43 protein-coding genes and 1 pseudogene are annotated in these 47,173 nt (G+C 67.6%); 21 read left to right on the top strand and 23 right to left on the bottom strand.

Translation table 11 applies throughout. The features are described from left to right. Positions 1-56: 56 nt before the first annotated feature. Positions 57-203, bottom strand: a pseudogene (locus tag ACMV5O_RS18655) (transposase family protein); the annotation flags it as partial. Between the two features lie 197 nt (positions 204-400). Between ACMV5O_RS18655 and ACMV5O_RS18660 the strand changes: the two are divergent. Next, positions 401-1,183, top strand: a complete 783-nt coding sequence (locus tag ACMV5O_RS18660) for a uracil-DNA glycosylase (RefSeq protein ID WP_416164861.1) — start codon at positions 401-403, stop codon at positions 1,181-1,183. 277 nt (positions 1,184-1,460) lie between these two features. On the opposite strand, the gene ACMV5O_RS18665 is transcribed toward ACMV5O_RS18660, so the two are convergent. Further along, positions 1,461-2,024, bottom strand: coding sequence for a MarR family winged helix-turn-helix transcriptional regulator (locus tag ACMV5O_RS18665; protein ID WP_416164862.1), 564 nt, complete (start codon positions 2,022-2,024; stop codon positions 1,461-1,463). A gap of 247 nt (positions 2,025-2,271) precedes the next feature. Here ACMV5O_RS18665 and ACMV5O_RS18670 point away from each other — a divergent pair, with 247 nt between their 5' ends. Beyond that, on the top strand, positions 2,272-2,748 hold the full coding sequence (locus ACMV5O_RS18670) for a cytochrome P460 family protein (RefSeq protein WP_416164863.1): 477 nt from the start codon (positions 2,272-2,274) through the stop codon (positions 2,746-2,748). A gap of 150 nt (positions 2,749-2,898) precedes the next feature. Here the strand turns inward: ACMV5O_RS18670 and ACMV5O_RS18675 are convergent, their stop codons facing one another. Further along, a complete protein-coding gene (locus ACMV5O_RS18675) occupies positions 2,899-4,479 on the bottom strand; it encodes an MFS transporter (RefSeq protein WP_416164864.1) in 1,581 nt (526 codons plus the stop codon). A gap of 338 nt (positions 4,480-4,817) precedes the next feature. On the opposite strand from ACMV5O_RS18675, the gene ACMV5O_RS18680 reads away from it, so the two are divergent. The 8 genes from ACMV5O_RS18680 to ACMV5O_RS18715 all read left to right on the top strand — a co-directional run bounded on the left by ACMV5O_RS18680 (position 4,818) and on the right by ACMV5O_RS18715 (position 13,720). Next, positions 4,818-5,795 carry an OB-fold domain-containing protein gene (locus ACMV5O_RS18680; protein ID WP_416164865.1) on the top strand — a complete coding sequence of 326 codons (978 nt, stop codon included), beginning with the start codon at positions 4,818-4,820 and terminating at the stop codon, positions 5,793-5,795. Between the two features lie 10 nt (positions 5,796-5,805). After that, a complete protein-coding gene (locus ACMV5O_RS18685) occupies positions 5,806-6,939 on the top strand; it encodes an acyl-CoA dehydrogenase family protein (protein ID WP_416164866.1) in 1,134 nt (377 codons plus the stop codon). Further along, positions 6,911-7,330, top strand: coding sequence for a MaoC family dehydratase (locus tag ACMV5O_RS18690; RefSeq protein ID WP_416164867.1), 420 nt, complete (start codon positions 6,911-6,913; stop codon positions 7,328-7,330). Before ACMV5O_RS18685 ends, ACMV5O_RS18690 begins: the two co-directional genes overlap by 29 nt. Positions 7,331-7,349: 19 nt before the next feature. Further along, positions 7,350-8,528, top strand: coding sequence for a lipid-transfer protein (locus ACMV5O_RS18695; RefSeq protein WP_416164868.1), 1,179 nt, complete (start codon positions 7,350-7,352; stop codon positions 8,526-8,528). A gap of 17 nt (positions 8,529-8,545) precedes the next feature. Further along, the gene (locus ACMV5O_RS18700; RefSeq protein ID WP_416164869.1) at positions 8,546-9,712 is read left to right on the top strand and encodes an acyl-CoA dehydrogenase family protein; all 1,167 of its coding nucleotides are present in this window, start codon (positions 8,546-8,548) and stop codon (positions 9,710-9,712) included. A gap of 20 nt (positions 9,713-9,732) precedes the next feature. Then, entirely contained in the window at positions 9,733-10,956 is a 1,224-nt protein-coding gene (locus ACMV5O_RS18705; RefSeq protein ID WP_416164870.1) for an acyl-CoA dehydrogenase family protein, read from the top strand. A 13-nt stretch (positions 10,957-10,969) separates the two neighbouring features. Further along, positions 10,970-12,124: an acyl-CoA dehydrogenase family protein gene (locus ACMV5O_RS18710; RefSeq protein ID WP_416164871.1), complete on the top strand. Its 1,155-nt coding sequence runs from the start codon at positions 10,970-10,972 to the stop codon at positions 12,122-12,124. A 168-nt stretch (positions 12,125-12,292) separates the two neighbouring features. Continuing rightward, entirely contained in the window at positions 12,293-13,720 is a 1,428-nt protein-coding gene (locus tag ACMV5O_RS18715; protein ID WP_416164872.1) for a DHA2 family efflux MFS transporter permease subunit, read from the top strand. Here the strand turns inward: ACMV5O_RS18715 and ACMV5O_RS18720 are convergent. Genes ACMV5O_RS18720 through ACMV5O_RS18730 form a run of 3 tightly spaced genes read right to left on the bottom strand, consistent with a single transcriptional unit; the run spans position 13,710 to position 16,420 of the window. After that, on the bottom strand, positions 13,710-14,597 hold the full coding sequence (locus ACMV5O_RS18720) for an NAD-dependent epimerase/dehydratase family protein (protein WP_416164873.1): 888 nt from the start codon (positions 14,595-14,597) through the stop codon (positions 13,710-13,712). The genes ACMV5O_RS18715 and ACMV5O_RS18720 overlap by 11 nt on opposite strands. Before the next feature lie 14 nt (positions 14,598-14,611). Next, positions 14,612-15,424 (bottom strand): SDR family NAD(P)-dependent oxidoreductase, encoded by an 813-nt coding sequence (locus ACMV5O_RS18725; protein ID WP_232433208.1) that lies wholly within the window; start codon positions 15,422-15,424, stop codon positions 14,612-14,614. A 30-nt stretch (positions 15,425-15,454) separates the two neighbouring features. Continuing rightward, positions 15,455-16,420, bottom strand: a complete 966-nt coding sequence (locus ACMV5O_RS18730; RefSeq protein WP_416164874.1) for a hypothetical protein — start codon at positions 16,418-16,420, stop codon at positions 15,455-15,457. Here ACMV5O_RS18730 and ACMV5O_RS18735 point away from each other — a divergent pair. From ACMV5O_RS18735 to ACMV5O_RS18745, 3 genes are all read left to right on the top strand, one after another. Beyond that, entirely contained in the window at positions 16,419-16,823 is a 405-nt protein-coding gene (locus ACMV5O_RS18735; RefSeq protein WP_416164875.1) for a response regulator transcription factor, read from the top strand. The two genes, ACMV5O_RS18730 and ACMV5O_RS18735, sit on opposite strands and share 2 nt — an antisense overlap. Positions 16,824-17,041: 218 nt before the next feature. Continuing rightward, positions 17,042-17,371 carry a type II toxin-antitoxin system PrlF family antitoxin gene (locus ACMV5O_RS18740; protein ID WP_002925271.1) on the top strand — a complete coding sequence of 110 codons (330 nt, stop codon included), beginning with the start codon at positions 17,042-17,044 and terminating at the stop codon, positions 17,369-17,371. Then, positions 17,368-17,865 (top strand): type II toxin-antitoxin system YhaV family toxin, encoded by a 498-nt coding sequence (locus ACMV5O_RS18745; protein WP_416164876.1) that lies wholly within the window; start codon positions 17,368-17,370, stop codon positions 17,863-17,865. The genes ACMV5O_RS18740 and ACMV5O_RS18745 overlap by 4 nt, the downstream gene beginning before the upstream one ends. Positions 17,866-18,033: 168 nt before the next feature. On the opposite strand, the gene ACMV5O_RS18750 is transcribed toward ACMV5O_RS18745, so the two are convergent. The 13 genes from ACMV5O_RS18750 to npdG form a co-directional block, all read right to left on the bottom strand. Beyond that, a complete protein-coding gene (locus tag ACMV5O_RS18750) occupies positions 18,034-19,062 on the bottom strand; it encodes a TIGR03617 family F420-dependent LLM class oxidoreductase (RefSeq protein WP_416164877.1) in 1,029 nt (342 codons plus the stop codon). Between the two features lie 13 nt (positions 19,063-19,075). Continuing rightward, positions 19,076-20,527 (bottom strand): hypothetical protein, encoded by a 1,452-nt coding sequence (locus ACMV5O_RS18755; RefSeq protein WP_416164878.1) that lies wholly within the window; start codon positions 20,525-20,527, stop codon positions 19,076-19,078. After that, positions 20,520-21,704 carry a sulfotransferase family protein gene (locus tag ACMV5O_RS18760; RefSeq protein WP_416164879.1) on the bottom strand — a complete coding sequence of 395 codons (1,185 nt, stop codon included), beginning with the start codon at positions 21,702-21,704 and terminating at the stop codon, positions 20,520-20,522. Before ACMV5O_RS18760 ends, ACMV5O_RS18755 begins: the two co-directional genes overlap by 8 nt. 10 nt (positions 21,705-21,714) lie before the next feature. Then, positions 21,715-22,377, bottom strand: coding sequence for a TetR family transcriptional regulator (locus ACMV5O_RS18765; RefSeq protein WP_416164880.1), 663 nt, complete (start codon positions 22,375-22,377; stop codon positions 21,715-21,717). A 174-nt stretch (positions 22,378-22,551) separates the two neighbouring features. Then, positions 22,552-23,334 (bottom strand): 3'(2'),5'-bisphosphate nucleotidase CysQ, encoded by a 783-nt coding sequence (gene cysQ / locus ACMV5O_RS18770; protein WP_416164881.1) that lies wholly within the window; start codon positions 23,332-23,334, stop codon positions 22,552-22,554. A 51-nt stretch (positions 23,335-23,385) separates the two neighbouring features. Beyond that, entirely contained in the window at positions 23,386-25,293 is a 1,908-nt protein-coding gene (cysN, locus tag ACMV5O_RS18775) for a sulfate adenylyltransferase subunit CysN (RefSeq protein ID WP_416164882.1), read from the bottom strand. After that, positions 25,293-26,192 (bottom strand): sulfate adenylyltransferase subunit CysD, encoded by a 900-nt coding sequence (cysD, locus tag ACMV5O_RS18780; protein ID WP_416164883.1) that lies wholly within the window; start codon positions 26,190-26,192, stop codon positions 25,293-25,295. The genes cysN and cysD overlap by 1 nt, the downstream gene beginning before the upstream one ends. 92 nt (positions 26,193-26,284) lie before the next feature. After that, entirely contained in the window at positions 26,285-28,705 is a 2,421-nt protein-coding gene (gene cofH / locus ACMV5O_RS18785; protein ID WP_416164884.1) for a 5-amino-6-(D-ribitylamino)uracil--L-tyrosine 4-hydroxyphenyl transferase CofH, read from the bottom strand. After that, the gene (gene cofC / locus ACMV5O_RS18790; protein ID WP_416164885.1) at positions 28,687-29,319 is read right to left on the bottom strand and encodes a 2-phospho-L-lactate guanylyltransferase; all 633 of its coding nucleotides are present in this window, start codon (positions 29,317-29,319) and stop codon (positions 28,687-28,689) included. The genes cofH and cofC overlap by 19 nt, the downstream gene beginning before the upstream one ends. A gap of 285 nt (positions 29,320-29,604) precedes the next feature. Next, positions 29,605-31,338: an SLC13 family permease gene (locus tag ACMV5O_RS18795; protein ID WP_416164886.1), complete on the bottom strand. Its 1,734-nt coding sequence runs from the start codon at positions 31,336-31,338 to the stop codon at positions 29,605-29,607. Positions 31,339-31,619: 281 nt separating this feature from the next. Next, positions 31,620-32,570 carry a 2-phospho-L-lactate transferase gene (cofD, locus tag ACMV5O_RS18800; RefSeq protein WP_416164887.1) on the bottom strand — a complete coding sequence of 317 codons (951 nt, stop codon included), beginning with the start codon at positions 32,568-32,570 and terminating at the stop codon, positions 31,620-31,622. Then, positions 32,567-33,334, bottom strand: coding sequence for a coenzyme F420-0:L-glutamate ligase (gene cofE / locus ACMV5O_RS18805; protein WP_416164888.1), 768 nt, complete (start codon positions 33,332-33,334; stop codon positions 32,567-32,569). The genes cofD and cofE overlap by 4 nt, the downstream gene beginning before the upstream one ends. 10 nt (positions 33,335-33,344) lie before the next feature. Then, positions 33,345-34,025 carry an NADPH-dependent F420 reductase gene (npdG, locus tag ACMV5O_RS18810; RefSeq protein WP_416164889.1) on the bottom strand — a complete coding sequence of 227 codons (681 nt, stop codon included), beginning with the start codon at positions 34,023-34,025 and terminating at the stop codon, positions 33,345-33,347. A 286-nt stretch (positions 34,026-34,311) separates the two neighbouring features. Between npdG and ACMV5O_RS18815 the strand changes: the two genes are divergently transcribed. Genes ACMV5O_RS18815 through ACMV5O_RS18830 form a run of 4 tightly spaced genes read left to right on the top strand, consistent with a single transcriptional unit; the run spans position 34,312 to position 37,988 of the window. Then, a complete protein-coding gene (locus tag ACMV5O_RS18815; protein WP_416164890.1) occupies positions 34,312-34,923 on the top strand; it encodes a TetR/AcrR family transcriptional regulator in 612 nt (203 codons plus the stop codon). Beyond that, the gene (locus tag ACMV5O_RS18820) at positions 34,911-36,062 is read left to right on the top strand and encodes an efflux RND transporter periplasmic adaptor subunit (protein ID WP_416164891.1); all 1,152 of its coding nucleotides are present in this window, start codon (positions 34,911-34,913) and stop codon (positions 36,060-36,062) included. The genes ACMV5O_RS18815 and ACMV5O_RS18820 overlap by 13 nt, the downstream gene beginning before the upstream one ends. Then, on the top strand, positions 36,059-37,264 hold the full coding sequence (locus ACMV5O_RS18825) for an ABC transporter permease (RefSeq protein WP_416164892.1): 1,206 nt from the start codon (positions 36,059-36,061) through the stop codon (positions 37,262-37,264). The genes ACMV5O_RS18820 and ACMV5O_RS18825 overlap by 4 nt, the downstream gene beginning before the upstream one ends. A gap of 1 nt (position 37,265) precedes the next feature. Continuing rightward, positions 37,266-37,988 carry an ABC transporter ATP-binding protein gene (locus tag ACMV5O_RS18830; RefSeq protein ID WP_416164893.1) on the top strand — a complete coding sequence of 241 codons (723 nt, stop codon included), beginning with the start codon at positions 37,266-37,268 and terminating at the stop codon, positions 37,986-37,988. Positions 37,989-38,063: 75 nt separating this feature from the next. On the opposite strand, the gene ACMV5O_RS18835 is transcribed toward ACMV5O_RS18830, so the two are convergent. The 4 genes from ACMV5O_RS18835 to ACMV5O_RS18850 all read right to left on the bottom strand — a co-directional run bounded on the left by ACMV5O_RS18835 (position 38,064) and on the right by ACMV5O_RS18850 (position 42,993). After that, complete coding sequence (locus ACMV5O_RS18835; protein ID WP_416164894.1) at positions 38,064-38,519, bottom strand: nuclear transport factor 2 family protein; 456 nt, start codon at positions 38,517-38,519, stop codon at positions 38,064-38,066. Positions 38,520-38,641: 122 nt separating this feature from the next. Continuing rightward, positions 38,642-40,774 carry an FAD-dependent oxidoreductase gene (locus ACMV5O_RS18840; RefSeq protein ID WP_416164895.1) on the bottom strand — a complete coding sequence of 711 codons (2,133 nt, stop codon included), beginning with the start codon at positions 40,772-40,774 and terminating at the stop codon, positions 38,642-38,644. An 8-nt stretch (positions 40,775-40,782) separates the two neighbouring features. Beyond that, positions 40,783-41,613 (bottom strand): alpha/beta fold hydrolase, encoded by an 831-nt coding sequence (locus tag ACMV5O_RS18845; protein WP_416164896.1) that lies wholly within the window; start codon positions 41,611-41,613, stop codon positions 40,783-40,785. 36 nt (positions 41,614-41,649) lie between these two features. Then, complete coding sequence (locus ACMV5O_RS18850; RefSeq protein ID WP_416164897.1) at positions 41,650-42,993, bottom strand: spinster family MFS transporter; 1,344 nt, start codon at positions 42,991-42,993, stop codon at positions 41,650-41,652. 260 nt (positions 42,994-43,253) lie between these two features. On the opposite strand from ACMV5O_RS18850, the gene ACMV5O_RS18855 reads away from it, so the two are divergent. The 4 genes from ACMV5O_RS18855 (at position 43,254) to ACMV5O_RS18870 (ending at position 46,975) form a co-directional block, all read left to right on the top strand. Beyond that, a complete protein-coding gene (locus ACMV5O_RS18855; RefSeq protein WP_416164898.1) occupies positions 43,254-43,988 on the top strand; it encodes an SDR family NAD(P)-dependent oxidoreductase in 735 nt (244 codons plus the stop codon). 11 nt (positions 43,989-43,999) lie between these two features. Further along, a complete protein-coding gene (locus tag ACMV5O_RS18860) occupies positions 44,000-44,641 on the top strand; it encodes a nuclear transport factor 2 family protein (protein ID WP_416164899.1) in 642 nt (213 codons plus the stop codon). Between the two features lie 55 nt (positions 44,642-44,696). Next, positions 44,697-46,556: a long-chain-acyl-CoA synthetase gene (locus tag ACMV5O_RS18865; RefSeq protein WP_416164900.1), complete on the top strand. Its 1,860-nt coding sequence runs from the start codon at positions 44,697-44,699 to the stop codon at positions 46,554-46,556. A gap of 215 nt (positions 46,557-46,771) precedes the next feature. After that, on the top strand, positions 46,772-46,975 hold the full coding sequence (locus tag ACMV5O_RS18870; protein ID WP_416164901.1) for a hypothetical protein: 204 nt from the start codon (positions 46,772-46,774) through the stop codon (positions 46,973-46,975). Positions 46,976-47,173 lie beyond the last annotated feature (198 nt).

A 47,173-nucleotide genomic window follows, 5' to 3' on the forward strand; every position in this document is an offset into this window, starting at 1 on the left:
GTTTCCGGCGCTCGGCCGGAGGCCATGCGCCGTGCGCCTTGCGACGGGGCGTGTTACTCGCTGGTGTCAAAGTCGGGGCTGAGCACCGCACACACCGCCACCGTGAGCAGTTCGCTCAGGCGGTGCCGCGTCTGTTGCGCGTTGCGCCAGTCATCGAGCCCCTCGAAAACCTCCACCATGTCGGCCAGCTTCCCTATGTCCATCGGTCGCCCAAAAAGACAGGAAGCTACACAAAAACACCGATTGTGAACAGGGGTATGTCAAGTGACTGATTGTGAACAAGATTTTCAGGTGGTCAACGACAAATGCGTAGCTGCGGCAGCCCTGCTACCCGTACCAAGATGCTTCTCAATGAATATAAGGGTGTTTAGAAAAACTACGACGCAAAGGCCACTAGGGAATGTCGACACCTGCCTCATTCCTCATTGACCGCTGCGCTATCAGCAGCAAATATCGGTTGCTGGTGCGCCTCACCGAGTATCCTCGGAAGTCAGTTGCAGTGGAGCGCCAGCGAACACCAGCCCCACTGGGTGGAGGAAGGCTTCAGGAGATGAGTATGTGCAGACGAATGGCAGATAGGACATATCGAGCAGCGCAATGGGAAAATCGGTACGCCTCACACATTAAACCTATTAATGATCTTGTGGACTCTCTGATCGACGCGGGCTCGAACCGCTGGGTTCCATATGTTGATCCCATCTATGGCGGGGTCGATGCAGAGCTGCTCTGCATCCTCCAAGATCCTGGGCCTATGACGCTGCCTGGGACGGGGAGTGGCTTCATCTCTCACGAGAATGATGATCCTACGGCGGAGCGGCTCTGCAAGTTTATGAAGGAGGCTGACATTTCTCCATCGCAATCAATGCTTTGGAATGCCTATCCGTGGTACATCAACAAGAAACCCTCAACGAGTGATCTAAAAGACGGTATTGATCCATTAATGGAGCTAGTCAAGCTTCTTCCGCGCCTGAAGGTGGTCATGCTGAACGGGCTAGTAGCTCGGAGTTCGTGGCGGATGTTTGAGCGTAAGGATACGTCGCTTACGCGAAAATTTAGATTCGAGGTGATTGAAACGTACCACACGAGCAATCGCGCGATGGCTCTAGATGAGCGAAAGAGGAATGTGAAGAAAGCATTTGAGAACGCCGCAAAGGTTCTTCGCTTAAACAGTTCTGCGATGTAATGCTTATGACGAGGTGTTGGTCTCGTTAAGTACGTTGTTGAAGGTCTGCTTTTCCTATCAGCGACTGGCAGGTCAGGGTCGTCAGCACTCGGCGACGAACGGCTGCTTCCGGGAAGTGAAACTTCGACGACCGCTTTCCGCCGATGAACTCGAAGAGACGTCAGCGCACCCCGACCCAAAAAGGATAGATGAGGTATTCATCGCCATTGGCGGCTGAGTAGTTGGAAACCTGCCGTTCAAGATCTGGCGTGGCTGACAGTCCCGGCCAGGCATGTAATCAAACGCAGTCCGCCGTGGCTGCTGTCCACTCACGACAGATGCGAATGGTTTGCTCGGTGGCGAGCGGCTCGCGAGTCAGTCCGCAGCGTGCGCCACTTTCCTCGGTCAGGAAGTGAGCGCACTGGTGACAGAGGCCGAAGGCACGCTGTCCATTCACGCGCTGCATGGCTGAAAGCAGTTTGCGCAGCGTGCTTTCGAGTGCAGCAGCCTCACTCGTTCGTTCGCAGAGCAACTGCTCCACACGCTCGACCCAACTCTCGCTCAAGACAGACTCGCCTGCGGCGGTCAGCTTGAGGTGCACGCGCTTGCCGTGACGGGCGTCCGGTTCCTTGGTCAGCAATCCCTTGCGTTCAAGCACCGCGAGCGTCTGCGACACCGTCCCGCGGGTGATGCCGAAATACTCCGCAATGGCGATGGGCAGGTCGCTATACCGATTGGCCAGTTTGAGGTAGTGCAAGACCTGAATGTGGATGGGCAGCAGCCCGTGCCGCGCCGCGTCGTCGCGGACGGACTGCTGAACGAGCGCCCCCAGGCGCTCGAGTAGGAGAGCGGTTTGGTTCATGCTTGAAATGTATCGCCTCGATGCATTTATTGACAAGTAGGATGTGGCGAATCTAAGCTTTGTATGCATCGAGTCGATGCAACTACTTGTTAATCCTGAGGGGTCGATCATGAGCGAAGCCTTGTTTTTCCATGCTGGTTGCCCAGTGTGTGTATCCGCCGAGCAGCACTTCATCCAGGCACTCGATCCGACGCGGTACGCGGTAGAAAGTGTCCATCTGGCCGATCTGAAATAGGAGGAGTCGAAGATGAAACGCATCCTGACTCTCCTGTCCTCGATGGCGCTCGTCTTGCCGGCCGTCGCGGCCGAGCCGCGGGTGCCATACCCGGACGAGTATCGCGGCTGGCATCACGTCAAGAGCATGGTCATCGGCGAAGGTCATCCGCTGTACGAGGCCTTCGGCGGGATCCATCACCTCTACGCCAACCCGAAAGCAGTGGCGGGCTACCAGTCCGGGAAGTTCCCGGATGGCGCAATCATCGTGTTCGATCTTCTGGAAGCGAGATCAGCCGACAATGCCGTCACTGAGGGGACGCGAAAGATCGTCGGTGTGATGCACAAGGACGCGAGGGCATACGCGGCGACCGGCGGTTGGGGGTTCGAGGGTTTTGGCGGTGGCGACAGAGCAAATCGGGTCGTGGGGGGCAACGCGGCCAGCGCCTGCTTTGCTTGCCACGAGCCGCAGAAGGACCACGACTACGTGTTCAGTCGCCTGCGAGATTGAGCTGCGGTGTGGATGAGCGCGCCGATGGCATCCGAGTGCCTGGCAGAGGTCTGGTTGGACACTCGGGCGCCATTGGCGCTGCCACAGCGTCGGGCGGTCAAGGCCACACGAATTCGGGCGTGTTGATGGTCAGCCTTCAGCCCTCGGCCCTCAGCCCGCAGGCGCCTGCGCTTCGCCCGCGACCGCCAGCGCCCGCGTGCGCTTGAGCCGCAGGCTCAGCAGCAGCGCCAGCGCGATCAGCCCCAGCAGCATGTAGCCCACATTGCTCAGGGCGGCGTTGAGCGCTTCGCTGCTTGCCTGCTGCATCACCGTTTCGGCCGAGAGTCCGGCCGCGTCGAGGCGGCTGGCGAGTTCGGCCGGGACTTCGCGTGCGCGGCTGCCGGCGGCGCGCGCGAGCGCATCCAGGCTCGCGGCATCGAGACCGAGCGCTTCGGTCTGGCGGCTGATCGCGGCCTGGGTGGCATACGCCAGGCTGGCGCCGAACACCGCCAGCGACAGCGACGAGCCGGTGGGGCTGCCGAGGTCGCGGAACATGCTGAACAGGCCGCTGCCCGCGCCCATGTTCTTGGCCGGCACCGCACCCAGCGCCAGCTTCATGATCGCCGGCGTGTTGCAACCGATCGACAGGCCCATGATGCAGGCCACCACGATCACCATCCACAGCGGCGTGGCGACGTCGATGTTGAGGAAGAGCAGGGTGCCGCCGAGGCTGGCGAGCATGGCGACGATGACCAGCACGCGCGGTTCGATGCGGTCGACCAGCTTGCCGGCGATCGGCGAGCTGACGAGCCCGCTGCCATAGAGGAAGAGGGTGACGAAGCCGAACTGCGCCGCGGTGCCACCTGGCCGGTTGTTGATGAAGAAGGCCAGCGAATAGACGATGCCGCTGGAGAAGATCATGTGCAGCCAGTAGATCGCCGAAGGCGTGGCGAAGGCGCCGCGCGCCAGGATGCCGAGGTCGATCACCGGATTCGGGGTGCGCTTGCTGTGCCGCCACAGCATCGCCAGCGCGCTGATGCCGACGATCACGATCGCCCAGGTGATCGGCGATTCCTTGCCGAAGTTGGTCGCCCAGGTGGGCAGCGAGAGCAGGGCGGCGATCACCGCGAACAGCAGCATCGCGCCGGTGTAGTCGAAGGCGCCCTGCTGCCTGGCCGGGGCGATCTCGGGCACCAGCAGGCGCACGGGAATGAGCCCGATCAGGGTCAGCGCGCCGCTGATCCAGTACACGCTGGGCCAGCCCAGGCGGTCGATGAGCAGGCCGCCGAGCAGCCCGCCCGAGGCCGCGCCGAAGGTCATCGTGAAGGCGAGGATGCCCAGCGCCATGCCGCGCCTGTTGTCCGGGAACAGGTGGGCCGCGTAGGCGAACACGCCGGGCAGGATGCAGGCCGCGCCCAGCCCCTGGACGAAGCGCGCACCGAGGAAGAAGGCGAAGTTGGGCGCCCAGGCGGCGGCGAACTCGGAGACGGCGAACACCAGCATGCCGATGGTGATCACCTTCTTGCGCCCGTGCTGGTCGCCCAGCCGGCCCATGATGGGGGCGAACACCGTCAGCGCCAGCGAGTAGAGGATCAGCACCAGCGCCGCCATGTTGACCGGGATGCCGAAGTGCCGTGTCACGCTCGGCAGCGCAGGGGCCTGGAAGGCGGCGGCCTCGATGGTGATGAAGGTGCCGAACAGCAGCGCGGCATACACCGCCCAGGCTGAGCGCGTGTCGGTACGTGAATCCATTGGCTGTCTCCGTATGCAGCGCATGCGGATGCGCGCCGCCTTGTTCTGTCGGGCGGATGGTCGTTCCCGGGGGGTGGGGGCACATCGTCCGATGGGACTAAAGCGAGCTCGGAAACGAACGCCGGCGATTGGCACCCGGTTCGCTGCCGAATGTCGGGTTTCGCTTGCTTTGTCCATCGTCCGTTCAGACGAAGTGCCGCGGAGGGCCCTGCTCTTAGACTCGCTGCAAGCGCTGCGTAAAGGATCGGCCTCATCCGCGATGAGGGCGCCGCTCGCAGCAGGGTCCAGAAGGCGCGGCGACATCGACTCGGCGCCTCACACAACCGCAGGAGACGAACTTGGCTGAACAGGAATGGATGTCCAAAGTGCGTGCCAAGGTGGGTCGCGAGTACGGTCGCGTCTACGCCTGGGACGAGGTGAACGCGCCGATGATCCGGCAGTGGTGCGAGGTGATGGGCGTGGACAATCCGCTCTACCTCGACGCGGACTATGCCGCGACCACCGAATTCGGCGGCATCGTGGCGCCGCCGGCGATGCTGCAGGCCTGGTGTCTCGAAGGCCTGCACATGAACAACTATGCGCCGGGCTCGACCGACGAGAACCCCTACGAGGTGCTGAAGACCCTCGAGGCGCACGGCTACCCCTCGGTGGTGGCGGTGAATTCCGACCTCAGCTTCGAGCGCTACGTGACGCTGGGTGAAAAGCTCTACTACACGACCCGCCTGGATGCGGTCGGCGAGGAGAAGACCACCGCGCTCGGCACCGGCTACTTCGTCACCCTCATCATGAGCTTCTTCTCGCAGAAGCCCGGTGGCGACGAGCGGGTCGGCCAGCTGCTGTTCCGCGTCTTCAAGTTCCGCCCCGCCAACGTGCCCAAGCCGGTGGAGAAGGGCGCGGCGCCTGCGGTACCCAAGTTCAAGCGTCCCAAGCCGGGCGTCAGCGACGACACCCGCTTCTTCTGGGAAGGCGTCGACGCCGGCAAGCTGCTGATCCAGCGCTGCACCTGCTGCAGCACGCTGCGCCATCCGCCGGCGCCGGTGTGCATCAAGTGCCATTCCTTCGACTGGGACACGGTCGAGGCGTCCGGCAAGGGCAGCCTGTATTCGTTCGTGGTGATGCACTACCCCGAGGTGCCGCCCTTCGAGCACCCCAACCCGATCGGCCTCATCGAGCTCGACGAGGGCGTGCGCCTGATCGCCGGCCTGGTCGGCGTCAAGCGCGACGAGATCCAGATCGGCCAGCGCGTGCAGGTCGAGTTCCAGTCCTTCGACGACGGCGAACTGACCCTGCCGATGTTCCGCCCGGTTGCGGCCTGAGGAGAAGAGCATGGATTTTCAACTGACTGACGATCAGCGCGCCATCGCCGACATGGCGGGCAGCCTGTTCGGCGACCTGTGCACCGACGACCGCCTGCGCGCCTTCGACACCGCGGGCGAGCCCTTCATGGCCGACCTGTGGAAGCAGTGCGTGGAAACCGGCCTGCATGCGCTGGCGATTCCCGAGGAAGCGGGCGGCACCGGGCTCGGCATGAACGAGCTCATGCTGGTGCTCGAGGCCCAGGGCCGCGGCCTCGGCCATGTGCCGCTGTGGCGCCACCAGCTCGCCGCGGCCACGCTGGCGCGCTTCGGTGGTGCCAGCGGTGCCGAGATCGCTGCGGCCGCTGCCGAGAGCAAGCTGATGATCACGCTGGCGCTCGGTGCGGCGGCGCGTGCCCACGGCGTCGCGCTCAAGGCGCGCCGCGAGGGTGACGGCTGGGTGCTGGACGGCAAGGTCGCCGCCGTGGCGCTGGGTGCGGAAGTGTGCCGCGCGCTGCTGCTGGCCGATACCGACGACGGCCCCCGGCTGGTGTCGGTGAATCTGCGCGACGCGGGCATCGAGAAAGTGCCCGGCGTGTTCACACACCGCGAGGCGGTCGCCGACCTCGGCTTCCGCGCTCATCGCCTGGCCGCCGACGCGGTGCTGCCCGAGGCTGCGCTGCCCTGGCTGGAGCAGCGCGCGATCGCCGCGATCGCGGCATTGCAGCTGGGCGTCAGCGTCGAGCAGGTGCGCCGCACGGTCGAGTACATCAACGAGCGCCGCCAGTTCGACCGCGCGATCGCCACCTTCCAGGCGGTACAGATGAGCATGGCCGACGCCCACATCGCGATCGAGGCGCTGCGCTCCGCGCTGTGGCAGCTGGTGTATCGCCTGGACGCCGGCCTGCCGTCGCCGTCCGAGGCGCTGGCGGTCAAGTACCTCGCGGCCGAGTGCGGCCATCTCGTCGGCCACAAGGCGCAGCACGTGCATGGCGGCATCGGTGTCGATCTGACCTACCCGATCCACCGCTACCTGTACTGGAGCCGCGCGCTCGGCATCACCCTGGGCGGCAGCGCCGCCACGCTCGAACGACTCGGCGACTGGCTCGCCAACAACGACAAGCTGGGATGGAAATATGACCTCGAAGAACAGCAAGCGCTTTGACGACGTGCGCCCCGGCGAGGCGCTGCCGGAGCTGGCGATCCCGATCACCACGACGCTGATCGCCTCGACCGCGATCGCGACCCGCGACTACTTCCCCGGCCACCACGACATGGAAGCCGCGCAGCAGCTCGGCTCGCCGCACGTGTTCATGAACATCCTCACCACCAGTGGCCTCACCCAGCGCTTCATCGAGAGCTGGGCCGGTCCGGCGGCGCGCTTCAAGGATCTCAAGATCAAGCTCGGCGCGCCCAACTACCCGGGCGACACCATGACCTTCAGCGGCGAGGTCGTCCGCACCGACGCGGCCCGCCGCGAGGTGGACGTCGCGCTCAAGGGCAAGAACTCGATGGGCAGCCACGTGACCGGTTCGGCCACGCTGGTGCTGCCCTGACACGCGGAGAACCGAACTCATGACGGAACTGTCCCTTTCCGGCCGCGCCGCCATCGTTGGCCTGGGCGCGACCGAATTCTCCAAGAACTCCGGCCGCACCGAGCTGCGCCTGGCGATGGAATCCACGCTGGCTGCGCTCGCCGACGCCGGCATCGACCCTTCCGAGGTCGAGGGCTTCTCGTCCTACACCATGGACAAGGTGCCCGACTACGAGATCGCGCGCCTGCTCGGCTGCAAGAACGTCAAGTTCTTCTCCCAGATCCCGCACGGCGGCGGCGCCGCCTGCGCGCCGGTGGTGCATGCCGCGATGGCGGTGGCGACCGGCCTGGCCAAGGTGGTGGTGGTGTTCCGCGCGATGAACGAGCGCTCCTGGTACCGCTTCGGCACCGGCACCTACGGCTTCGGCTCGACGCCGATCTTCGAGAACGTGAACTACGGCTGGTACATGCCCTACGGCTTCCACACCCCGGCCGCCTGGGTGGGCATGTTCGCCCAGCGTTACATGCACGAATACGGCGCGACCAGCGAGGACTTCGGTCGCGTGTCGGTGGCCGTGCGTGACTTCGCTGCCACCAACCCGGCCGCCTTCTTCTACGGCAAGCCGATCACGCTCGAGGAGCACCAGGCCTCGAAGTGGATCGCCGAACCGCTGCGCCTGCTCGACTGCTGCCAGGAGTCCGACGGGGCGGTGGCGATGGTCATCACCTCGGCCGAGCGCGCCCGCGACCTCAAGCAGAAGCCGGTGATCATCAAGGCCGGCTCGCAGGGCATCACCGAGGGCCAGCAGAGCATGACCTCGTACTACCGTGACGACATCACCGGCCTGCCGGAGATGGGCGTGGTGGCCAAGGAGCTCTACGCCCAGTCCGGCCTCGGTCCCGATGCCTTCCAGACCGCGGTGATCTACGACCACTTCACCCCCTTCGTGCTGCCGCAGCTGGAAGAGTTCGGCTTCTGCAAGCGCGGCGAGGCGAAGGACTTCATCCGCGCCGGCGAGCACGCCCGCGGCGGCAAGCTGCCGATCAACACCCACGGCGGCCAACTGGGCGAAGCCTACATCCACGGCATGAACGGCGTGGCCGAGGCGGTGCGCCAGGTGCGCGGCACCGCGGCCAACCAGGTGGCCGATGTCGAGAACGTGCTGGTCACCGCCGGTACCGGCGTGCCCACCAGCGGCCTCATCCTCGGCGTCGCCTGAGCGAAGGAGAACGAACGATGTTCGTCGATCTGACCCCGGAACAACACGCGCTGCGCCTGAAGGTGCGCGACTACTTCCAGACCCTGATGACCCCCGAGCTGCGCAGCGAGCTGCGCGGCAAGGAAGGCGGCGAGCTGTACCGCAACACCATCCGCAAGATGGGTGCGGACGGCTGGCTGGCGGTGGGCTGGCCCAAGGAACACGGCGGCCAGGGCTATGCCGCCACCGAGCAGCTGATCTTCTTCGAGGAAGCCAACATCGCTGGCGCGCCGCTGCCCTTCGTCACCATCAGCACGGTCGGTCCGGCGCTGATGGAGGCGGGCACCGAGCTGCAGAAGAAGAAGTTCCTGCCCGGCATCGCCGCCGGCGAGATCATGTTCGCCATCGGCTATTCCGAGCCGGAAGCCGGCTCCGACCTCGCCACGCTCAAGACCAGTGCGCGGCTGGAAGGCGACCACTTCGTGGTCAACGGCAACAAGCTGTGGACCTCGGGCGCCGAGGCCGCCGACTACGTCTGGCTCGCCGCGCGCACCGACCCCAACCTGCCGCGTCACAAGGGCGTGTCCATCCTGATCCTGGACACCACGGCCGAAGGCTTCTCGCACACCGTCATCCCGACCTGCAGCAACCCGACCGCCGCCACCTACTACGACAACGTCAAGGTGCCGAAGGAGATGCTGGTCGGCGAGCTCAACGGCGGCTGGAAGCTGATCACCGCCCAGCTCAACCACGAACGTCTGGGACTGGGCTCGTGGTCGGACAAGGTCGTCGCCCTGTTCCGCCGCGTGCTGCTGTGGGCCAAGGCCCAGGACGAGAACGGCCGCCGCGCGGTCGATGCGGCCTGGGTGCGCAGCCTGCTCGCCGAGTGCTACGCAAAGATCGAGGCCATGCGGCTGATCAACTTCCGCATCGCCGCCGACCTCGAGCGCGGCCAGATGGACGTGGCGCTGGCGTCAGCGACCAAGGTGTACGGCTCGGAGTCGGTGGTCGACATCCTGCGCAAGCTCTCCGAGATCGTCGGTGCCAGCGGCCTGGTGCATGAGGGCTCGGCCGCCGCGGCCCTGCTCGGCGAGCTGGAGTACGAGGTGCGCGCCTCGGTCACGCTGACCTTCGGCGGCGGCACCAACGAGATCCAGCGCGAACTGGTGGCACAGTTCGGCCTCGGCATGCCGCGTTCGCGCTGAACCCCGCACAGGAAGAAGACATGAGCACCCTCGAAGATTTCCGCCGCGAGACCCGGGCCTGGCTCGAAGCCAACTGCCCGCAATCGATGCGCACCGCGATGCCCGACGGCGAGCTGGTGTGGGGCGGGCGCACGGTCGAGTTCAAGAACGCGGACCAGCGCCTGTGGTTCGAGCGCATGCGCGACAAGGGCTGGTTCTGCCCCGACTGGCCGGCCGCGTATGGCGGCGGCGGGCTGAGCCCGGAGCAGAACGCGGTGCTCGAGTCCGAGATGCGCCGCCTGCGCTGCCGTCCGCCGCAGATCAACCTCGGCATCTGGATGCTGGGCCCGGTGGTGCTGGAGTTCGGCACCGAAGAGCAGAAGCGCGAACTGCTGCCGCCGATGGCGCGCGGCGAGATCCGCTGGTGCCAGGGCTTCTCCGAGCCCAACGCCGGCTCCGACCTCGCCAGCCTCAAGACCAGCGCGGTCGATGCCGGGGATCACTTCGTGGTCAATGGCACCAAGATCTGGACCTCCTACGGCGACAAGTCGGACTGGATGTACATGCTGGTGCGCACCAACCCCGACGTGCCCAAGCAGCAGGGCATCAGCCTGCTGGTGGTCGACATGGCCTCGCCGGGCATCGAGGCACGGCCGATCGACCTCATCAGCGGCAAGTCGTCCTTCTGCCAGGTCTTCTTCGACAACGTCAAGGTGCCCAAGCGCCAGCTGATCGGCCCGCTCAACGGCGGCTGGACCCTGGCCAAGGCGCTGCTGCAGCACGAGCGGCGGGCGATGTCGAAGTTCGGCGAGTTCAGCCTGCCGACCCACTTCGATCTGCTGTCGATCGCCGGCAAGTACCTGCCGGCACAGGACGCGGCCTCGCCGGCCGACGTCGCGCTGCGCCAGCGCGCCTACGCGATGGCGATGGACGAGATGGCCTACAGCCTCACCGCCCAGCGCATGGGCGAGGAGGCGCGCGCGCGCAAGAACGTGTCCGGGCTGATGTCGATCATGAAGCTGGTGCACTCCGAGCAGGAGAAGGACAAGTTCGAGGTGCTGGTGGACGTGCTCGGCCACCGCGCGCTGGGCTGGGAAGGCGAGGGCTTCGAGCCGCAGGAGCTGGCGATCACCAAGGCCTGGCTGGGCAGCTTCGCGCAGACCATCGCGGGCGGCTCGTCCGAGGTGCAGTTGAACGTGATCGCCAAGCGCGTGCTGGAGTTGCCCGAGGGCAACAGCGGCGGCGCCGGCAAGCAGGGCAAGTGAGGAGCAGGGTGTCATGAGTCTGGTTTATTCCGAAGAACAGCAACTGCTGGCCGACACCGCCGCCGAGTTCCTGATGGCGAAGAGCCCGGTCACCGCCCAGCGCAAGCTGCGCGATGAGGGCTCCGCCGCCGGCTTCGACGCCGCGCTGTGGCGCGAGATGGTCGACATGGGCTGGAGCGCGATTCCCTTTCCCGAAGCGCTCGGTGGCCTTGAATTCGGCTGCAAGGGCCTGGGTGCGGTGTTCGAGCAGATCGGCCGCAACCTGTCGGCCTCGCCGCTGCTGTCGAGCATCGTGCTCGGCGGCTCGGTGATCGAGCTCGCCGGCTCCGCAGCGCAGCAGGCGGAGTGGATGGCGGCGCTGATCGGCGGCGACAAGCGCATTGCGCTGGCGGTGGATGAGACGCCGCGCCACGACCCGAGCGCGGTCGCGCTGCGCGCCGCGCGTGACGGTGATGGTTATGTGCTGACCGGGACCAAGGCCTTCGTCGCCGACGGCGTGGGGGCGGACGCCTTCATCGTTGCCGCGCGCACCGGCGCTCAGGCGGGCGAGCAGGGCGGCATCAGCCTGTTCGTCGTCGCCGCGGATGCGCCGGGCGTGCAGGTGTCGCCGATGAAGACGCTGGATTCGCGCAACCACGCCACGCTGGTGCTCAGCGACGTGCGCGTCGGCGCCGCGGCGCTGCTCGGCGCGGAAGGCGAGGGCTTCGCCGCGCTCGACGCGGCGCTCGATCGTGGCCGGGTGTGCCTGGCGGCCGAGCTGCTCGGCGCGACGCAGAGCCTGTTCGACACCACCGTCGAGTACCTGAAGACGCGCGTGCAGTTCGACGTGCCGATCGGTTCCTTCCAGGCCCTGCAGCACCGCGCCGCGTGGTGCTATGCGCACCTGCAGCTCGCACGCAGCGCGGTGATGGCCGGGCTGGCGGCGATGGACGACCCGGCGCTCGACGCCGCGGCGCGCGCGCGCATGGCCAGCCTCGCCAAGTGGAAGGCCGGCGACGCCGCCCACCGCATCAGCCGCGAGGCGGTGCAGTTGCACGGCGGCATGGGCGTCACCGACGAGCTCGACGTCGGGCTCTACCTCAAGCGCGTCCGCGTCGCCCAGGCCAGCCTCGGCGATGGCGACTTCCACGTGCAGCGCTACGGCGACCTGAGCCTGGAGGAGGCCTGAACGATGGCGGTCAGCGGCGCGGGTGTGCTTGGGGGAAGACGTGCCATCGTCTCCGGCGCAGGCCAGGGCATCGGCCGCGGCGCGCGCTGGCAGCCGTTGGCGCGTTAAGCTGCATGGCACGCCGCCCACCCGCGATGCCGATGACGTTCTGCCGCTCTGAAGGCGCCAATGCGCGGCCTGCCTGAAGCGCCCTCGCTCGAAACCCTTGTCGCTCGCCATGGCGTGGCGTTCAAGTGGTGGGCGCTCGCCGTGGTCGGGCTGGCCACCATCGCCGCGGTGCTCGCCACCAGCAGCTTCAACGTGGCGGTGCCGGCGCTGGGGCGGGATTTCGGCATGGGGCAGGACCAGGTGCAGTGGGCGGTCACCGGCTTCCTCGCCGCACTCACGGTGGCCATGCTGCCCACGCCCTGGTTGCTGGACCGCGTGGGCTTTCGCCGCCTCTTCCTCTCGGCCAACCTGCTGCTCGCGCTCTCCAGCGTGGCCGGTGCGCTCGCCGACGGGTTCCCCTTCCTGGTGGCGATGCGCATCCTGCAGGGCATTGCGGCGGGGCTGCTGCAGCCGCTGCCGATGCTGGTGGTGATGCGCCTGTTTCCGCCTGGCGGCCAGGGCAGGGCGCACGGCATGCTCGGCTTCGGCATCGTGCTCGCGCCGGCCATTGCGCCGTCGATCGCCGGCGTGCTGCTCGACCGCTTCGGCTGGCCATCGATCTTCCTGATGAGCCTGCCGTTCTGCGTGGTCGCCGGCGTGCTGGGCCTGTATCTGCTGCCGCGCCACGAGCCGTCGCCGGGCCACCGCTTCGACTGGCTCGGGGTGGCGATCCTGTGCGCGGCCTCGCTGCTGGCGATCGACTTCATCGCCAGCCTGCGCGGGCATGGCCTGCTCGCGCCGCGCACGCTGGCGCTGCTCGGCCTGTCGGTGCTGTGCGCGCTCGCCTTCGTGCGCCATGCGCGGCGGGCGTCGGCGCCGATCGTGTCGCTCGAGCTGTTCGCCGAGCGCAGCTTCGCGATGGCTGCGCTGGTCACCGTCGTGTACGGCTTCGGCCTCTACGCCTCCACCTACCTGATCCCGGTCTTCCTGCAGAGCGCGCTCGGCTACGACGCCACCTACGCCGGCCTGGCCCTGCTGCCTTCGGGCATCCTGCTCGCGGTGGCGATTCCGCTTGCCGGCGCGCTCACCGATCGCTATTCGCCGCGCTGGATCACGGTGTGGGGGCTGGCGCTGTTCGGGCTGTCCTTCGTGCTGTTCGCCTGGCGGGGCGGTGAGATCAGCTATGCCGAAGTGATCGCCTTCAGCCTGCTCGGGCGCCTCGGCCTCGGGCTGACGGTGCCGGCGCTGATGGTGGCCACCATGGCCCGTGTCGCGCCCGCGCTGATGGGGCAGGCGTCCATGGTGAGCAACTACACCCGCCAGCTGGGCGGGGTGCTGGGCGTGGCGGTGGTGGCGGTGTTCGTGGAGTGGCGCGCGGCGGTGGAGGGCGCGGGAACGGGCGGGCTGTTCCAGGCCTATGCGCAGGCCTTCCTGCTGCTGGCGCTGAGCTTCGCGGTTGCGGTCGCATTTGCCATGCGCATGCGACCGCGAACTGACCCTATGCGTTGATCTGCTCGACCAAGGCGCGCACGGCAGCCTTCACGTCATTGCGGCGATAGGCCAGGGACATGTCGGGCTCGTAGCGTGCGTAGTTGCCGCGCCCGGTATAGATGGCGACGTCCGGCAGGAGCGGGTGTTCCTGGTCGAGCTCGGGGACCGGCTGCGGATTGCCGACGGCCTCGAAGAACAGGCTGAAGTACTCGGCAAAGCTCAGATTCTCGTCGCCGACCAGATAGGCCTTGCCGGGTGTGCCCTTGAGCAGCGCCTGGTGCAGTGCTTCGGACAGCGCGCCCACCGACATGAAGTTGGTGCCGCCCTTCGGCCCGAATACCGGCACATCGGGCAGTTGCCCCTTGGCATAGGCGACGTAGGCTTCGAACATCGGGTTCGGCAGGCCCGGCACGTGGCCGACCATGAAGGGCGCGTTGACCGACACGACTTCGAATCTGGCCGAGTTCAGGGCGCGTACACCGACATCCGACAGATGGCGGGAGCGGACGTAAGGAATCGTCTCGATCAGCTCGGGTGCCATTTGCGGATAGAAGCTGCCCAGCAGGACTGCACGGCGCATGCCCGGATCGCGTGCGGCAGCGAAGAAGCGCGGGATGGCGACGGTGTTGCGCTCGTGCCATTGTTCGTCCAGGGACTGCCCGAGATCGACATGGCGAATGTCCTGGCCTGCGCAGAACAGCAGAGCATCGAATCCTTTCAGCACCGATGGGTCGGTGGCTTTCGTGTAGTCGATGCTGATGAATGGAAGTGCAGCGAGCAGCGGGGCCTTGGGGGCTGTCCGCGATGCGATCGTGACGTCGAACCCATGCGCTTTCAGGTGCAAGGCTGCGTGTCCGCCCAACAGGCCGGTACCACCGACGACGAGAGTCTTCATGCTTGTGTGTCTCCTCAGAAATTGAAACCGTTGGTCTGGATGACCGGTGCGATGGTCCAGCCGCCTTGCGGCGTGCGGTACCAGCCGCTGGCCGCGAGGGCGCCGCCGTCCACATGCAGCGTTGTGCCGCTGACCCAGCTCGCCATGTCGCTGGCCAGATAGACGACAGCGTCGGCGATCTCCGCGGCCGTGCCATAGCGGCCCAGGGGTACCCAGTCCGACAGGCGTTCGCGGTACTCGGGCTTGATGAACTGCGAAAGGGGCAACTGGGCGGTCTCGGTCGCTTCGGGGGCGACCTGGTTGATGCGGATGCCGTGGCTACCCAGCTCGACGGCGAGGCTCTTGGTAAAGCCGGCCAGCGCGGTCTTGAAGGCCGAGTAGAACGCCAGGTTGGGGACGCCGCGGAAGGCTTCGATGGTCGATAGATTGACGATGCTTGCGGTCGGGCTTCGATGAGCCTTCAGTAGCGGCAAGGCGCAGCGCGTCACCTCGAATACCTGGCGCAGGTTCGTCCCGTAGAGACGGTCGATCTCCGCATCCGAATACGCTTCGAAGGGCTTTGCCATCTGCAGCGAGTCGCCGACGTTGTTGACCAGGACGTCGAGCGCACCGTCCGTCGCGGTCAGCTCGGCGAACACGCGCACGACGTCGTCCGGTCTGGTCACGTCGCCATGGAAGACCCGGTGTCCGTCGCCCTGGTCGGCGAGCCAGGCTTCCACGTCGGCCGCGCGTGCCGCGTCCGATTCGATCACCCGTAGCTTCGCCTTCAGGCCGGCGAATTTCTCGACGGTCGCCCGCCCGATACCCGCACCGCCACCGGTGACCAAGATTGTCCTTCCATCGAAATCGAGCATGTCTCACGACCCCCTGTTGAAGTTTCGAGCGGCAAGCTGCCGGCTCCGGACGATTGTTGGGTCCTGGCTCGGATGTGACATCGTGAAAGGGGACGAGGGCCTTATCGTCCGGATGGACGATGAGCTGCACCGGGGGCTTGGGAATAGTCCTTCCATGAATGTCGGGCTCGATTGCAGGCTAGAGATTGAGGTGATGGCGTGAGCGCGCACGATGCGTCCGCGGTCTTTCGTGCGGCGGACATGGACATCGCGCATCACGATCGCATCGTGAGCATCATTTATGCATCCGCAATGGATCACCAGAAATGGGTGGATGCACTGCAGGAAATGAGAGGCCTGTTCGCCGCGAATTTCCTGACCCTGATCCTGCGCGAGGCATCGCTTGAAGACCCGGGGCTGATCGTCTGGGTCGGCGACGGAGCCGAAGGCGGGAGCGCGCGCTTCGAGCCCGCCCGTGACGACCTTACGCCGTTCGCGAACCTGGCGGCGGACCGGATCCACGTCGTCGATGACCTGATGGCGAGCTCGGACTGGCGGCGCTCGGCCTACTTTCAGCAGTCGTGCAGGCCGCACGATGTCTTTCACGTCATGTCGGTGGATATCTCGATCGCAGGGGCGGGGCGTCTGCCGCTGCGGATCACGCGCCCGGAGTCCGCGCCCGCGTTCAGCGAGCGCGACCGCGCACGTTGCCAGGCCCTGCTGCCGCACCTGCGCCGTGCGCTGCAACTGCACAATCAGCTGCGCCGGAAGGAGTCCCTGGGCGGGATGTACTCCAGCGCGATGGGCCGCCTGTCCGTCGGCACGGTCGTCCTCGATGAGCGCGGCCGGGTGTTCGACCAGAATCCGATTGCGCGTGACATCCTTGCCAATGGCGACGGCCTCAAAGTGGCCGGAGGCCGGCTCGAGGCCTTCTATCCGAGTGACAACCGCGCGCTGCAGAACCTGATACGCGGCGCCTTCGCACGACATGCCTCGTGCCAGCCGGCCGTGGCCGAGGCCTTGTCGATATCGCGGCCATCGGGTCAGCCGCACCTGGGCATCGTCGTCGAGGTGTTGCCGCCGGGTGAGTGGGCGGGCGGGCGGGCGTGGCAGGCCGGTTGTGGTGTTGTACGTACGCGACCCGGCGGGCCGCACGCTGGCAGACGCGGAGGCAGTGCGCCAGCTCTTCAACCTCACCCCGACGGAGACCGCCGTCGCGCTCAAGCTGGCCGATGGGGCCTCGCTCGAGGAGGCTGCGGAGGCGCTGGGGATTCGCCGCAATACCGCGCGTGCCCACCTGCGCGCGATCTTCTCGAAGACCGGGGTGCGGCGGCAGACCGAGCTGGTTCGCATCCTGCTTAACAGCGTCGCGCCGCTGCGGGTCGAGGCCTGAGAGGGCGCCTCGCCCGCCTGCCGCGAACCTCCGCCGCCCGCCGGTTGCCTGAGTGCTCCGCCGCGCGGCCCACGGGCGCTTCGAGGGGCGCGACCGAAAACGTCGCAAACGCCGAGCCTTCCACCGCTGCAGTGGTCTTGAGTAATGCGATTGCATTGCATGGGCAGGGCGACCGCATTACTATCTGGAGCGTCACCCCCATCTGCTCGGAGTGCGCCATGCCCGCCAGCCTCGAAGTCGAATCCACCTTGACCGACCGTTACCAGACCACCGTGCCGGAAACCGTGCGCCGCGCGCTTCGGCTGGGCAAGCGCGACAGGATCCACTACAGCATCCGCCCCGGCGGCGAGGTGGTGCTGACCCGCGCCGAGACCTCTGCAGGCGATGATCCGGTACTCGGACATTTCCTCGACTTCCTCGCCCGCGACATCGCCAGTCACCCAGAGCGCCTGCAGGCGGTCGACCCGGGTTTCGTTCATCGGCTGCAGGCGCTGGTCGGCGGCGTCGAGGTGGATCTTGACGCTGCCTTGTCGGCAGACGATGAATGACGCGCAGCAAGCCTGAGCCCTTGGTGATTCACGGCTGGACGGTCTTCGCGCATCCGCTGTTCCTCGCGCAGCTTGACGCGCTCGCCCAGCAGGTCGAGGTCCTCAAGGGCAAGGATCCGGCCGGATACGTGAAGAAGAATGCCAGCAAGCGGCTGGCGGCGATCACCAGGCTGGCGTTCGACATCATCCCGCAGGATCCGACGCGGTCGGAGTACCGCCAGGGCAGCACTCTGGGTGGCGAGCACAGGCACTGGTTCCGGGCAAAGTTCTTCCAGCAGTACCGCCTGTTCTTTCGCTACCACGCACCCACCAGGCTGATCGTCTTCGCCTGGGTGAACGATGAGGACACCAAACGCGCGTACGAGCGTGGTGACGACGCCTACCGGGTATTCCGCAGGATGTTGGAAGGTGGTCATCCGCCGGACGACTGGGACCAGCTGCTGGCAGAGGCCCGCGCCGAGATGCAGCGCCTGCATCGGTTCGTTGAGCTCTGAGGCCGCATCGAGCGCATCTTCGGTATCAATCTTCACGGTAAGGGCGTAATTGGACGGTCAGGCTCGTTTGCCGGGTTGCAGGCCAACCGCTTCTAGACCTTCTTCCCGAACGCCTCCAACCGCGACACCACCCTCCGTTTCGCGCGCTGGGTCGGGGGAGCGCGGGCGTCAGCGATAGGCGCGGATCTGCCTGATCGCCTCCGCTGCCGCCGCGTCGTTCGCCGGGTCGGTCGGCACCGTGAGCGTGATGCGGTCGACCAGGCCGCCGAAGCGCGCGGCGAGCTGCTCCGGCAACTGGTCGTAGCGACCGGACACCAGGAAAGTGTCGAGCACCTCGTCGGTGAACACGCCGGGCATGTCCTTCCAACGCCCCTCGCGGGTGAGCGCCAGCAGCGCCTCGCCGATGTGCTGCCAGCCGAACAGTTCAAGGCTCGCCCAGTAGGCCGGGGTTGAGAAGAGGAAGGCCAGCATGTCGCGGAAGCGTTCGCGCTCGGCGGCGACGGTGGCGTCGTCCGGCCCGGTGGCGACGAACTGGCTGGCGCTGATGAAGGGCTTGGCGCGGCCGGGGTCGCGCTGCGCGGTGCCGACCGCGATCTGCGGCAGGATCACTTCCTTCAGGTAACGCACCGAGGTGTTGGTCGGATGGGTGTGGATGCCGTCCGCGGTCTTGCCGACCAGCTCCAGCATCTTCGGGCCGACTGCGCCGAGCATCAGCGGCACGTCCGGGGCATCGATCGGCCCCGGGTTGAAGAAGGGCTGCAGGCGGGTGAACTTGTAGTGCTCGCCGATGTACTCGAGCCGTTCGCCGGTGCGGAAGGCGTGGAAGATGGCGCGCAGCGCGCCCACGTACTCGCGCATGCCGGCGGCCGGCGGCAGCCAGCGCGCCGAATAGCGATCCTCGATGTTCTGCTTGATCTGCGTGCCCATGCCGAGCTCGAAGCGGCCGCCCGACATCTTCTGCAGGTCCCAGCTCGCGAGCGCGACGTTCATCGGGCTGCGCGGGAAGACGATCAGCACCGAGGTGCCGACCTTGAGTTTCGAGGTTGCCGACAGCGCCTGGCAGGCGAGCAGCAGGCCGTCGTGGATCGCGTCGGACACGAACAGGCCGTCGTAGCCCATGGCCTCGACGCGGCGGGCGAAGGCGCCCATGTCGGCCAGGTTCAGGTTTTCAGGGGTTGAAGCGAAGATCTCGAACATGCAGGGCTCCTTCTCAGTGCTGACGGTAACGACGCTGGACGTGTTCCTGGCGAACGGCGATCTCGCGGCGGCGTTCTTCCGGGGTGACGAGGCAGGTGTCGGCCGGCAGGTGCTGGCGCAGCTCGGCGAGCGGCACCTTCTTCGCCGTCGCCCACGGTAGGTTATCCATCGGCTTGACCGGGTAGGCCCAGCGGATCGCCATGTAGCCCTCGGGCTGGCCGGTGGTGTCGAGCCAGTTGGCGATGCCCGGGTCGGTGTGCGAGACCACCAGGCGGAAGACGTTGTCGGCATCGCGGTGCGCCTGCAGGCCGCCGAGGCTGCTCTGGTAGTTGGCGAAGTCCAGCGATTCGCCCCACATGTTGCCCAGGCTGAAGCCGATGTACACCGGCTCCACCGGCTGGTGCATCTCGACCACCAGGGTTTCGTCGGCTGCCAGCTCGAAGATGCCGCCGCAATACACGTTGGTGGCCATGCCGCCGGCGGTGGCGAGCGAGGCGGCATTGGGCTTGTTGAAGTCGTTACGCGGCATGAAGCACTGGCCGTCGCCGTTCATGTCGCCGTAGCACTCGCACACGACGGCGTAGAACTCGTTCCAGAAGTGCACCTGGTTGCGGGTGAAGCGGCCGATGTCTGCGATCTGCCTGGCGGCGACCTCGGGCGTGTAGGCCGGCATCGGCTTGCCGAGCAGGTCGTTGCGGTAGATGAAGAGCTCGAGCAGGTCCTCATGCTCCCAGTCGGAGAACAGCTCGCGCAGCATCACCAGCTGGCTCACGTACTCGCGCGTGACGCTGCTGCCGTCCTTCTGCTTGCGCGTGCGGCTGGCGCGGGTGAGCATGAAGTTGCCCTCGTAGCCGGGCGGCTTCTCGGGCGCGAGCAGGATCTCGAAGCGGCCGTCGGCCTCCACCTTGAGCTCGGTGCAGTCCAGCTCCGCGCAGTTGATGCGCGAGCCGGGGGTCATCTCCTTGAGGCTGCCGCTTTCGCCCGAGTAGCCGCTGGGCGTCTCGAAGATCACGTAGTGCGGGGCCTTGCGCACCCCGGCCGGCGCCTTGCCGCCGCGCCAGGCGCTGGTGTCGGCGGCGCGACCGCGGATGGTGTAGCTGTAGTTGCCGTCGATCGGCGCCATCAGGTAGAGAGCGTCGCAGTTGTCGATGGTCGAGCGGTTGAGCGGCTGGATGGCGCGCACGAAGTAAGGGAACTCCGGCGTCGGACCGAGACAGCGCGAGATCGAGCCGTACAGGAAGCCGAGCACGTAGCGGTAGCCTTCGGCGAGGTTGCGCGGCGTGGCGGGCGGGGGCCACAGCTTGGGGTCGTCGATGGCGTCGCGGGCGTCCTGCAGCTGCGCGATCATGCCGTCCCAGGCCTGGCGCAGCTGGACTGCGGCGTCGCGTGTCTCTGGGTCGCGGGGCTCGACGTGGGCCTTGACGGCCTCGAAGACGGCATCGTGCCGGGGGTTGGGCTCATGCATGGGCCAGCTCCTTTTCCTTGTCCTTGTGTTGGGCGGCGGGGACGTCTTCGTCCCAGTGGAATTGCTCGAACAGGGGCGCCAGCCGCGCGCGGATCTCGCCGTCGTCGAGGCCGAATTCGGCCAGGCTGTAGCGGTGTTCGGTTTCGTGCTTGCGGGTACGGGCGGCCTCGGCCTCGAGGAAGCTCGCAAAGGCGGGGGTGATGTCGAGCCCGAGGTCGCGGTAGACGTCCTCGATCGTGCCCTTCGGGTCGGTGGTCAGGCGCCGGTAGTCGATGACCGCGCGCGGGGTCTCGGGGTGGCGTTCCAGCACCGCGAGCGGATGCAGGTAGGACTCGTAGGAGAGCCCGGTCATCACCTGGTTGGATTCGCGGATGCGGTCCTCGGACAGGTTGCCCTGCAGCTTCCAGCCCACGTTGAGGAGCTTGAGCAGGCTGGGGATGGTCTCTTGTGGGTTGCGGTAGAGGATCACGAAGCGCGCATCGGGAAAGGCCTCGATCAGGGACTCGACGCGGCCGCAGTAGGTGGGGTTCTTGCTCAGGTGGATGCGGTCGCTGCCGTTCAGGTAGAGCTGGCGGCGCACGCATTCCTTGTAGAACTTCATCATCCGGCGCCGGCTCGCGGCCGGGCGCTGGTCGATGTGGAAGAAATCGAGCTCGCTCATGTACGGGAGCTTGGTCAGCCAGAAGCCCGAGGCGCAGGAGTTGAAGTACAGCAGGTCGTCTTCTTCCGGGATCGTCAGGCCCATCTTGTGGATGTGCTGCATGGGGCCGAACTTGCGCTTCTCCCAGGCCTGCAGCCTGCGCTCGAGCGCGCGCCCGAGCAGGTGGGCGTCGATCCATGCGGCCAGGCGCACGAGCTTCTTCTGCAGCAGCGAGGGCAGGAGCAGCTCGTAGTACTTGAAGGTGGAGAAACGCTCGTCCGCACCCATCAGCCGGTGGGCGAGCGTGGTGCCGCTGCGCGCGTGGCCGATGATGAAGACGGGCGTCTTGACGCGCGTGCGCCACAGGCCGGGGAACAGGATGCCGTCGAGGAAGAAGCACACGGCGGTGAACGCGGCGCGCAGTGGCACATGCAGCAGCAGGAGCTTATACAGCCCGCGCCGCCGGCGCGCGTTGGGCTCCTGGCCGACGAGGCGCAGCAGCTTGAACCAGACGGTGAAGTCGAAGTAGTACAGCAAGGGGGTCTCCTTAGTCGTTCGGGATGCCTTCGCCGGGTATCTTCTTGAGATAGCGGACGAGCATGGCGTGCAGCTCGTCGACGAAGTCCTGGGTCAGGATCAGGTCCGGGTTGCGGTCGAGCGTGGCGTGGATCGTGCCTTCGAGCGCGTTGGCCACCATCTGCGCGGCGAGCGCGAAGTTGTTCACCCGCAACGCGCCCTTGTGGCGTCCGAGGGCGGACGGCAGCCACTCGGCAGTGCTTGGCTTGTTGGGGTAGCGCTTGCGTGAATAGGCCTCGAAGTCGTACTTCCAGTGGATCTCGAGGTAGAAGTCCTGCAGTTGCAGGTACAGGCGGCGGTGGCGCGCAACCTGTTCCTCCACGAAGAAGGCCAGCGTCGCATCGAGCGAGTTCTCCGCCAGGGCGATTGCCTGGCGGTCCAGCCGCTTGATCTCGTCGAGCTCCGAGGTCAGCAGCGCATTGCAGATGTCGGCCGCGATGGCGTGCTTGTCGGTGTAGTACTGGTAAAGGCTGCCGATGCTGACCCCCGCAACCTCGGCGATGCGGTTGGTGGTCAGGCGTGCATGCCCCTCCTCCTTGAGAATGCGCAGGGCCGCTTCGCGAATCGCGCGCAGGGTCGCGGTCGCTCGGGATTGGGTCGGGCTGCGGCGCAGTGGAGAGTGGTGGGAGGCCATGGGCTTTCCTTTGCGTGACGGGGTCATTGGAGCAAGCCATCCACCGCCTGGCTACTCGCTTTCGATGTACGTAGGCGAACGGCGGGTGGATTCAAAGCGTCCTGTAAACAGTGGCTTGCAGGCTGCTTCAGAGTCCCTTTTGCATAAACTGAGCCTTGCTCGGTTTTTGTTGCGCTAGGCCGAGGCGGTCGTGCCCCAGGCGGCGAAGTGGGGGTTGGCGAAATCGGCCTTGCCATAACGCAGGGTGGTGCCATCGAGCGTGCGGACGATGCCGCCGGCGGCACGTAGCACGGCGTCGCCGGCGGCGATATCCCATTCCATGGTGCGGCCGAGGCGCGGATAGACATCGGCTTCGCCGGCGGCGACCAGGCACAGCTTGAGCGACGACCCGGCGTTGGTCTGGCTGGCGACCTTGCGCCCCGCGAGGAAGGCGGCCAGCGCTTCGGCGTCGCCGTGCGAGCGGCTGGCCACCACGGTCAGGCCTTCGGCGGGCGGTGTGCGGCACGCGATCGTGCGGCGCACGCCCTTGTCCTCGACCATCGCGCCGAGCGTCGCGCCACCGGCGAACAGGCGGTCGAGCGCAGGCGCGAAGACGACGCCGAGTACCGGTACGCCGCGCTCGATGAGCGCGATGTTCACGGTGAATTCGCCATTGCGGCTGATGAACTCCTTGGTGCCGTCGAGCGGATCGACCAGCCAGAAGCGCTCGCCCACCGCGGGAATGCGCCCGGCCGCGGCCTCCTCCTCGGAGACCACCGGAATGTCCGGGGTGAGGCGGGCGAGCGCGGGAAGGATCAGGGCTTCGGCGCGCTCGTCGGCCTCGGTCACAGGGGAGGCGTCGGTCTTGCCGCGTACCGCGAAATCGGTGGCGTAGATCCGCATGATCTCGTCGCCGGCGGCGCGGGCGATTGGCAGCAAGGCGTCGAGCAGGGCGCGTAGATCGGAGGTCTTGGTCATGTTTGTTCCAGTTCGCGTTGGTGGGGCGGGCCCCGGCGGGGCCCGCTGCCTTCAGTCGGCGATCACGCCGCTCAGGCGCAGCGTGGCGATGACCGCGTCGGCGGCCGCGTCGAGGGAGAGCTGGGGCGTGGTCAGCCGCAGCTCGGGGTTCTCCGGCGCCTCGTAGGGCGAGTCGATGCCGGTGAAGTTCTTCAGCTCGCCGCGGCGCGCCTTCTTGTAGAGGCCCTTGACGTCGCGCTGCTCGGCGACCTCGAGCGGCGTGTCGACGAAGATCTCGATGAACTCGTCCTCGCCCATCAGGCTGCGCGCCATGCGCCGCTCGGACTCGAACGGGGAGATGAAGGCGGTGAGCACGATCAGGCCGGCATCGACCATCAGCTTCGCGACCTCGGCCACGCGGCGGATGTTCTCGACGCGGTCGGCGTCGGTGAAGCCGAGGTCCTTGTTCAGCCCGTGGCGCACGTTGTCACCGTCGAGCAGGTAAGTGTGGTGGCCCAGCGCGTGCAGCTTCTTCTCGACCAGGTTGGCGATCGAGGACTTGCCCGCACCCGACAGGCCGGTGAACCAGAGCACGCAGCTCTTCTGGTGCTTCTGGGTTGCGCGCGCCACCTTGTCGACATCGACATGCTGTAGGTGGATGTTGTGCGCACGGCGCAGCGCGAAGTGCAGCAGGCCGGCACCAACGGTGTTGTTGGACAGCCGGTCGACGAGGATGAAGCCGCCGGTGTCGCGGTTGTCGCGGTAGGCATCGAAGGCGATCGGACGGTCGAGGCTGATGTTGCACACGCCGATCGCGTTCAGTTCCAGCTTCTTGGCCGCGACGTGCTCGAGCGTGTTCACGTTCACCTGGTACTTGATGTCGGTGATCGTGGCCGCGACCGTCTTGGCGCCGATCTTGAGCAGGTAGGGGCGGCCGGGCAGCATCGGCTCGTCGTGCATCCACACCAGCGTGGTCTCGAACTGGTCGGCCACCTCGGCGGGCGCTTCCACCGTGGAGATCACGTCGCCACGCGAGATGTCGATCTCGTCGGCCAGCGTCAGCGTCACCGACTGGCCGGAGACGGCCTGCGCCAGGTCGCCGCCGTGGGTGACGATGCGCGCCACCGTGCTCTCGCGCCCGGAGGGCTGCACGCGGATGCGGTCGCCCGGGCGGATCACGCCGCTCGCCACCTGGCCGGCGAAGCCGCGGAAATCCAGGTTGGGGCGGTTGACCCATTGCACCGGGAGGCGGAAGGGCGCGCGCTGCATGCGTGCGTCGTCGATCTCGACCGTCTCCAGGTAAGCCATCAGCGTGCTGCCGTGGTACCAGGGCATCGCATTGCTGGGCTCGATGATGTTGTCGCCCCTGAAGGCCGACAGCGGGATGAAGCTCACGTCCTCGAGCCCGATCTGCGCGGCAAAGGCGGCGTAGTCCTCGCGGATGTCGCGGAAGACCTTCTCCGAGTAGTCGACCAGGTCCATCTTGTTGATCGCCACCACGATGTGGCGGATGCCCAGCAGCGACACCAGGTAGCTGTGGCGCCGGGTCTGCGTGAGGATGCCCCTGCGCGCATCGACCATCAGGATCGCCACGTCCGCGGTCGACGCGCCGGTGACCATGTTGCGGGTGTACTGCTCGTGGCCCGGGGTGTCGGCGACGATGAACTTGCGCTTGTCGGTGGAGAAGAAGCGGTAGGCCACGTCGATCGTGATGCCCTGCTCGCGCTCGGCGGCCAGGCCGTCGACCAGCAGCGCGAAGTCGATCGCGTCGCCCTGGGTGCCGAACTTCTTCGAGTCGGCCTCGACCGCGGCGAGCTGGTCCTCGAACAGCATCTTCGATTCGTAGAGCAGGCGCCCGATCAGGGTGCTCTTGCCATCATCCACGCTGCCGCAGGTGATGAAGCGCAGCAGGCTCTTGTGTTCGTGTGCCTGCAGGTACTGCTTGATGTCGGTGGCGATGAGGTCGGAAACGTGTGCCATCAGAAATACCCCTCTTGTTTCTTCTTTTCCATGGAAGCGGCGGAATCGTGGTCGATCACCCGGCCCTGGCGCTCGGACGTCCGGGTGAGGAGCATTTCCTGGATGATCGCCGGCAGGGTGTCGGCTTCGGACTCCACCGCGCCGGTCAACGGGTAGCAGCCCAGGGTGCGGAAGCGCACATTCTTCATCATCGGCACCTCGCCGGGCTTGAGCGGCATGCGGTGGTCATCGACCATGATCAGCGTGCCGTCGCGCTCGACGACCGGCCGCTCGGCGGCGTAGTAGAGCGGCACGATCGGGATGTTCTCCAGGTAGATGTACTGCCAGATGTCGAGCTCGGTCCAGTTCGACAGCGGGAACACGCGGATCGACTCGCCCTTGTGCTTTCTGGCGTTGTAGAGCTTCCACAGCTCGGGACGCTGGTTCTTCGGGTCCCAGCGGTGCTGGGCGGTGCGGAAGGAGAACACGCGCTCCTTGGCGCGCGACTTCTCCTCGTCGCGGCGCGCGCCGCCGAAGGCGACGTCGAAGCCGTACTGGTCGAGCGCCTGCTTGAGGCCCTCGGTCTTCATGATGTCGGTGTGGATCGCCGAGCCGTGGGTGAAGGGGTTGATGTCCTTCTCGACGCCCTCGGGGTTGATGTGCACCAGCAGGTCCATGCCCGTCTCCTGCGCCATGCGGGTGCGGAAGCGGTACATCTCCTGGAATTTCCAGCGCGTGTCGACGTGCAGCAGCGGAAAGGGCGGCACCGCCGGATAGAAGGCCTTCATCGCCAGGTGCAGCATCACCGCGCTGTCCTTGCCGATCGAATACAGCATGACCGGGTTGTCGGCCTCGGCGACGACTTCGCGCAGGATATGGATGCTTTCGGCTTCGAGCCGTTGCAGGTGGGTGAGTGTCATGGATTCTCCAGCTTGTTGCGGGATCTAGGGCCGAGGGGGGCCGGCCGCGCCGCCGGGGCGGCGCGGTTCGGTACTGCGTGGAGCGTGGGGGTTCAGGCGGTCGCGTGCAGCCTATGCACCTGGCGCGGGCGTTGGGGTGGCCCGACCGCGGCCCCATCGGCCGCAGGCGGCACCGCCTCGTAGAGCGTGCTGCGCTGTCGCAGCGGACGTTCGCAGCGCGCCGCGATCGCGCGCAGGTCGGCGGTCTCCATCAACTGGCCGTTGGCGCCGCCCGCCGCGCGCGTGATCGATTCGTACATCAGCGTGCCGCCGAGGTCGTTGGCACCGGCCTGCAGGCAGAGCGCCGCGCCTTCGGCGCCCATCTTGACCCACGAGGTCTGGATGTTCGCGATCAGCGGATGCAGCACCAGGCGGGCGACCGCGTGCATCAGCACCGATTCGCGCAGCGTCGGGCCGGAACGTGCGCGGCCCTTGTGCCACAGCGGCGACTCCATATGCACGAAGGACAGCGGCACGAACTCGGTGAAGCCGCCGGTCTTGGCCTGCAGGCGGCGGATGGCGAGCAGGTGGCGCGCCCAGTGCCGCGGCGCATCCACATGGCCGAACATGATGGTCGCGGTGCTGCGGATGCCGACCGCGTGCGCGGCCGCCATCACCTCGAGCCATTGCGCGGTGTCGAGCTTGTCCGGGCAGATGATGGCGCGCACCTCGTCGTCGAGGATCTCCGCCGCCGTGCCCGGCAGCGTGCGCAGGCCGGCGTCGCGCAGGCGGCGCAGGTAGTCGCGCAGCGACAGGCCGAGGGTGGCGGCGCCGTGCCGGATCTCCAGCGGCGAGAAGGCATGGATGTGAATATCGGGCGTCGCGCGCTTCACCGCCGCCAGCAGCTCGAGGTAGGTGTCGCCGGTGTAGTGCGGGTGGATGCCGCCCTGCATGCACACTTCGGTGGCGCCGCGTGCCCAGGCTTCGAGCGCACGGGCGGCAACCTGCTCGGCTTCGAGCCGGTAGGCCGGGCCGCGCAGCGTGGAAGCGGCGTGGCTCTTGGCAAAGGCGCAGAAGCCGCAGCGGTGCTGGCAGATGTTGGTGTAGTTGATGTTGCAGTTGCGCACGTGGGTGACTGCCTCGCCCACGGTGTCGCGGCGCAGGCGGTCGGCGGCCGCCATCACCGCGTGCAGGTCCGCGCCGTGCGCATCGAAGAGGCGCACGATCTCGTCCTCGGCCAGCTCGCGGCCCGCCAGGGCCTTGTCGAGCAGCGCGCGGATGGCCTGCGATGGCGCCGTGGCGCCCGCTTGCGGTGCGAAGGCGCGCAGCGCGGCGGGCGAGGGGGCCTGGCCGGTGCCGGCGATCCAGTCGTCGGCGCGGGCGAAGCCGCTGGCGTCGGCGCGGCGCAGCAGGGCGGTGCACATCGCCGTGTCGGTCCACCGCGCAGCCTCGCGCACGAAGGACGGGATCAGCGGCAGGCGCGGGCGCAGGTGGCGGCCGTGCGCTGCGGTCTCGGCGGCGAGCGCGTCGATCTGCGGCCAGGCTGCTTCCGGGTTCACGTGGTCTAGGGTGACCGGCGAGATGCCGCCCCAGTCATTGACGCCGGCGCGCAGCAGCGGGCCGAGCTCGCCGGGTCTCAGGTTGGGCGGCGCCTGGATCGACATGCGGGCGCCGAAGATCAGGCGCGCCATCGCGATCGTCCAGGTGTGATCGTCCAGGCCGGGCTCGTCCGCACCTGCCATCACGGTCCCTGGCTTGGCGCGGAAGTTCTGCACGATGATCTCCTGCAGGTGCCCGTGCGCCGCGTTCAGGTCGCGCAGCGCGAGCAGGGAGTCCACGCGTTCGCGCCGCGTCTCGCCGATGCCGATGAGGATGCCGGTGGTCATCGGCACCGCCTGTTCGCCGGCGAGGCGCAAGGTGTCGAGGCGGACCTCGGGATGCTTGTCCACGCACTTCCAGTGCGGGCCGCCGCGTTCGCACAGGCGGGTGGAGGACGACTCCAGCATGATGCCCATCGACGCCGACGGCGGGCGCAGCAGGGCGATCTCCTCGGCGCTCATGGTGCCGGGGTTCACATGCGGCAGCAGCCCGGTCTCGCGATGCACCAGTGCGGCCATCTCCGCCAGGTATTCGACGGTCGAGCCGTGGCCGAGCGCGGCGAGGGCGTCGCGTGCCGCCTGGTAACGCGACTCCGGACGCTCGCCGAGAGTGAACAAGGCCTCGTGGCAGCCTGCCGCCGCCCCGGCGCGGGCGATGGCCAGCACTTCGTCGGCGCTCAGGTAGGCGCTCGGCACCGACTTCGGCGTGGTGGCGAAGGTGCAGTAGCCGCAGGTATTGCGGCACAGCCGGGTGAGCGGGATGAAGACCTTGCGCGAATAGCCCACGTTCGATCCGTGCCCGGCCAGCGTCAGGGTCTCGGCGGTCTGCAGCAACTCGGCGTGCGTCGCGTGCTCGGCCAGCAGGTGGATGTCTTCCGCCGACAGCGTGTGTCCTGCCAGCGCGCGGTCGAGAAGGCTCAGAGTGAGGTCGTGCATGGCGTCGGACTCCAGCGGGAGGATGTGAACGGGGCTGCGGCGGCCGGCCACAGGCAGGCGAGGTCGGCAGGGGTGTCGATGTCGATGGCGAGGCCGTTGAGCGCGGGCAGGGCGGGCGTGATCCGGCGCAGGCGGGCTTCGGCCAGATGGCGCGACAGGCTGTTGGTGCCGAACCGGAAGGGGAAGTCCAGCCCGTCCGCGACGAACAGCGCGTTGGTGCCGGTGCCGTGGCGGTCTGCCGCCAGCGCCATGCCCTGGTGGCGGCCGGCGCGCACGAACTGGTCGATCTCGCTCGCCCGCAGCAGCGGCAGGTCGGCGTGGATGACCAGCAGCGAACTCGCACCGTGGTCGAGCAGTCTGTCGGCGGCCGCGCTCAGCGCCGGATTCAGGCCCTCGCCGGGGTCGGGCAGGGCGAGGACGCCGGCAGGGATCCGCTCGGGTTCGCTGCTGACCACGGCGATGCGATCGATCTCCTGCGCCGCGGACAGGGCCGACAACACGGTATCGAGCATCGTCTGCACCAGCCCGGCCCGGGCGGCTTCATCCAGCATGCCGGACAGCCGCGTCTTGCCGAGGCGGCGCGCCTTGAGCGGAACCAGGGCCCAGCAGCTCATGGCCGTGCTCCCGGCGATCCGGCCGTGGCAGTGCGCGTGACACGCTGCGAAGCGGGGGCGGTGTAGTGGGCTGCGAGAGGTTCGAGGTGTCGTGTCTGCATGGTCTGGGTGCTGTCCTTGGCAAAATTGAAACATCTCAGATACGACGCCGGCTACTCGCTTTGAGCCCCTGGGCGATTGCTGGGCGCGAAATAAAACTATCTATAAAACAGTGTGTTGCGACTTGCCTTGCGATGCGTTCCGGCTGAATGTGAAAAAGCTCGGTTTTTGCGCTGCGGGACCGCATCAGGGGTAAAGGGGAAACAGGTAGGGGACGACCATCAGCGCCACGGTGCTGTAGGCCAGCGTGATGGGCAGGCCCAGGCGCACGAAGTCCATGGCGCGGTAGTGCCCGGTGGAGAACACCATCAGGTGCGTCTGGTAGCCGAAAGGAACGAGGAAGCCGGCGCTCGCGCCGTAGCAGACGATCATCATGAAGGGCGTCGGATCGGCGTCGAAGGCTCGTGCGGCCGCCAGTGCGATTGGAAAGCCGAGCGCGGCGGCAGCGTTGTTGGTGAGCACCTCGGTCAGGAGCAACGTGATCAGGTAGGCCCCGATGAAGGCGCCCCAGACGCCATGGCCGGCGGACACCGCGCTCATTGCCTGCACGATCAGCCCGGCGGCGCCCGAATCCTCCATGACCCGCGCAATGCTCAGCGCCGATCCGATGATCAGCACGAGTTCGAAGGGAAAACGCCGACGCATCTCCGCCACCTCCAGCAGGCCGGACGCGATGAACAGCCCGGTCAGCATCAGCAGCCCCGGCAGCAGCGGCAGGCGCTCGAGTGCTGCCAGCGCGATCACGGCGAAGAAGCCGGCAAAGGCCAGGAGGCTTTGACGCGGACTCAAACGGGGCCTGACGGGGGCGCCGCTGACGATGACGAAGTTGCGGTCGAGGTTGCGGTGCTGGCCGAAGTCCGCCCCGGTGGCAAGCAGAAGGCAGTCGCCGGCGTGCAGGACGATCCGCCCCAGCTGACCCGAGAGCTGCTGGTTGCCACGGCGGATGCCGACCACCCCCGCGTCGAACATGGTGCGGAAATCCAGATCGCGCAGGGTGCGCCCGTCGAGCTCCGATTCGCCGGTGATCACGACCTCGACGAGATTCGAGTGCAGCAGCGCGCCACTCTGATGGCCGAAAAGTTGCAGACCGGGAAAGCGTTGGAGCGTCGATACCTTTGCGATCTCGCCGGTGAAGATCAGGCGGTCGTCCGCCTGTAGGATCTCGCTCGGACTCGCGGGTGATATGAGGTGAGCGTTGCGAACGATCTCGACCAGGTACAGGCCATCGAGCTGGCGCAGCCGGTTCTGTTCGATCGTGCGTCCGACCAGCGGCGCGCCCGGCATCACTCGTGCTTCGAGGAAGTAGCGCTGGGCTTGCTCCTCGGAGCCGCCCTGATGAAGGGGAAGATGGCGGCTGCCGATGGCGAGCACGATCAGGCACACGACCGCGATCGGCACACCGGCCCAGGCGAGGTCGAACATTCCCATCGGGGGCAGCCCGGCCTCGACGGCAAAGGCGTTAACGACGAGGTTGGTCGACGTGCCGATCAAGGTGGTGATGCCACCCAGTATCGCGGCGTACGACAGCGGCAGCAGGACGCGGGAGGGCGGGAGATGGCGTTGCCGGGCCAGGGTGCCGAGCAGCGCGGCGACGATCGCGGTGTTGTTGATGAAGGCCGACGCGATCGCGGTGAAGCCGGTGAGCCGCAACACGGCCAGCGTCGGACGTCCGCGCAGGAGGCGCGCCGGCAAGGCGTCGAGCAGCGGCGCGCGCTCCAGGACCAGCGAGACCATCAGCAACAGCGCCAGCGTGACGACCCCCGGATTCACATAGCTGGCGAGAAAGCTCCTTTCGTCCGTCCCGATCAGCAGGTGATACCCGACCGCCCAGCTGACGAACAGGCTCGCGGGCTTGAAGCGGCCGCTCAACAGCAGTGCGAGCAGGACGGCGAGGGAAGCGAGGACGAGATAGGCCGTCATCGCTTGCCTGCAACCGGGGTCGAGCCCGCAGGGGCTGCAAGGTGGGTGAGGTGTGGTGTCTGCATGGTCCTGGCGCTGTCCTTGCCAGGATTGGAACACCTCGTATACGCGGACGGCTACTCGCTTCGGGACACTTCGAGAGCGCTCGAAAAATGCGCTAAGGCATTTAAAAACAGGCGTTTGCGATTGACCTCAGGATGCATTCCGGCTGAATGTGAAAAAGCTCGGTTTCTTGGGCCGCGCGTCGGCATCGATGTGCAGATGGACGACGCGCGCCTGGGTCAGGGCCTGCGGGGCAGGGCAGCTGCGAAGGCCAGGGTCTCTTGCGCGACGCGGATGCGGTCGGCGGGCGTCAGCATCAGCGTGTCGGTCACATGCACCGGCACGCCGATCCGCTCGCGCAGGTGCGCATCGCGCGCATCGAGCACGAAGCCGTCGAGCAGGTCGCCGTAGTGGCGGACGATCTCGTCCGCGCTCACCGGCACGCCGAGCTCGCTCATGATCTTCGCCGTCGGCCCTTTCACCGCGGCGCCACCCACCAGCGGTGAGACCGCGACGATCGGTACGCCGCGCGCCCGCAGCAGCGCACGCAGCCCCGGCACGGCGAGGATGGGAGCGATGCTCAGGTAGGGGTTGGACGGGCAGATCAGGATGGCGCCCAGCGCCTCGTCGGCGAGCGCCGCTTCGAGCGCGGCGCAGGGTCGCGTGTCGGGCGCGAACACGAACTCGACTGCGCGCGTCACCGGCCGGCATTGCTGGCGGACGAAATAGTCCTGGAAGTCGAACGTGCCTTCGTCCGTCCGCACCCGGGTGCGCAGCGGCTTGTCGGACATCGGCACGATGTCGGCGGCGATGCCGAAGCGACGCGCGAAGTCGGCGACGATGGCCGACAGCGGTTCGCCGGCGGCCAGCCGGCGGGTGCGCTCGACATGGGTGGCGAGGTCGCCATCGCCGAGCCGGAACCAGGTCTCGCCGCCGAGGCGGGCGAGCGCATCCATGAAGGTCCAGGTCTCGTCGCGCCGGCCCCAACCGGTCTCGGGGTTGGCGAGGTCGGCCAGCGTGTACAGCGCGGTGTCGATGTCGGGCGAGATGTGCAGGCCGAGGTGGGTGAAGTCGTCGCCGGTATTGACCACCACGGTGAGCCGGCCACGGCCGGCCGCGTGCAGCAGTCCGTCTGCGAGCTTGGCGCCACCGACGCCGCCACTCAGGGCAAGGGTGTTGGTCGGGCTCATTGGAACAGGTCCGTCTCGATCGGGCGCACCAGCGCCCGGCAATCCGTCTCGGGCGCGGCCGGCATGAAGCCACTGGCGATCACCACCGGCATGCCCTCGTCGCCTTCGCCCATTACCACCGCGGCGCCGGCGGCCACCGCATCGGCAAAGGCGGTCTGGGTGATCTGCAGCGTGCGGCCGTGGCGGTCGGTGTCGCCGCGGCGGTCGATCAGCGCGGGAATGCCGGCCGAACCCAGCGCCACATTCACCACGCCGTTGCGCCACGGGCGGCCGAAGCTGTCGCTGACGATCACGCCCACCGCCTGCCCGGTGGCCAGGCGCAAGGTCTCGCGCAGCGCGGCGGCCGAGGCATCTGGGTCGAGCGGCAGCAGCAGGGCGCGCTCGCGGTCGGCCTCGCCGGGGACGTTGGACATGTCGATGCCGGCGTTGGCCATCACGTAGCCCAGGCGGTGACGCACGATCAGCACGCCCGGCACCGCGCGCAGCACGCGCGTCGATTCCGACAGGGTCAGCTCGACCAGGCGCGCGTCCTTGCCGGTGATGCGGGCGAGCTCCTGCGCCTTGTCGGAAGGGACGACCTCATCGAGCCAGGCGAAGCGGCCTTCCGACTTCGACACGATCTTCTGCGCCAACACGACGATGCTGTCGTGGCCCAGCGCGCTGCCGTTCTCCGCCAGCGCCGCCACGATCAGCGGCGCCAGTGCGTCGCCAGGCCGGACCTCGGGGATGCCGGAAAGCGCTTCGAAACAGAGCCGGCGTCCCATGGCCGGATCCTCAGGCGTCGGCATTCATGTCGAGCGCGCCGGTGATGCACAGCCCGGCGCCGTCGACACGATAGGTCTTGTTGAGAAAGATCAGCACCGAGGTCATCGCCTCGGCCGCGGCGGAGTTGGCCAGGGCGCCGCCGTGCAGGCCGCGCAGGCCGGCGGCATCGGCGAGGGCGACCACCTGGGCGCGATCGGCCTTGTCGTCGCCGAACACCAGCACGTCGCAGGCAATCTCCTCGTCGGTCGCGAGCTTGTGGGCGGCCACGTTGTGAAAGGCGGAGACCACGCGCACCGCTTCGCCCAGCGTCTGCTGCGCGCGCAGCGCGGCGCAGCCCTCGGGCGGCAGTTGCACGCGCATCACCTTGGGCGGGATCAGCGGCACCGTGGTATCCACCACCAGCTTGCCGGCCGCCGCCGCGCGGATCTCCTCCAGCGTCGCGACCTGCGACGCGAAGGGAACGCTGACCACGATCAGGTCGGCGCGGGCGGCAACTTCTGCGTTGAGTCCCGAATCGACCGCGGCACCGGTCTCCGCCGCCAGCGCGGCGGCCGCTTCGCGCGCCTTGTCGGCGTCGCGCGAGCCGATCGCCACGCGCAGCCCCGCCTTCGCCCAGCGACGGGCGAGGGCGGCCCCGAGCTTGCCGGTGCCGCCGATGACGGCGATTGTTCTTGTCTTGTCGATGACCATCTGAATGTCTCCATGGGGGGGCGTGAGGCCCGCCGCTGCGGGCATGTGCGGTACTGGCCACGCTACGGGTTTCGATGGCGGGTGGGCATCGTCCGATCGGACGACGCAGCAGCGCGAACCGGAATCATGACATCACCCATGGCGCTCGCCAGCACGCTTGCTGGCGCGCGTGCCGCCGCCTGGAAGCCTTCCGAGAGTCGGACCGTGCGCGAGGGCGCGATCCTGGCTTGCAGAAAGGGCGTGAGCGACTAAGATAGTAACTGCTTACTTACTTTGTGAGATTGCCATGCCCGCCAAGCATCTTCCGGCCGAGGCCCGTCGAGAGGTCACCGTGGAAGCCGTGGTGGCCCTGGCTGCCGAACAGAACCCGAGCGAGATCACCACGGCAGCCATTGCCAGCCACATGAAGCTGACGCAAGGCGCCTTGTTCCGTCACTTCCCGACCAAGGACGCGATCTGGGAGGCGGTCATGGACTGGGTCGCCGATCGGCTGCTCGCCCGCGTCGACCATGCGGCCAGCGCGGGCGCTTCACCGATTGCAGCCTTGCAGGCGATCTTCGAGGCGCATGTGGATTTCGTCATCGAACACCCCGGTGTTCCCCGCATGCTGTTCGGCGAGCTCCAGCGCGCGGAGGCGACGCCGGCCAAACGAGCCGCCCAGGCCTTGCTCGGGCGCTACGGGCAGCGCATCCGGACCCATCTCGAGGCCGGCAAGGCGGCGGGCGAGGTCGCGCTTGAATGCGACGTCGACGCGGCCGCAACGCTCTTTGTCGGCACCATCCAGGGCCTGGTGATGCAGTCCCTGATCGCAGGCGACATGGGGCTGATGCGGGCGAGCGCGCCACGGGTGTTCGCCATCTATCTCGCCGGCATCCGGAGCTCGCCATGCGGGCGCTGAAGCTGCATGGGCGCAGCATCGCCCTGATCGCGATCATCGTGCCGCTGCTGGCCGTGTTCGCGTATGTCGCGATGCGCTCCGGGCCGCTGGCTCCGGTCAAGGTGACGGTGGTGCGCGTGCAGGAGGGCACGGTGTCGCCCACCCTGTTCGGCATCGGCACGGTGGAGGCGCGCCACACCTATCGCATCGGTCCGACGCTGGCCGGACGGGTCAGCCGCGTCGAGGCGCAGGTGGGCGACCGGGTGAGCGCGGGCCAGGTGCTGGGCGAGATGGATGCGGTCGATCTGTCCGATCGCATCCGTGCGCAGGACGCGGCGCTCAAGCGCGCCCGTGCGGGTGTTCGCGAAGCCGAGGCACGCCAGGCCTTCGCGCAGGCGCAGTCGCGGCGCTACGACAAGCTCAGTGCGCTGCAGGCCGCGAGCGAGGAGGTCGCGATCACCCGCCGCCAGGAGCGCGAGATCGCCGAAGCCGGCCTCATCGCGGCGCGAGAGGAGCTTGCGCGCGTGCAATCGGAGCGCGCCGCCCTCGTGGCCCAGCTCGAGAACCTGAGACTCGTCGCGCCCGTCGATGGCGTGGTCACGCTGCGCGAGGCCGAGCCGGGCACCACGGTGGTCGCCGGGCAGGCGGTCGTGGAGCTGATCGATCCTTCCAGCCTCTGGATAAACCTGCGGCTGGATCAGGTCGGTGCAGGCGAGCTCGCACGCGACCTGGAGGCCGCCATCGTCCTGCGCTCGCGCAGCGAGGCGCCGCTGCCGGGGCGTGTGCTGCGGGTGGAGCCGAGGGCCGACGCCGTCACCGAGGAGCTTCTCGCCAAGGTCGTGTTCGACAGCAGGCCCGAGCCCATGCCGCCGCTTGGCGAACTTGCCGAGGTGACGGTCGCCTTGCCGCCGGCGCCGGCTGCCGTGGTGGTTCCCAACGCCGCCCTCAGGCGCGAGGCGGGCGAGGTGGGGGTGTGGCAGGTGAAGGAAGGACGCCTGCACTTCGCGCCGCTCAAGCTGGGTGCGGCGGACCTCGACGGACGGGTGCAGGTTCGCGCGGGACTGACGGCGGGTGAGGAGATCGTGCTCTACAGCGAGCGCGCCCTGAGCAGCGGCAGCCGCATCGATGTGGTTTCCACCCTCCCGGGAGCGCACAGGTGATCAGCCTCGCCGGCCGCGACATCCTGCATGGGTGGGGCAAGTTCGTCTTCACCGGGATGGGCCTGGGGCTGCTGATCGGCGTCACGCTGGTGATGGCGGGCGTGTACCGGGGCATGGTCGATGACGGCAAGGCGCTGCTCGACAACAGCGGCGCCGACCTCTGGGTGGTGCAGCGCGACACGCTCGGGCCTTATGCCGAATCCTCCAGCGTGCATGACGACGTCTACCGCGGCCTGCTCGGCGTGCGCGGCGTCGCGCGCGCGGCAAACGTCACCTACCTCACCATGCAGGTACGCAAGGGCACGCAGGACGTGCGCGCGATGGTGGTCGGCATCGCCGCCGGGCAGCCGGGACAGGTACCCGGCTGGCCGCCCTATCTGGTCGCGGGACGGCAGATCACGCGCGCTCATTACGAGGCGGTGGCCGACATCGCGGCCGGGTTCCGGATCGGCGACCGGCTCGGCATCCGGCGCAATCACTACACCGTCGTCGGCCTCACGAGACGGATGGTTTCGTCCTCCGGCGACCCGATGGTGTTCATTCCGCTCAAGGATGCGCAGGAGGCCCAGTTCCTGAAGGACAACGACGCCATCTGGCAGGGCCGGCGCCGCACCGAGGCCAACCCGGCGCTGAACCGTCCCGGCGTGCCGGGGCTGCTCGATGCGGTGCTGGCCTCGCAGAGCACGAACCCCTACGTCAATGCCGTGCTCGTGACCCTCGCGCCGGGCTACGCGCCGGACGAAGTGGCCGAATCCATCCGGCGCTGGCAGCGGCTGACGGTCTATACCCGCGCCCAGATGGAAGGCATCCTGGTCGGCAAGCTGATCGCCACCTCGGCGCGCCAGATCGGGATGTTTCTCGTCATCCTTGCAGTCGTGAGCGCAGCCATCGTCGCCTTCATCATCTACACGCTGACGATGGACAAGATCCGCGAGATCGCGGTGCTCAAGCTCATCGGCACGCGCAACCGCACGATCGCGGCGATGATCCTGCAGCAGGCGGTGGCGCTCGGGCTGATCGGCTTCGTGGTCGGCAAGATCACCGCCACCTTCTCGGCGCCGTTCTTTCCGAAGTACGTCCTGCTCGTGCCCGCCGACACGATTGCCGGCTTTGCGGCAGTCATGATCATCTGCGTGCTCGCCAGCCTGGTGTCGATCCGACTCGCGTTGCGTGTCGATCCCGCCGAAGCGATCGGGGGTTGAGATGAGCCTCCAGACAGGCCGCGGCATCCTCATCGAAGGGCTGACCAAGCGCTACGGGCATGGCGACACGGCGGTCGATGCCCTGAAGGGCGTGAACATGCGGGTCGCCCCCGGCGAGGTGGTCGGCCTGATCGGTCCGTCCGGCTCGGGCAAGAGCACGCTGCTGAAGTGCCTCGGTGCGGTCATCGACCCCAGCGCCGGACGCATGACGCTGGGTGAGGAGCTGATCTTCGACAAGGGCTGGAAGGTGCGCGACCTGCGCGCGCTGCGCCGGGACAGGATCGGCTTCGTGTTCCAGGCGCCGTATCTGATTCCCTTCCTGAACGTGACCGACAACGTCGCCTTGCTGCCGATGCTGGCTGGGGTCGCCAACGCCGCGGCGCGCGCCCAGGCGCTTGCGCTGCTGAACGCGCTCGACATCCGGCACCGCGCCGAGGCGATGCCTTCCCAGTTGTCGGGCGGCGAGCAGCAGCGGGTTGCGATCGCGCGCGGCCTGGTCAATCGACCGCCGGTGATCCTCGCCGACGAGCCCACGGCGCCCCTCGACAGCGCACGGGCGATGGCCGTTGTGCGCATCCTCAATGACATGGCGGCCCAGTTCCAGACCGCCATCATCGTCGTGACCCATGACGAGAAGATCATCCCGACCTTCAAGCGCATCTATCACATTCGCGACGGCGTGACGCACGAGGAGGCGGGCGAAGGCCGCAGTGTCGGCGCCTGATGCGGCTCAGCGCCCCGCGATTGCACAAAGGGCTTCGCGACCACGGAATGGTGAGGTCGGCGACGCGGCGGGCCGTCACGGCCTCCCGGCCTGCTTGATCGGCATCCGCAGGTGCCGGCTCAGATCCCCGATGAAGTCGAGCTGCCGGTAGTCGCGCTCGACGAAGCACCATTCGCCGTCGATGCGCGCGAAGCGGTCGTGGTAGCGGCCGCTCGCGATGATCTGCAGCGGGAGGTCGTCGGTGGCCTGCATCACCGTGAAGCATGAGCGGCTCGTGGCCGTGCCGGCGGCCTCGTCGATGTCGAGGATGGGGTTGGTGACCAGGTGGCGTGTACGCGGCGTGCCGCAGGGGTGGATCACCAGGATCTTGCGCCACAGGGCGAGCACGTCGTCGGCGTCGAGCGGCCCCGCTGCGCCGGTCTCGATGCGGGCGTGGCGAAAGAGGGCGGCGGCGTCCTCCAGGCGGCCTTCGTCGATTGCTTCCGCATAGCGGTAGAGGAGGTTGCAGATCGCGGTGGCGGAATGGTCCATCGTGCGCTCCGATTGGCGCCGCCCGCCGCGCGTGCGGCGGGACGGCGGATGAAAAAAACCGGGTGGCGGCAATGAGCGCCGCACACCCGGAGGAGGGAGGATCCGAAGCTGCGCGCAGGCGATCAGGCGCTGAGGCCGGCCAGCATGCCCGACTTGACCGCACCTTCGATGTAGCCGATCTGCGCGCCGTCGCCCACCGAGCTGACCGGCACGCCGGCCGCTTCGAGCGAGCGCGCCAGACTGTCGTCCGGGCGGGCACCGACGGCGAGCACGACCGAATCGGCCGCCAGGGTGTGCTGGACGCCCTCGGCGTCGGCATAGCGCACCGCCTTCTTGTCGATCGAGTCGATCTTCACCTTCGTGTGCAGCGCCACGCCGTGCTCGCGCAGGGTGTCGAGCACGCGCCAGCGGCGCACGATCGACAGCTCGCGGCCCAGGCTGGGGCCTTCTTCCAGCACCACGACCTCGCGGCCGCGGTCGACCAGGAACTCGGCGAGCTCGATGCCGACCAGGCCGCCGCCGATGATCGCGACCTTCTTGCCGAGCGGCATCCACACCCGCGACAGGTTCTGGATGGCGTCGGTGCTGTCGGTGACGCCGACCAGGCTGCCGGCCTTCATCAGCGTGCGCTGGGTGAATGACAGCTTGCGCTTGGCGATCTCCTCGGCGCGGTCGTCGGTCATCAGCCGGCGCAGCTCGTCGCCCGACCACACGTGGTCCATGTCGGCCCCCGGGATCGGTGGTGCATTGCGCTCGGCGCCGGTGGCCACGATCACCGCGGTGGCGCCGAGCTGGCGGATGAGCTCGGGGGTGGCGACGGTGTTGAGGCGCACGTCGATGTCGAGCTTCTTCATCTGTGTGGTCAGGTAGTCGAGCAGCCCGCCGTTCTCGGCGTAGGCCAGCGCAGCGAAGAACAGCGTGCCGCCCAGCCGGCTGCTGCGCTCGACCAGGGTGACCTTGTGGCCGCGCAGCGCAGCGGCGCGCGCGGCCTCCATGCCGGCAGGGCCGCCGCCGACGACCAGCACGTGGCCGGGCTTCTCCGCCGGCACGAGGCGGATCTCGGCCTCGTGGCCGGTCATCGGGTTCACCGCGCACTTGACGCGCTGGTTCACGAAGATCTGGCTGACACAGGCGTAGCAATAGATGCAGGGCCGGATGTCCTCGGGGCGGCCCTCGATCAGCTTCATGGGCAGTTCCGGGTCGGCGAGCATCTTGCGCGCCATGGCGACGAAGTCGCACTGGCCGGCGGCGATGGCGTTGTCCGCGACCTCGGGCTCGAGGCGGCCGACGGCGATCACCGGGATCTTCACCGCCTCCTTGATCTCGGCCGCCCACAGCAGGAAGCCGGCCTTCTGCTGCACCAGCGGCGCTTCGGTGAAGGCCACGCCGGTGCTGGTGTTGGCGTAGGCCGAGACGCTGACCGCGTCGCAGCCGGCATCGGCGGCCATGCGCGCGAAGACCTTCGCCTCTTCCAGCGTGATGCCGCCCTCGGTGCGCAGCTCATAGGCGTCCAGGCGCAGCCACACCGGGTAGTCGGCACCGACGCGCGCGCGCACGGCGGCGATCACCTCGCGCATGAAGCGGCCACGGTTCTCGATCGAGCCGCCGTAGTCGTCGTCGCGCCTGTTGTAGTAGCCCGACAGGAAGCCGGCAATGATGTAGTTGTGCGCGGCGTGGAGTTCGACGCCGTCGAAGCCGGCGCGCTGGGCGCGTTCGGCAGCCGCGGCGAACCATTCGATCATCTGCGCGATGTCGGCCTGCTCCATCACGCGGATCTTCACGCCGGCCTTCTCGCGGCCCTTCGACGAGCTGATGAAGGCGCCGAGCTCCTCCTGCGTGAGCGCGGCGAACATGTCGGTCTTCACCGCCGGCGGCATGGACGGCACCCACAGCTCGCGGCCCTCGGCGAGGTCGCGCACCGAGTTCTTGCCGGCGTGCTGCAGCTGGGCGGCGATCTTCGCGCCGTGCTTGTGGACGCGGTCGACGATGCCCTTCAGGCCGGGGATGAACTTGTCGTCCGAGAGGCCCACCTGGTAGGGCTCGGCGGTGCCGTGCGGATAGGCGATGGCGACCACGCCCATGGTCAGCAGGCCGGCGCCGCCCGCGGCGCGCGCTTCGTAATAGGCCTGGATGCGCTCGCCGCAGGTGCCGTCGGCTTCGGCGAAGTTCGACCCCATCGGCGCCATCACGATACGGTTGCGCACTTCCATCTTGCCGATGCGGCCGGGTTGCAGCAGGTTGTCGAAGGATCCCATGGCGTGGCTCACCCCTTGGTCAGAAAGTCGATGCAGCTGCGGTTGAAGAGGTCGCTGTGCTCGACCTGCACCCAATGCCCGCAGCGGTTGAGCAGGATCATGCGCGCGTCGGGCGCGTTCTCGATCACCTTCAGCGCGCCGGTATGGGGGTTGAACTTGTCGTCGGTGCCCCAGAACCCGAAGATCGGCGCCTTGATCTCGTGCAGGCGGGTGGTCATGTTCGGGACCATCATGGTCGAGAACAGGTTGGCCGGCTGCGAGGGGGCGATCGCGGAGCGCTCGTTGATGATGGTGTCGTCGAGCATCGAGGGATCGAACACCTGCAGGCTCATGACGTGGCGCATCTCGACCGGTCCCATCGGGCCCTTGGCGAAGGTCTCGACCATGCGCACGATGCCTTCCATCCTGAAGTAGGTCTCACGCTCCTCGACGCCGCCCGGCGCCATCAGGATCAGCCGCTCGACCGTGTCCGGATGGGCGAGCGCCTGGCCGAGCGCGATCGCGCCGCCGAGCGAGTTGCCGAGCAGGGTGCACTTCGTCACGCCGATCTTCTGCAGCAGGCCGTTCAGGCTGGCGACGAAGAAATCGAGGTTGTACTGCACGTCGGCGGGCTTGTCCGAGCGCCCGAAGCCGGGCAGGTCGAGCACGATGTTGCGGAAACCGGCCGCGGCGAAGGCCGGGTAGTTGCCCTTGAAGTTGCTGTAGCCGCTGGCGCCCGGGCCGCTGCCGTGCAGCCACACCACCACCGGCCCCTCGCCGATGTCGAGGTAGTGCAGGCGAAGGCCACTGTCGAGCTCGACGAAGCGGTCGAGGGGAATCGGCAGGTCGGGTGAATTCATCGGGTCATCTCCAGCGGTAGGTTTCGAATCGGTTGTTCAGGCGCTTGCCGCCGCGGCGGCCGCGGGCGGCACTGCATCGGCGCGCAGCTTGCGGCGATAGCTTCCGACGGCCGCCATCAGGCAGCCGGCGGCCGCCAGATACAGCAGCACCGAGGCGGCCAGTGCGTAGCGCAGGGCTTCCTGGCCGAGCTCCGGGTTGAAGACGTCGGAGAGCGTGCCGACGATGATCGGCCCCAGGCCGACGCCGAGAAGCGTCAACGACATCATGAAGATCGCCGTCGCCTGCGCCAGGCGGTTCGGCGGGAAGAGGTGGCTGATGGCGCCGAAGCAGGGCACCGACCACCAGATCGCGGTGAAGCTGAACCCGAGGTAGAACAGGAAGGCTTCCGGAATCGGCAGCGAGCCGATGTGGAAGGCGACGTCGGCCGGCCACAGATAGAAGGCGAGCCCGAGCGGAACGCTCACCACGCAGCCGATGACCGGAATCAGCAGTTGCCAGCCCGGATCGCGCGCGACCAGGCGGTCGGTGACGCTGCCGCATACCAGCGTGCCGATCGTGGAGCAGATTCCCCCGCCGAGTCCGACCAGCAGGCCGGCTTGCTGCATGGTCAGCCCGTGCGAGCGGATCAGAAAGCTCGGGTTCCAGGTGCCGATCGCATAGCCCATGACCGCCGCCAGCGTCCCGGCCGCGACGACGAGGAGGAAGGCCGGCGTGGCGAACACCTCGCGCAGCGTCGTGCGCCAGTCTTCCTTCGGCGCACCTGCCGCGGGCTGGGGGCGCACAGGCATCGCGGGGCTGCGCACGGTGAGCCACAGCAGCATGCCGAGCAGCACCCCAGGCGCGCCGATGACGACGAAGGCGGTGCGCCAGCCGTACTCCTGCGCGATCCAGCCGCCCAGACCAAGGCCGAGGACGGCGCCGAGGCTCGGCCCCATCAGGAACACCGCCAGCGCACGCGAGCGCTTCTCGGGCGGGTAGAGGTCGGAGACCATCGCGACCGACGGTGCGGTGCCGCCGGCTTCGCCCACCGCCACCCCGATGCGGAACAGCAGCAGCATCGCAAAGCTCGTCGCCACCCCGCACAGCATGGTCATCGCGCTCCAGGCGATGCAGGCGAGGGCGATCACCGGCTTGCGGCCGATGCGATCGGCGAGGCGGCCGAAGGGCAGGCCGAACAGGGTGTAGAAGATCGCGAACGCGACCCCGGACAGCAGGCCGATCTGGGTGTCGGAGATGCCGAACTCGAGCTTGATCGGCTCGATCAGGATCGAGATCAACAGACGGTCGATGTAGTTGAAGACGTAGATGATCGCCAGCATCGCGAGGGCATAGTGCGTATGCCAGGTGATGCGGTGCTGGGTGCCTTGGCTTGTGTTCACGACCTGTCTCCTGGGCGGTAATCCTGCATGCAGGCAGTGCTTCGCCACCTGCGAGTGCTGCGTATCGTGGGTTTGGCGGACGGTCCAGGCATCGTCCATTCAGACGAACCCGCACTTTGCCCCGACCGAGGGCGCCAACTGTTCCGCATTAGTCTTAGTGGACGATGTCCGTCCGACTCAGGCCGAGAAAACTGTGCCACACATGGTCGGAGCCCCGCATTCGAGGCGGTTCCGTCAGGACACGCACAAGGAGGCGACAGATGAGTCTTGCGGACAAGGTGGTTTTCGTGACCGGTGCCGGTCAGGGCATGGGGCGGTCGATCGTCGAGTACTTCGGCGCGCAGGGCTCGAAGGTGGTGGCGGCGGACATCAACGCCGACGCAGCGGGGGCAGCGGTCGCCGGGTTCGGTGCGAACGGCCTCGCGCTCGCCTGCAACGTCGCCGATCCGGCCTCGGTGAGCGCGGCCTTCGCCGCCGTCGCCGAGCGCTTCGGCCGCCTCGACGTGCTGATCAACAGCGCGGGCATCGGCTCGGTCGACGCCTTCCTCGACACCCCCGACGACAACTGGACGCGCGTCATCGGCGTGAACCTCACCGGCACCTTCCTGTGCTGCCGCGAGGGCGCGCGCCTGATGCAGAAGAGCGGCGCCAAGGGCGCCATCATCAACGTCTCCAGCACCGCCGCGATGTCGGGCGAGGGCCCGAGCCACTACTGCGCCTCCAAGGCCGGCGTGATGGGTCTCACGCGCAGCATCGCGCGCGAGCTCGCCGCCAGCGGCATCCGCGTGAACACCATCGTCCCGGGGCCGACCAACACCCCGATGATGGCCGGCATCCCCGACGAGTGGATGCAGTCGATGATCAAGGCCATCCCGCTCGGCCGCATGTGCGAGCCCGAGGAGATCGCGCGCGTCGCCGGCTTCCTCGCCAGCGACGACGCCAGCTTCATCACCGGGCAGAACATCGCCGTCAACGGCGGCATGGCCTTCATCTGAGCGGCGCCGGCATGACGACCTCCGCACCGCAGGCCGACCTGCTCGGCCGCATCGACCGTCTCGAGTCGACCGAGGCCATCCGCCAGCTGGTGGCCCGGTACGCGCTGTCGCTCGACATGCGCGACCTCGACGCCCATGTGAACCTGTTCGCGCCCGACATCCGCGTCGGCCGCGAGAAGGTGGGCCGCGCCCATCTCAAGGCCTGGGTCGACGACACCCTGCGCAACCAGTTCTCCGGCACCTCGCACCACCTCGGCCAGCACGTCATCGAGTTTACCGACCCCGACCATGCCGTCGGCGTCGTGTACTCGAAGAACGAGCACGAGACCGGCCCGGAATGGGTGATCATGCAGATGTTGTATTGGGACGATTACGAGAGAATCGACGGGCAGTGGTATTTCCGCCGCCGCCTGCCGTGCTACTGGTATGCGACCGACCTGAACAAGCCGCCGATCGGCGATCGCAAGATGCGCTGGCCGGGGCGCGAACCCTACGAGGGCAGCTTCCACGACCTGTTCCCGTCGTGGCGCGCGTTCTGGACCGAACGTCCGGCCAAGGACCAGCTGCCCGAAGTGGCGGAACCCGCCGCGCTGGACCGTTTCCTCGCCACGCTGCGCCGTGGCGCTCCCGATCCCCGCATCCGCGTGCGCTGACGCGCGCGGTCGCTCTCCGAACAGCAATGCTCGAACACAACATGGAGAAGGGCGCATGTCCGATTCTGCCGTCGTTATGAATCCGCCCGCGGCCCGCAGCAAGGTGGTCCCGCGCGAAGAAACCCAGGCCAAGCTCGACGCGCGCTCGCGCGCGGCCAATCTGATCAAGCCGGCCGACCGCTACACCGTGGCCGACCGCCTCGAGGAGCAGGCTGCGCGCTTCGGCGAGCGCGACTTCCTGATCTACGGCGGGCGCCGCTTCAGCTATGCCGAGGTGGATGCACGCGCCAACCAGGTCGCCCATGCGCTGCATGCGCGTGGCCTGCGCTGCGGCGACGTGTGCGCGCTGGCGATGGAGAACCGGCCCGAGTTCTTCTTCTACTGGTTCGGTCTGGCCAAGCTGGGCGTGGTGGTCGCGGTCATCAACACCCAGGTCAGCGGCCGTCCGCTCGCCCACGCGCTGGAGTCGACGCGTGCCCGCGCTGTCGTGCTCGGCGAGGAGTGCCTCGAAAACTTCGCGCTCACCCCCGAGCGCCCGGCGCAGCCGCTGTACCTGGTCGCCGACCCCGAGAAGCCCGCCGCTGCCGAGCATCGCGCGCTGGCGAGCGCCGACCTCAGTGCCGACCTCAGTGCCGAGGTCGAGGCCGCTGCGCGCAGCCCCTTCCCACGCGAGGGCCGTGCCGAGGTGCGCGCCGAGGAGACGATGCTGCTGATCTTCACCTCGGGCACCACCGGCCTGCCCAAGGCGGCACGCTACAGCCACATGCGCTGGATGTCCTCGGGCGACGTCATGCAGGTGACCCTCGAGGTGACGCCCGACGACGTCTTCTACTGCTGCCTGCCGCTGTACCACGGCGCGGCAGCGACCTCGGTGACCTCGACCGCGCTGAAGTCGGGCAGCAGCATCGTGGTGCGGCGCAAGTTCAGCACGCGCGAGTTCTGGACCGACGTGCGCGCCAACGGCATCACCATCTTCCAGTACATCGGCGAGATCTGCCGCTACCTGCTCAACGCGCCCGCCCAGGCCAACGACCGCGACCACAGCCTGCGTGCCATGCTCGGCGCCGGCCTCACCGCGGAGACCTGGACGCGCTGGCTCGAGCGCTTCGGCCCGATCCAGATCTTCGAGGGCTGGGGTTCGACCGAGGCCAACACGGCGGTGATCAACGTCGACAACCACGTCGGGTCCTGCGGTCGCATCCCCGACTGGAACAAGACCAACTTCCGCCTGGTGCGCTACGACGTCGAGACCGAATCGCATCCGCGCGACGAGAACGGGCACTACATCCTGTGCCAGCCGGGCGAGGTCGGCGAAGGCATCGCCTTCATCGTCAATCATCCCGAGATCGGCGGCGGGCGCTTCGAGGGCTACACCTCCGAAGAAGCCACCGAGAAGAAGATCCTGCGCAACGTCTTCACCGAAGGCGATGCGTACTGGAGTTCGGGCGACCTGCTGCGCTACGACGAGGATGGCTACTTCTACTTCGTCGACCGCATCGGCGACACCTTCCGCTGGAAGAGCGAGAACGTCTCCACCGCCGAGGTCGCCGATGCCTTGTCGGACTGCGCCGGCGTGGAGCTGATCAACATCTACGGGGTGAAGGTGCCCGGCCACGAGGGGCGTGCGGGCATGGCGGCCATCGTGATGCAGCCTGGCCACGCCTTCGATCCGAAGGCGTTCTACGCGCTCACCGAGGCCCGCCTGCCGCGCTATGCGGCGCCGCAGTTCGTGCGCGTATCGAGCGCCGCCGACCTCACCACCACCTACAAGCTGCGCAAGGTGGACCTGCAGCGGCAGGGCTACGACGACAAGGCCTTCGACGACCCGCTGTACGTGCGCGACGAGGCGGGCGCCACCTACGTGCCGTACTCGGCCGAGGCGCTCGCACGTGCGGGCTTGCCCCCGTTCGCCTGAGGCGGGCCGGCAAACGATCGATCGGCGCTCGTCGGAGCGCCGTTTTTTTTGATTTAGTCCATTCGGACGATGTCGCGCTTGCGCGCCTTCGACAATCTACACACCGTGCAGGAGGAGACACTTGGGCGGCAGTCGCAGCGAAGCGGCGTCGCATCACGTTCCTGCAGGCGGCGTGCAGCGCGCACGCAAAACTGTAGCGCACGGAGGAGAAGCACATGATTACCAAGGCCCTGTTGTGCGGGTGCGTGTTTGGATGCCTCGCGGCCTTTGCGGCAATGCTCGATCGTGGCCATGCCCGGGTGCTCGACTCCCTGGTCCAGATCCCGGCCTGCGGCGCCAGCGAGACCGAGTGCCATACCAAGGGTTCGCCCGCGAATGCCTCGACCGGTCGCTTCTTTGCGATGCTGGCGACGCACTGAAACATGCTCCGCGACCGCTGCTGCGGTCGCAACGAACGACGTGGCCCTGCCTTCGGAATCCGGAGGCAGGGCCATGTTGCATGGGGGCGCCCGATCCTGCGCCGGCAGCTGCGCACCATGACCTAGCAGCCTGTCGGACTTGAAGCGGGCGGACGGCGTACCGGCCGGCGGGTTTTCATGATGTGAAAAATAATCGGC

The sequence above is a fragment of the Thauera sp. WH-1 genome (assembly GCF_047806685.1).
Taxonomy (GTDB): domain Bacteria; phylum Pseudomonadota; class Gammaproteobacteria; order Burkholderiales; family Rhodocyclaceae; genus Thauera.

Excerpts from the sequence above, each read along its gene's own strand:
- ACMV5O_RS18700 (WP_416164869.1), top strand. The coding sequence starts at position 8,546 with ATGTTCGTCGATCTGACCCCGGAACAACACGCGCTGCGCCTGAAGGTG.
- ACMV5O_RS18735 (WP_416164875.1), top strand. The coding sequence starts at position 16,419 with ATGCCTCGTGCCAGCCGGCCGTGGCCGAGGCCTTGTCGATATCGCGGC.
- ACMV5O_RS18755 (WP_416164878.1), bottom strand. The coding sequence starts at position 20,527 with ATGCATGAGCCCAACCCCCGGCACGATGCCGTCTTCGAGGCCGTCAAG.
- ACMV5O_RS18705 (WP_416164870.1), top strand. The coding sequence starts at position 9,733 with ATGAGCACCCTCGAAGATTTCCGCCGCGAGACCCGGGCCTGGCTCGAA.
- cysN (WP_416164882.1), bottom strand. The coding sequence starts at position 25,293 with ATGGCACACGTTTCCGACCTCATCGCCACCGACATCAAGCAGTACCTG.
- npdG (WP_416164889.1), bottom strand. The coding sequence starts at position 34,025 with ATGGTCATCGACAAGACAAGAACAATCGCCGTCATCGGCGGCACCGGC.
- cofC (WP_416164885.1), bottom strand. The coding sequence starts at position 29,319 with ATGAGCTGCTGGGCCCTGGTTCCGCTCAAGGCGCGCCGCCTCGGCAAG.
- ACMV5O_RS18765 (WP_416164880.1), bottom strand. The coding sequence starts at position 22,377 with ATGGCCTCCCACCACTCTCCACTGCGCCGCAGCCCGACCCAATCCCGA.
- ACMV5O_RS18845 (WP_416164896.1), bottom strand. The coding sequence starts at position 41,613 with ATGAATTCACCCGACCTGCCGATTCCCCTCGACCGCTTCGTCGAGCTC.
- ACMV5O_RS18720 (WP_416164873.1), bottom strand. The coding sequence starts at position 14,597 with ATGAAGACTCTCGTCGTCGGTGGTACCGGCCTGTTGGGCGGACACGCA.
- ACMV5O_RS18795 (WP_416164886.1), bottom strand. The coding sequence starts at position 31,338 with ATGACGGCCTATCTCGTCCTCGCTTCCCTCGCCGTCCTGCTCGCACTG.
- ACMV5O_RS18820 (WP_416164891.1), top strand. The coding sequence starts at position 34,911 with ATGCGGGCGCTGAAGCTGCATGGGCGCAGCATCGCCCTGATCGCGATC.
- ACMV5O_RS18730 (WP_416164874.1), bottom strand. The coding sequence starts at position 16,420 with ATGTCGTGCGAAGGCGCCGCGTATCAGGTTCTGCAGCGCGCGGTTGTC.
- ACMV5O_RS18860 (WP_416164899.1), top strand. The coding sequence starts at position 44,000 with ATGACGACCTCCGCACCGCAGGCCGACCTGCTCGGCCGCATCGACCGT.
- ACMV5O_RS18715 (WP_416164872.1), top strand. The coding sequence starts at position 12,293 with ATGCGCGGCCTGCCTGAAGCGCCCTCGCTCGAAACCCTTGTCGCTCGC.
- ACMV5O_RS18745 (WP_416164876.1), top strand. The coding sequence starts at position 17,368 with ATGACGCGCAGCAAGCCTGAGCCCTTGGTGATTCACGGCTGGACGGTC.
- ACMV5O_RS18835 (WP_416164894.1), bottom strand. The coding sequence starts at position 38,519 with ATGGACCATTCCGCCACCGCGATCTGCAACCTCCTCTACCGCTATGCG.
- cofE (WP_416164888.1), bottom strand. The coding sequence starts at position 33,334 with ATGGGACGCCGGCTCTGTTTCGAAGCGCTTTCCGGCATCCCCGAGGTC.
- ACMV5O_RS18855 (WP_416164898.1), top strand. The coding sequence starts at position 43,254 with ATGAGTCTTGCGGACAAGGTGGTTTTCGTGACCGGTGCCGGTCAGGGC.
- ACMV5O_RS18695 (WP_416164868.1), top strand. The coding sequence starts at position 7,350 with ATGACGGAACTGTCCCTTTCCGGCCGCGCCGCCATCGTTGGCCTGGGC.
- ACMV5O_RS18865 (WP_416164900.1), top strand. The coding sequence starts at position 44,697 with ATGTCCGATTCTGCCGTCGTTATGAATCCGCCCGCGGCCCGCAGCAAG.
- ACMV5O_RS18675 (WP_416164864.1), bottom strand. The coding sequence starts at position 4,479 with ATGGATTCACGTACCGACACGCGCTCAGCCTGGGCGGTGTATGCCGCG.
- ACMV5O_RS18815 (WP_416164890.1), top strand. The coding sequence starts at position 34,312 with ATGCCCGCCAAGCATCTTCCGGCCGAGGCCCGTCGAGAGGTCACCGTG.
- ACMV5O_RS18840 (WP_416164895.1), bottom strand. The coding sequence starts at position 40,774 with ATGGGATCCTTCGACAACCTGCTGCAACCCGGCCGCATCGGCAAGATG.
- ACMV5O_RS18750 (WP_416164877.1), bottom strand. The coding sequence starts at position 19,062 with ATGTTCGAGATCTTCGCTTCAACCCCTGAAAACCTGAACCTGGCCGAC.
- ACMV5O_RS18870 (WP_416164901.1), top strand. The coding sequence starts at position 46,772 with ATGATTACCAAGGCCCTGTTGTGCGGGTGCGTGTTTGGATGCCTCGCG.
- ACMV5O_RS18740 (WP_002925271.1), top strand. The coding sequence starts at position 17,042 with ATGCCCGCCAGCCTCGAAGTCGAATCCACCTTGACCGACCGTTACCAG.
- cysQ (WP_416164881.1), bottom strand. The coding sequence starts at position 23,334 with ATGACCAAGACCTCCGATCTACGCGCCCTGCTCGACGCCTTGCTGCCA.
- ACMV5O_RS18710 (WP_416164871.1), top strand. The coding sequence starts at position 10,970 with ATGAGTCTGGTTTATTCCGAAGAACAGCAACTGCTGGCCGACACCGCC.
- ACMV5O_RS18685 (WP_416164866.1), top strand. The coding sequence starts at position 5,806 with ATGGATTTTCAACTGACTGACGATCAGCGCGCCATCGCCGACATGGCG.
- cofD (WP_416164887.1), bottom strand. The coding sequence starts at position 32,570 with ATGAGCCCGACCAACACCCTTGCCCTGAGTGGCGGCGTCGGTGGCGCC.
- ACMV5O_RS18690 (WP_416164867.1), top strand. The coding sequence starts at position 6,911 with ATGACCTCGAAGAACAGCAAGCGCTTTGACGACGTGCGCCCCGGCGAG.
- ACMV5O_RS18670 (WP_416164863.1), top strand. The coding sequence starts at position 2,272 with ATGAAACGCATCCTGACTCTCCTGTCCTCGATGGCGCTCGTCTTGCCG.
- cysD (WP_416164883.1), bottom strand. The coding sequence starts at position 26,192 with ATGACACTCACCCACCTGCAACGGCTCGAAGCCGAAAGCATCCATATC.
- ACMV5O_RS18660 (WP_416164861.1), top strand. The coding sequence starts at position 401 with ATGTCGACACCTGCCTCATTCCTCATTGACCGCTGCGCTATCAGCAGC.
- cofH (WP_416164884.1), bottom strand. The coding sequence starts at position 28,705 with ATGCACGACCTCACTCTGAGCCTTCTCGACCGCGCGCTGGCAGGACAC.
- ACMV5O_RS18830 (WP_416164893.1), top strand. The coding sequence starts at position 37,266 with ATGAGCCTCCAGACAGGCCGCGGCATCCTCATCGAAGGGCTGACCAAG.
- ACMV5O_RS18665 (WP_416164862.1), bottom strand. The coding sequence starts at position 2,024 with ATGAACCAAACCGCTCTCCTACTCGAGCGCCTGGGGGCGCTCGTTCAG.